This window comes from Pantoea sp. CFCC18179 (genome assembly GCF_059412405.1).
The window spans coordinates 1-57,671 of the sequence record NZ_JBNBPM010000004.1; the positions used below are offsets into that span (position 1 = coordinate 1).

Sequence of the window (57,671 nt, forward strand, 5' to 3'; positions counted from 1 at the left end):
ATAGGCCGGATGTGTAAGCGCAGCGATGCGTTGAGCTAACCGGTACTAATGACCCGTGAGGCTTAACCTTACAACGCCAGAGGCGTTTTTGAGAGACGCGAGTAGATTTTCAGCTTGTTTATGGATTGGTTCGCGTGGTTGCCTGAGGGTGACGGCGTGAATGAAACAGAATTTGCCTGGCGGCTTTAGCGCGGTGGTCCCACCTGACCCCATGCCGAACTCAGAAGTGAAACGCCGTAGCGCCGATGGTAGTGTGGGGTCTCCCCATGCGAGAGTAGGGAACTGCCAGGCATCAAATAAGTGAAGAAGCCCTGAACGAAAGTTCAGGGCTTTTTTACGTCTGAAATGCAGAGAGACACAGCAAAAATCAGCTAATTTCATGCAGGATTAGCTGCAAACTCAACGCAAACAGCTCGCATAAACGGTCACGCTGGCGAACGAATTGCGTTTCAAGCATCAGCCAATAGCGTTCGCTACAATTTTCTTGCCGGTGACCGCGCAATAATTGCAAACCGGGAAAGGCCCCGCCATTGAAGCTCAGGTCGGGATGAAAATCATCAGATGCGCGATAGCGAGCGCGATGCCACAATCCAAACGCCTTCCTAGATACTTTTTTTGATCCCATTACAAGAATCAAACGTTCCAATAAAACATCAATCGGCTGTAACGAAAAAGCGGGATCGATCTCATGCTGCAACTGCGTCAATGCGGAACGTAGCTGATGCAAATAGTTTGGAGCATCAAGCGGAAGCACTTCATCCATCAATAAAGCATCCAGCCAATGCTGATGAATCTGCACATCGCGCCATAGATGGGCATCATCAACTTTATCCAAGGTATCCTGTTCGGTATGCCACCACCATCTGCCGCCACTTCCTGGTGAAAGTGAGGATCGCAGCGCAGGCTCTTCGCGCAGTGCGAAATGTAACGGAATATCGACGCCCCAAAACGATTGATCGCCACCTTTACCCAGCGGGGAAATACGTGAGGCTGACAAACCTGTCACCTTTTCTACTGCCTGGTTCAGCCAGCTAACGGACTCCGCACCGCTGGCATTGATCACTACTTCGCTGCCGCCGACACAGCCAGGTGAATCAACATTGATATGCGCCACACAGAGATTAACCAGCTCATCACGAAAATGATCGGCATACCAACTGGAGCCGGCATAACGACCATTAGAGTGTCCCGGCCAGAAAGCGATGCGCAAGCCACGTCGCAGCTGCCCTGGATTTTGAGCATAATGCAGTGCCAACGCCAGACACAGCGCATTGCCGGTTGCATTATCGGTCACGCCTTGATGCCAGGAATCGTAATGGCTGGAGAGCAGAACAAACTCCTCAGTTTCTCCGGGCAGCTCAATAATCGGCAGTGAACAGCGTGCGACATGTTCATGCAATACTGTAATGATGTTCGCTCGTAGCGGTTGCTGCATACGATCAAGCAACGCTTTGCCATCCTGCTGATTAATGCCAATAACCGGAAGAGTGGGATAGCGCAGCACATCATCGGGAACCGGTGATCCCCAAATTGGGCCGACAGTTTCTTCATGCAGCGCACTCTCCGCGGAGCCCCAAATATGAATCAAACCCGCGGCACCCGCCTGCATCAACCGCTGAACGTAGTCTTCATATCCTTGATCAGCAACGACAATTTTTCCTTTTACACGGTTTTCCCACTCCGTTCGCTCACAATCCGCGATAAAAGTCAGTGCACGATCGTCATACATCAACTCGGCTTCGACACCTTGCGGACAATGCGCAGAGAAGGAACGCGTTTTCGCTGGAATATGCCAATCGGGATCGCGATTTAGAGTTAACGAAGCCGACAGCGGATCGCTTAACCACAATCGACAATATTCGCGACGAAAGGGAATCTGCCGCTGCTGCAAAAAGTCACATAGCCAGTCAATGCTGTGTTCGGCATCAGCACTACCCGATAAGCGATGCCAATGCTGGAACTTCTCCAGTAATTGCCGCATCGCCAGCTGTAACTCATTGGGCGACATCGCGCGTCACCTTCATTTCCAGAGCGCCGAAATAGTGCTGCTTAATCTTCTCCCATGTGCCATCCGCCATGATTTTCGCCAGCCCTTCATTCAGCAGTTTTTGTGTTTTTTCATCATCCTTACGCACGCCATAAGCCGAACCGATGCTGAATAATTTATCATCACGCACTTCAGGCCCGGTCAGCGCAAAATCCTTACCTTCTGGTTTATTCAGAAAACCAAAGGTAACCGCAACGCCCGGACTCAATGCGCCATCCAACCGTCCCGCGGCAAGATCCTGGTAAATCACATCCTGATCGGGATACATCACGATATCGACGCCTTTAGGTGCCCAGAATTTATTGGCATACATCTCCTGAATCGAACCTTGCTGAACCGCGATGCGCTTACCGACCAGTGAAGCGATGTCTGGCTGCAGATTGCTACCTTTATGCGCGACCAATTTTGTCGGGATATGGTAGATAAAATCGCTGAAATCGATCGATTTACGGCGTTTCTCAGTAGCGCCAAGTGGGGAAATGAAATCGACTTTTTTCGCCATCAAAGAGGGAATTTCCGCATCAAAACTACTTACTACGTATTCACATTTCACCTGTACGGCCTGGCAAACAGCATTGGTAATATCGATTTCAAAGCCGGTTGGCGTGCCATTTTGATCGCGAAACTGAAACGGTGGATAGCTGAGATCTGCGCCAACGCGCAGTGTTTCGCCGGCAGCGAATGCCTGACTAGCCAGCGCGAGTGATAAGGTTGCCAGCAAGGTTAAGCCTGTATTCATAATGATTCTCCAGCAGAATGATGGGCGTTATGCCAGCGAGTAAATTCCTGGCGCACGGCCTGAAGATGTTGGGGGGATTGCAAATCAAAAGCGGTCATCGCCAGCGCTTTGGCGGCATTCAACATCGCCTCAATACCTGATTCCGATGCTGCTGCAATGGCGAATTCCGGCGTGTGTGGGATCACATCGCCAATGCGTAAATAGGGGTGAATGGCGGCGGTCAGCTGGCTAACGTTGCCGATGTCCGATGAACCCACGCCACCGCGCTCGGGTGCCGCTTCGGCGGTCAGCCCTAAATGTTCGATGTTGTGCTGAAAAAGCGCCGCCAATGCTTGATTGTTATTACGTTCGGCATAGGTCAGGCCTTCTTCGATCTCAATACGCGCTCCGCTCATCGCAGCGGCAGCATTAGCCGCTGCAAACACTTTCTGTCGCACGGTTTGTAATCCACCGACGGTTGCCGCGCGCATTAAGAATTTCGCTTCGGCATAGGCTGGAACGATGTTGGTGGCATCACCGCCGTGGGTGATGATGCCGTGCACGCGCACGTCATCAGTGAAGAACTGGCGCAGGGCATTGATGCCAACAAAGGTCTGAATTACCGCATCCAGCGCGCTAACACCCAGATGAGGCGCGGATGCCGCATGTGCCGCCTTGCCATAGAATTTGAATACCGCATCAACACAGGCTAATGCGCCGCGCGTCACCATATTTTTCTCACGTGGATGGAACATCATCACCGCATCAACATCAGAGAAAATGCCCTGATCCGCCATGATAATTTTCCCGCCGCCTTCCTCTTCAGCCGGCGTGCCAATCACTTCCAAACAGCCGCTTGGCCACTGGCCGCTTTGTACCAGCGCCAATGCCGCGGTAACTGAAGCAGTACCAATCAGGTTGTGCCCGCAGGCGTGGCCTAAATCGGGCAGCGCGTCATACTCGGCCAGCAGCGCAATGTGCGGTCCAGCTTTGCCAGTGTCGTAGCGCGCACGAAACGCAGTTTCCATGCCAGCCAATGGCTGAGTAATTTCAAATCCCGCCTCGCGCAGAGGTTGCTGCAAAGCGGCTGCCGAACGATGTTCTTTAAAACTGAGTTCGGGATGGGCGTGAATATCGCGAGCCAGTCGCGTCATCGCTGCGCTTAACTGACTCACGGCATAAATAATTTTTTCTTTCTGCTCTGACATAGCGCACCTGCAATCCATCTCTCACCATTGTGGTGCGAGTAATGCTTTGAATTAAAATGTATTGTTCAGATATAAACCTCTGCGTCACAAATTCCCAATTGAGCTTTTTTATTGCTTGCTCGCTGTTGGCAAAAATTATTTTATGGATGGCAACGTAGCGGGAGATGGCGATGAACGAAAAAGATTGGCTGATCATTCATACGGTGTGGCAGCACCAGAATGTCACGCGTGCAGCAGAACAGCTTTTCACCTCGCAACCGGCGCTAAGTTATCGTCTCAAGCAAATAGAACGTAAGTTGGGTGTGGCACTGTTTGAAGAGAGCGGGCGTCAGCTGGTATTCAGCGCGCAAGGTCGATATCTGGCACAGCATGCGGCGAAAATGCTCAATGAATCGCAGTTGCTGCGACAAACCTTGCAAAGCCTGACGCAGCCGCGCCAGGGCGAGTTGCGCCTTGGTGTCACCAGCAATTATGCGGCTTATCGCCTGCCGGAAATTCTCGCGCGCTTTAGCACGCAGCACAGCGGTATTCGCGTTAACCTGGTTAGCGGCCTGAGCGAAGAGATGTACCAGAAGCTACAGCGGGAAGAGGTCCATGCTGCGCTGGTCAAAGACGACTATCATTGGCGCGATGGCAAACGCTTGGTCGACGTTGATGACTATTGGCTGGTGAGCCAGCAACCGCTTGATCTGCGCCTATTACCGCAATTGCCGCAGATTCGCATCAATCATGGTGGTCATATCACCCATCTGATTGAGCGATGGTGGAATGCGAATTTCACATTGGCTCCGCGTGTCGCAATGCAAGTGGACAAGCTGGAAGTGTGTCTGGCGATGGTGGAGCGTGGTCTTGGATATGCCATCGTTTCGAGCTATCAACCCTTGTCGGATCGCTTGTGTTGCCAGCCATTGCAGGTTGCGGGTGAAACGCTGAAAAGCCGCACCTGGCTGCTGTATCGACATGCCAGCAGCGAAGCATCGGTGATTCAGCCATTCGTCGAGATGTTTGCCGATTTAAGCTGAAACATTTTCATATTCCGCATGAAGACTCGACATTCACAAAGCACCAGGCTAATGTCGGGCATCTGGATGTCTAAACGTTTATACGGTTATAAGTAAGAGGTGAGTAGGTTATGCCAATCAGGATTCCCGACGAATTACCGGCAGTGAATTTCTTGCGTGATGAAAACGTCTTTGTCATGACGTCCTCGCGCGCCAGTGTTCAGGAAATCCGTCCGCTTAAAGTGCTGATTCTTAACCTGATGCCGAAGAAAATCGAAACGGAAAATCAGTTTCTTCGCCTGCTTTCCAACTCGCCGCTACAGATTGATGTGCAGCTGCTGCGCATTGATAGCCGTGAATCACGCAACACGCCGAGCGAGCATCTGAACAACTTTTACTGCAATTTTGAAGACATCCAAAACGACAACTTCGATGGCTTGATTGTCACGGGTGCGCCGCTGGGATTGGTGGATTTCAATGATGTTGCCTATTGGCCGCAGATCCAGCGCGTGTTGCACTGGGCGAAAGAGCACGTCACTTCCACGCTGTTTGTCTGTTGGGCGGTACAAGCGGCGCTCAACATCTTGTATGGCATTCCAAAGCAAACGCGTCAGAACAAATTATCTGGCGTCTACGAACATCAGATTCTGCATCCTCATGCGTTGCTAACGCGCGGTTTTGATGACAATTTCCTCGCGCCGCACTCCCGATACGCTGATTTCCCCAGCCAGTTGATTCGCGATTACACCGATCTGGAACTGTTTGCGGAATCGGAAGCCACCGGCGCCTATTTGATGGCGAGCAAAGACAAGCGTTTGGCCTTTGTCACCGGCCATCCAGAGTACGATGCGTTAACGCTTTCAGGTGAATACCATCGCGATTACGATGCGGGCCTGCATCCGGACGTACCGTTTAACTACTTCCCGCACGATAATCCAGAACTGCCGCCGCGCGCCAGCTGGCGCAGCCACGGTAACTTGCTGTTTTCCAACTGGCTCAACTACTACGTTTATCAGATCACGCCATTCGATCTGCGCCATATGAATCCATCGCTCGAATAATCAACAGCAAAACAGATCCTGCCGCGACAACCGCAATTGTCGCGGCTTTTTTTTGCCTGAAATTCACCATTGGAATGCATTGCCTTTAATTCGAGAGATTAAATTAAATAATAATCAATGATATAAATCATCTAAACCATAAAAATGGAAATAGTTTTTGAAAATAAAATAAAAATCATTATGCTCTGATCTTGCAGGTTAAAAATCACCCTACATCCGGATCCGATCGTAAAGCGAAGGATCAACACAGGAGGCAGCCCGCATGACAGACTCGGTTATCAGCAATACGCTAACCTTCAGCCAGCCCTTTACCCACGCGGAAAAGCAGCTGCTTACCCCAGAAGCCATCGACTTTCTGCACGCGTTAGTGGTGCGTTTTGCGCCCGAGCGCGAACGGCTGCTCAAAGCGCGCCAGCAACGTCAGCAACGTTACGATCAAGGCGAATTGCCGGGCTTTAATTCGGAAACTACTTCCATTCGCGAAAGTGAATGGCAAGTGCGCCCGATTCCACAACTGCTGCAAGATCGCCGCGTCGAGATCACCGGGCCACCGGATCGCAAAATGGTGATCAACGCGTTGAATGCCAACGTCAATGTCTTCATGGCGGACTTCGAAGATTCGCTGGCACCGACCTGGCAGAAGCTGATCGATGGGCAATTAACTTTGCGCGATGCGGTTAACGGCACGCTGAGCTTCACCAGCGACACTGGCAAGATCTATCAGTTGCGTGCCAATCCGGCGTTGCTGATGTGCCGCGTGCGTGGTTTGCATCTCAACGAAAAACATGTGGAGTGGCGTGACCGCGCGATTCCCGGCGGACTGTTTGACTTCGCCATGTACCTGTTTACCAACGTGGAAGCGCTGCTGGAGAAGGGCCACGCACCGTGGTTTTATCTGCCGAAAACCGAGCATGCGGCGGAAGTGGCGTGGTGGCGTGAGATCTTCCGTTTTAGTGAAGATCGCTTCGATCTGCCGCGCGGCACCATCAAAGCCACGGTATTGATCGAAACGCTGCCTGCGGTATTCCAGATGGATGAGATCCTATGGGAACTGCGCGATCACGTCGTCGGCCTGAATTGTGGGCGCTGGGATTACATCTTCAGCTACATCAAAACGCTGGGCCAACATCCGGATCGCATCCTGCCGGATCGCCAGCAAATCAGCATGGATCAACCGTTCCTCGATGCCTATTCGCGTTTACTGATTCGAACCTGTCATCGCCGTGGCGCATTGGCGATGGGCGGCATGTCGGCGCTGATTCCGAGCAAAGACGCCGAGCGCAATTTATGGGTGACGCAGAAAGTGCAGGAAGACAAAGCGCGTGAAGCCAGCAATGGTCACGATGGCACTTGGGTGGCGCATCCTGGTTTGGCTGACATTGCGATGGAGGAGTTTGACCGTCGTCTCGGCGATCATCCCAACCAGCTGCATATCACGCGTGAGCAAGATGCACCGATCACCGCCGAACGTCTGCTGGCACCTTGCCGTGGCAAACGCACTGAAGCGGGCATGCGCGCCAACATTCGCGTGGCGCTGCAATATCTGGAAGCGTGGATCAGCGGCAACGGCTGCGTGCCGATTGATGGCTTGATGGAGGACGCCGCAACCGCCGAAATCGCCCGCACTTCCATCTGGCAATGGATTCATCACAAACAAATTCTCAGCGATGGTCAACCGGTTACCGTGGCGCTGTTTGAACGCTTACTGGCCGAAGAATTACAAACATTGCAACACAGCCTGGGTGAAGAACGTTGCCGTAACGGACGTTTCGACGATGCCGCCGCGCTGATGGCGCAAATCACTACTGATGATGAACTGGTTTCTTTCCTCACTCTGCCGGGCTACCGCCTGCTGCCTTGAATTTGGAGATAGTGCTATGAATCGTACGCAACTGATAAAACAACTGGAATCAAGCTGGACCGACGCGCGCTGGCAGGGAATTACTCGTCCATACAGCGCTGAGGATGTGATAAATCTGCGCGGGTCGGTCAATCCGGCGTGCACGCTGGCGGAACGCGGTGCCACCAAGTTGTGGTCGCTGCTGAATGGCGAATCCAGCAAAGGCTACATCAACAGTCTTGGCGCATTAACCGGCGGCCAGGCGGTACAGCAGGCGAAAGCCGGCATTGAGGCGATTTACCTTTCTGGCTGGCAAGTGGCGGCGGATGCCAATCTGGCCGGGCAAATGTATCCCGATCAATCGCTGTATCCGGTCAATTCCGTGCCGAACGTGGTGGAGCGTATCAATCAAAGCTTCCAGCGTGCCGACCAAATTCAGTGGGCCAGCGGCGTATCGCCGGAAGATGACGATTTCATTGATTATTTCCTGCCGATTGTCGCCGATGCTGAAGCGGGCTTTGGCGGCGTGCTCAACGCCTTCGAGCTGATGAAATCGATGATTCAGGCCGGTGCTGGAGCGGTGCATTTTGAAGACCAACTGGCGGCGGTGAAAAAGTGCGGCCACATGGGCGGCAAAGTGTTAGTGCCGACCCAGGAAGCGATTCAGAAGCTGGTGGCGGCGCGCCTGGCAGCAGACGTCATGAACGTGCCAACGGTGTTAATTGCGCGCACTGATGCCGATGCCGCCGATCTGATCACCTCCGATTGCGATCCACGCGATTCAGCGTTTATCACCGGCGAACGCACTGCCGAAGGTTTCTTCCGCACCCATGCGGGCATTGAACAGGCTATCAGTCGCGGCTTGTCGTATGCGCCGTATGCCGATGTGTTATGGTGCGAAACCTCAACGCCAGATCTTGAACTGGCGCAGCGCTTTGCCGATGCGATCCACGCGCAATATCCCGGCAAGCTGTTGGCCTACAACTGTTCGCCATCGTTTAACTGGAAGAAGAATCTCGACGATCGCACCATCGCACGATTCCAGCAGGCGCTGAGCGACATGGGCTATCGCTTCCAGTTCATCACGCTGGCGGGCATTCACAGCATGTGGTTCAACATGTTCGATCTGGCGCACGCCTATGCGCAAGGTGAAGGCATGCGCCATTACGTCGAGAAAGTGCAGCAGCCGGAATTTGCCGCGCGCGACAAAGGTTACACCTTCTCCTCGCATCAACAGGAAGTCGGCACCGGTTACTTTGATCGCATCACCAACGTGATTCAGGGCGGCCAATCCTCTGTGACCGCCTTAACCGGTTCCACCGAAGCCTCGCAGTTCTAACCGCCAGCCGGTGCGCATTGCACCGCACTTCGTCGGGTCGCCATTCTTGGCGACCGCTTTTCTGGCAAACCGATAGCGGAGCGTTACCGATGACCCCAAGAGAATCGCTGATCGCCCATACCATTTTGCAAGGTTTCGACGCGCAGTATGGTCGCTTTCTGGATATCACCGCTGGCGCACAGCAGCGCTTCGAACAGGCCGATTGGCATGCGGTACAACAGGCGATGAAAGCGCGTATCCATCTTTACGATCACCACGTTGGCTTGGTCACCCATCAACTGCGCATTCTTAATGACACTTCAAGTTGGGATGAAGCGTTTTGGCTGCGCGTCAAAAGCCATTATGAAACCTTGTTGCCGGGTTATCCGCGCCATGAAATCGCCGAGAGTTTCTTTAATTCGGTCTATTGTCGGCTACAAGGTCACAGCCATTTGTCTCCCGAACGCTTATTTATCTTCCCGTCGCAGCCGTATGCACCGGCGCCTGATGCACAGCGGCCGCTGTCACGTTTGTATCGCCCGCAACAAAGCTGGCAGGAAACCTTGTGCCAGGTGCTGAACGACATTCCGTTGCGATTAACGTGGCAGGATCAAACCCGCGATATCGGTTGGATTGTGCGCCATCTGCACGAGCAGTTTGGTGCAGCGCAACTGGCGACGGCGACGCTGGATGTGGCGAGTGAACTGTTTTATCGCAATAAAACCGCGTGGATTGTGGCGCGTTTGCAATTAAGCAGCGGCATGGTGCCCTGTTTGCTGCCGATCCAGCGCGATGATGCCGGACGGTTGTGGATAGATACCTGTCTCACCGACAGCGATGACGCCAGCATTGTGTTTGGCTTCGCGCGCGCCTATTTCATGGTGTATGCGCCGGTACCGGCCGCGCTGGTGGCGTGGCTGCAACCGATTCTGCCGGGCAAAACCGTGGCTGAACGTTACATGGCGATTGGCTGCCAGAAGCACGGCAAAACCGAATGTTATCGCGAATATCTGCACTATCTGGCGCACAGCCAGGAAGATTTCACCGTCGCGCCCGGCATTCGCGGCATGGTGATGATGGTGTTTACGCTGCCGGGTTTTGATCGCGTTTTCAAAGTGATTAAAGATCGCTTCGCGCCGCAAAAAGAGGTCACCGATGCGCAGGTGCGCGACTGTTATCGCATGGTCAAAGAGCACGATCGCGTTGGACGCATGGCCGATACCCAGGAATTCGAGCACTTCGCTATCCCGCGCGCGCGCATTCCGGCGGCCTTAATGGCAGAATTTGAGCGCGATATCCCGGAAAAGCTCGACGTGCGTGACGATGTGGTAATCATCCGTCATTTGTGGCTGGAGCGCCGCATGGAGCCGCTCAATCTGTGGCTGGCGCAAGCCACACCAGAACAGCGTCAGCATGCGATTGGTGAATACGGCGATGCGATTCGCCAACTGGCCGCGGCGAATATCTTCCCCGGCGACATGCTGTTTAAAAACTTCGGCATGACGCGGCATGGTCGCGTGGTGTTTTACGATTACGACGAAATTCGCCCGATGACCGAACTGATATTCCGCGATGTGCCGGCCGCGCGCTATGAAGAAGATGAGTTGCAGGCCGAGCCGTGGTACAGCGTTGGGCCAGATGATGTGTTCCCGGAAACCTTCCGCTACGCGCTGTGCAGCGAACCGGCGACCGGCAAATTACTGCAAGCGCTGCATCCGCAATTATTTGATGCCAACTGGTGGCGCGCGCTGCAAACGCGCATTCGACAAGGGCATATCGAAGAGGTGATTGCGTGGCGCGCCAGCCAGCGGTTTAGCGCGCGTTATGCCTCGGTAGCCGCTTAGCGGCCGGAGTAGGTTTGTGTCACCTGCTTGGCGGCGCGGATCACTAGCGCGCCAAGTTCGGTGATGCGGTCATCGGTCATGCGCGCAATCGGACCGGAAATCGAGATGGCGGCAAACGGTTCGCCATGTTCGTCATAGATCGGTGCAGCCACGCAGCGCAAACCCAGCGCGTGTTCTTCATCATCGTGTGAAAAGCCCATCTTACGAATCAACGCCAGATTTTCCTTCAGGCTGTGCGGTGAGATCAGCGTTTTTGGCGTGTAATGATGCAGCCCTTTTTGATGCAGCAGCGCCGTCACTTGCTCATCGCTGAGATGTGCCAGAAACGCTTTGCCCGCGCCGGACGCGTGCATCGGCAACTTGCCGCCAATCGGTGCCGACATGCGCATCAGTTGCGTACATTGCACCTGATCGATAATCACTGCCTGATAATCGCTGAGATCCAGCACCGCCAGATTCACCGTCTCGCCCGCATCTTCCATCAGCTTGCGCAGTACCGGATGCACAATCGCCAGCAAGTTGCGGCTTTGCAGGAAGCTGCTGCCGACCACAAACGCATGTGAACCAATGGTCCACAAACCCAAATCGCCGACCTGATGGACAAAACCTTGTTGCTGCATGGTGGTGAGTAAACGGTGAGTGGTGGAATTGGGCAAACCGGCCTGTTGCGCCAGTTCGGTTAATGCCACGCTGCCGTGTGATTCAGCAATCAATTCCAGCAAACGCAGGCCGCGCGTTAAAGATTGGACTTGTCCGCCAACGGGCGCGCTGGCGGTGGTCGTTGTAGCACGAGGTTTCTTGCCGCGTTTCGCGGGCACGGGGGTTGCCATAACGTCTCCAATTCGCATCAATGCTGGAAACCATTTTCGTTTTTAACGCTATTAATGCAAACGCTGACTTTCTGGTCAGACCTGTAGGGCGTTATTCCTGAAAATGTCTCATCTACCCTGACTTTTGCTCATCTAAAAGTTGTGCCAGTATGTCTGGCTGGCATATTAGCCAACGCAATGACGTGGATGGGGCAAGAGTGAGCACTAAAACAGAAATGCTGCAACAGCAGCTGGCGCAACGCATCATGATTCTGGACGGTGGCATGGGCACCATGATCCAGAGTTATAAACTGAGTGAGCAGGATTTCCGTGGCAGTCGCTTTGCCGATTGGCCATCCGATTTGAAAGGCAACAACGACTTGTTGGTGCTAACCAAACCGGAGGTGATTCGCGAAATCCATGATGCCTATCTCGCCGCGGGCGCGGACATTCTGGAAACCAACACCTTCAACTCCACCACCATTGCGATGGCCGATTACGCGATGGAAGCGATATCCGCCGAAATCAACTTCGAAGCCGCTAAACTGGCGCGCGCCAGTGCTGATGCCTGGACGGCGAAAACGCCGGATCGCCCACGCTACGTCGCAGGCGTATTAGGCCCAACCAACCGCACCTGCTCCATTTCGCCAGATGTTAACGATCCTGCTTTCCGTAATGTCACCTTTAATCAGCTGGTGGAAGCCTATCGCGAATCCACTCATGCGCTGATTGCCGGTGGTTCCGACATCATCATGATTGAAACGGTGTTCGATACCTTGAACGCCAAAGCGGCGATTTACGCGGTAAAAGCCGAGATGGACGCGATGGGCGTTGACCTGCCGCTGATGATCTCCGGCACCATCACCGATGCTTCTGGCCGCACGCTTTCCGGGCAAACCACCGAAGGTTTCTACAACTCGCTGCGCCACGCCGATGCGCTGTCGTTCGGCCTCAACTGTGCGTTGGGACCAGATGAACTGCGTCAATATGTGGCCGAGTTATCGCGCATTGCTGAAGGCTACGTTACCGCGCACCCGAATGCCGGTTTGCCCAACGCCTTTGGCGAATACGATCTTGATGCGGCGATCATGGCGGAACAAATTGGCGAATGGGCGCGTTCCGGCTTCCTGAATATTATCGGCGGTTGCTGCGGTACTACGCCGGAACACATTGCCGCGATGGCGGCGGCGGTGGAAGGCGTTGCGCCACGCCAATTGCCAGACATTCCCGTTGCTTGCCGTTTGGCGGGTCTTGAACCACTGAACATTCAGGCCGATTCGCTGTTCGTCAACGTCGGTGAACGTACCAACGTCACCGGTTCGGCGAAATTTAAGCGCCTGATTAAAGAAGAGAAGTACAACGAGGCGTTGGATGTGGCGCGTCAACAGGTTGAGAACGGTGCGCAAATCATCGATATCAACATGGATGAAGGCATGCTGGATGCGGAAGCGGCGATGGTGCGCTTCCTCAACCTGATTGCCGGTGAACCAGACATCGCGCGCGTGCCAATCATGATCGACTCCTCGAAATGGGAAGTGATCGAAAAAGGTCTGCAATGCATTCAGGGCAAAGGCATCGTCAACTCGATCTCAATGAAAGAGGGCGTTGAGCCGTTCATTGAGCATGCGCGTAAAGTGCGTCGTTACGGCGCGGCGATGGTGGTGATGGCGTTTGATGAGGTCGGCCAGGCCGATACGCGCGCGCGCAAAATCGAAATCTGCCGCCGCGCCTACAAGATCCTCACCGAAGAAGTCGGTTTCCCGCCCGAAGACATCATTTTCGACCCGAATATTTTTGCCGTTGCCACCGGGATTGAAGAGCACAACAACTACGCGATGGACTTCATCGGCGCGTGTGAAGACATTAAGCGCGAACTGCCGCACGCGATGATTTCCGGCGGCGTGTCTAACGTGTCGTTCTCATTCCGCGGTAACGAACCGGTGCGAGAAGCGATTCACGCAGTGTTCCTCTATTACGCCATCCGCAACGGCATGGACATGGGCATCGTCAACGCCGGTCAGCTGGCGATTTATGATGATTTGCCAGCCGAGCTGCGCGATGCAGTAGAAGACGTGATTCTCAACCGCCGCGAAGATGGCACCGAACGTCTGTTAGAACTGGCGGAAAAATATCGCGGCAACAAAAGCGATGGCGAGCAGGAAAAACAGCAGGCGGAATGGCGCAGTTGGGACGTGGTAAAACGTCTGGAGTATTCGCTGGTAAAAGGCATTACCGAATTTATTGAGCTGGATACCGAAGAAGCGCGTCAGGGCTTTGAACGTCCGATTCAGGTGATTGAAGGGCCGCTGATGTCCGGCATGAACGTGGTTGGCGACCTATTCGGCGAGGGCAAAATGTTCCTGCCGCAGGTGGTGAAATCAGCGCGCGTGATGAAGCAAGCGGTGGCGTACCTCGAACCTTACATCGAAGCCAGCAAAGAAGCCGGGCGCAGCAACGGTAAGATCGTGCTGGCAACGGTCAAAGGCGATGTGCACGACATCGGCAAAAACATCGTTGGCGTGGTGCTGCAATGCAACAACTACGAAATCATCGATCTTGGCGTGATGGTGCCGAGCGACAAAATCCTTAAAACCGCGATTGCTGAGAATGCCGATATCATCGGGCTTTCCGGTTTGATCACGCCGTCGCTGGATGAAATGGTCAATGTGGCGAAAGAAATGGAGCGTCAGGGCTTCACCATTCCGCTGCTGATTGGCGGCGCAACGACTTCCAAAGCGCATACCGCAGTGAAAATCGAGCAGAACTACAGCGGCCCAACCGTGTATGTGCAGAACGCCTCGCGCACCGTTGGCGTGGTGTCTTCGCTGCTGTCTGACACATTGAAAGAAGATTTCGTGGCGCGCACGCGCAAAGAGTACGACACGGTGCGTATTCAGCACGGACGTAAAAAGCCGCGCACGCCGCCGGTCAGCTTACAAACCGCGCGCGACAACGATTACGCCATCGATTGGGAAAGCTACACGCCGCCGGTGGCGCATCGCCTTGGTGTCAGCCCAGTGGAAGCCAGCATTGAAACGCTGCGTAATTACATCGACTGGACGCCATTCTTTATGACCTGGTCGCTGGCGGGCAAATATCCGCGCATCCTCGAAGATGAAGTGGTGGGCGAGGAAGCCAAGCGTCTGTTTGCCGATGCCAACGCGATGCTGGATATGCTGAGCAGCACGGGCACGCTCAATCCACGCGGCGTGGTGGGGATTTTCCCGGCTAACCGTGTGGGCGATGACATCGAAATCTACAGCAATGAGAATCGCAACGAAGTGTTGTGCGTTAGCCATCACTTGCGCCAGCAAACCGAAAAAACCGACTTCGCCAACTATTGCCTCGCTGACTTCGTGGCCCCGAAATCCAGCGGTAAAGCGGATTATCTCGGTGCGTTTGCAGTGACCGGCGGGTTGGAAGAGGATGCGTTGGCCGAGGCGTACGATCAGCAGCACGATGATTACAACAAAATCATGGTGAAAGCGGTGTCGGATCGCCTGGCTGAAGCCTTTGCCGAGTATCTGCACGAGCGCGTGCGCAAGGTTATTTGGGGCTTTGCTGCCCATGAAAATCTCAGTAACGAAGAGCTGATTCGCGAGAATTATCAGGGCATTCGTCCGGCGCCAGGTTATCCGGCTTGCCCGGAACACACCGAGAAAGCGCCGATCTGGCAGTTGCTGGATGTGGAAAAGCATACCGGCATGAAGCTCACCGAATCTTTCGCCATGTGGCCGGGCGCAGCGGTTTCCGGCTGGTACTTCAGCCATCCTGAAAGCAAATATTTCGCCGTAGCGCAGATTCAGCGCGATCAGGTGGAAGATTACGCCGCGCGTAAAGGCATGAGCGTCAGTGAAGTCGAGCGTTGGTTAGCGCCAAACCTCGGTTACGACGCGGACTAAATCAATCCAAAATCCGCACAATTCTCCGTAGGGTCGCCATTCATGGCGACCTTTTTAATAACCGCACCAATGAAAAGGGCGGCATAAATGCCGCCCCTACGATTAAGACTTTACAATCAATTAATTAAATCGCGCATCGCGATCTGACGTCAGATCATACAGCTGATATTTGCGTCCCAACATCTGGCCACCATCACGCGTCAACGGCACCCAATTGACCTGCGCACGACCACGGGTTGGCGTCACGGTAAACAGATCCATCGGCACCGAAATATAGAAGCCTTTGGTAAAAGTACCCTCGCCATACTGCTCGGCAGAAACGTTGGTTTTGGTGGCGTAGAAGCCGACCATAATGCCGCTGTCGAAGCGCTTCGACACATCCACCGTCACACCTTTATCTTTCGCCAGATACTGCCCAACGCTGGCTTTTACCAACACATCCTGCATAAACCACGGACGCCAATACGCCGTCAGATTACCGGTTGGCGCTTTGTAATCGGTGAACTGCATCATGTTGTCCCAATCACGCTGCTTCACGTAGTTGGCATCCACACCAAAGGCCCAGTTGCTATCCACCGGACGATACAACACTTCGCCACCGACGCCGCCGTACATGGTTTCCAGATAACCGCCGTAAAGCTGGCCGTAGAAGCCGTTGCCGAGATAGCCCATGTAGTTGGCTTGCAGATCGTTGACGTAAACGTTGTTCTCAACGTAGTCGCGGATGTGCGTACGCACGCGCGGCAAGGTGGAATCCGCTGGTGCGCCGTTGTAGTTGAACTTGTCGTAGTTATTGGCGAGGTTGCCGAATACGCTGCCGCCGACCAACAGGTGGTCGGTAAGCCAGTAATCGACGTTGCCCATCACGCCAACCTGATACATGTAGAAGCTTTCTGGCCCGCCCACCGACTGATTCAGCACCGGCGACAGGCTGTAATTCAGGCGATCTTTGCGGATAAAGAAGCCTTGCTCGGTAGCGCCCGCATCAACCGGATTCTCACGCGTTTGTTGCAGTGGCTGCTCATGTCCCAGCGGATAACCTGCCAGCTCATTATGCAAGCTCTCAACGTTGGTGCGTGTCGTTACCTGCGGCATATTAAAGCGCGACTCGGTGACATCAATGGTATCGATGCCAGCAGGCAGGTTATTCATCACAATACGATTGGCGCGATCAACGCCTTCACGCGTGTCGCGATATTTGTTTTGCTCGCCAGAAACATACAAGGTGCTGCCTTTGGTCTGAATGCGCGGGCCGTTCAAACCGGCGTTGTACTTCAGATCGGTCAGCTGATTCGCCACCACCGTTGGCTGCAACAAATTGCCCTGCGGCTGCGGATTGTATGCCGGTTTGGCGCTGTCGATATGCGACTGGTGCAGATCGTTGAAGTTGGTGCGCAACGTGAAGCCGAACATAAAGGTGTTGCCGCGTTCGTAGCTGGCGTTGATATCCGCCCAATCGGTAAGACGATAAATCGCACCGACGTTGACCTTGCTACGCTGCTCCAGACGACCGGCAAAGTCATCCTGATAATCGTTGCCTTCATATTCCAGCTTGAGGCGCAGCGGCTGCCACGGCGTTTGATATTCCACGCCGCCAAACAGCGCTGCCGGGCCGTGGAACATCTGTGAACCGTTGATGGTGCCGGTTTCGCCGCCGCCGGTGCGCGTACAGAAACTGTCGCTGTAGGAGCAGAACGGGTTCTTAATCGTGCCGCTGTTGCCGAGATATCCCCAACCAATACCGAGGCTGAAATCGAACGGTCCCCACGCTTTGCTGGCCACCAGATATTCGCTGTCGAACAAGCCGGTGCCGCCCAAATCGCGCGAACCAAACGCCACTTCTGGCAACCAATAGCTCTCTTGCCACAGACGCAATTTGAGATCGAAAGCTTTGTCTTTATAGCTTTGGTTGCCACTAAAACCTTCTACCGCACTGTAGCGACGGGTACGCACATCGGTATAACGCACGGTGGTTTCCAGCCACGGGAACAGCTGCATTGAGGCTGAATAGTAGCGATATTGGTCGTTATCGCGGAAGTTGACGCTAAATTCGCCCTCTTTTGCCATACGCGCGGTGGGCGTTTGCATCAATCCCACGCCACCGAAATCGGATTGCGAAGGGCCGACCGGATCCGGCCAGGTTTCCGCATGCACCTGGCAAGCGGCGGAAACAGAAGCAGCCAACAGGCTGAGAAGTAATTGTTTTTTCATCAGTCTGGTATCCGGTGAGTCAGAACGGAAAGCATGCGCTCATTCAAATCGCTGTGGCCCCAAGGCAGGCTCCATGAAGTGAATCCCAGCCAGATAATGCTGCCAGGTTCCACTTCGATGTGGCGATGATTCCAGTAAGCAATAGGCACTTGCTGCGTCTTACCGGACGGCGCAATCACCGTGGCAAAACTGCGTTCAGCACCGGACAAACGATCGTGTCCGTCGAGGTAATCACGCACTTCACGGCCCGGTTGCCAGCTCACTTTGCCGGGATTTTCCAACGCGCCAAGCACCAGCACCTGCGTAGGCTGCGTCAGGATGTAAAGGTCGTAGCTGCCTTGCAGCGTGCGGTTCGCTTGCGGGCGCAGGCGCACTTCATCGGGATCGAGCGACGTGAACTGGCGACCGGTAACCTGCGCCGCGCTGAGCTGGTGGATCACCGCGCCAATGGTAACAGCCAGCGACTCGCCGCTGTCGGCTTGCCAGACGCGCAGATCGGCCAGCAGTTGCTGCTGCTGTTGCTGCGCCACGGCGGTTGCACCCCGTTCAGCGATCACCGTACCCGGCCACCAACTGTGCAGCGCTGGGTTAGTCAGCAACTGGCTGAGATTCTGCGCATCATTGATTTGCAGCGTGTTTTTTCCCTGCACATCGTGCACGGTAACCTGGCTTGCAGCCAGCGCATGGCCTGCCGTCAGCAGCGCTAAAACGGCGAGCAGTGGCGTTATTTTTTTCATGATTTAGCCGGCTTCAGAATGGTGGTATCAACAGGGAATGCATCGGCAGCCAGCATCTGGTTGGCTTGCAGCACGCTGCCATCGCGGTTATCGATCCAGAAGGTGTTCTGCCATTCTGCACCGACGCTCTCCATGCGCACGGTTTCCTGCCACACGCGACACGGCACGCGTTCACCGGCGATATCCAGCACCGTATCGTCACCGCGTTGGAAGGTGGAGGTTGCGGTCGCCGCGCGCACTTTATCCTGCTCGCGCCACTGCACCACGCGCGTCCAGCTGGCACCGTTTTGCAGGTGCAGCGCATCGGCGAGCGGATCTTGCGCCAGGTTGCTGACGTCGGTGAGGTTGCTCGGCAAGCCCAGCGTTTTCACCAAACGGCCGTGCTGCATCACCAGCATGGCTTTGTCCTGGGTGATCCATTTCTGTTGGCCGTTTTCGTTGTAACCCAGCACCACGAAAATACGCGGTCCTTCATTAACGCGCGCGTACATGCTGGCGTAAGGCAGGTTGTTGACTTGTTCGTCGGTGACCGTGACATCATCCGGGCCGCTGATGGCCAGCTTCACGGTTTGTTCGAGGCCTTTTTGCGTTTGTGTGCAGGCCTGTAGCAACAGGCAAAGGAGTAGCAAAGAGAGTCGGCGCACTGTGTATCCCTGTCTAATCAAACCAAGCAAAAAATAACCACACGACTGTGTGGTTATGCTTAAAGGTGCTACATCAACGAGTGGTGCTCGTTGTGGTGGTTGTTGTTGTACCGGTATTTGCACCGTCACCGCCGCCAGTAGCAGCAATGCCGAGACCCACTAACGCGCCGAGCGCGCCGATACCGACAGCGGTTGACGCGCCGGACGAGATTGCTCCCGCTTGCGCGCCTGCTGCAGCACCAGCTTCCTCTGGTGCGGCAATCGCAGCAGAAGAAACGGCGACGTAAAGTAAGGCTGCACCAGCAACCATCAGTTTTTTCATAACGTTTCCTGCATTTATAAAATGAATGAAGGATTTACCCAGATTTCGGGCGCGTTCAGTATAGGGCAACAAATTACCAGAGTTCAGCGCGAGGAAAAGAGGGTGGAATGTAAGGGCAATTCTGGTGATAAATAAGGCGAATTGGCGATAACTGCTTTTTTTAATGGCGATTATTTTTCACAGTGGAATAACTGATGGGATCTCGCTCTGGTGGCAGGATTTTTCACTTTTGCATTAACTATTGATATCAAAGGATAAAATTCAGAAAATACTGACGAGGGATAAATAAAAATAATAAATCTATCAGTGAGATAACCTATTTTGTCCCCATAATTAGGGCCATTCTTTATCGAGTGGCGTTCGGAATAATCTGCAAATAATGCGAATTTCCTTACTGCACTTTAAGAATTATCTAACCTTCTTGGCGCCAATAAATAGAAGCTTTGCGATTGTTATTCCATATTTGACATAAATAAGGCGGCTAATTAGCCGCCTTTGATCAATTGGCAGGAATATTAACGCCAGGATTTGTAGCGATTAATTAAGCCATTAGTGGAGCTATCGTGGCTGCTAATTTCCGCGTCATTTTCCAGCTCTGGCAGAATACGGTTCGCCAGCTGTTTGCCCAACTCAACTCCCCATTGGTCAAAGGTGAAGATGTTGAGGATCGCGCCTTGGGTGAAAATCTTGTGCTCATACAGCGCAATCAGCGCGCCGAGGCTGAACGGAGTGATTTCACGCAGCAAGATGGAGTTGGTCGGGCGGTTACCTTCAAACACTTTGAATGGCACGATGTGCGCGACGGACTCGGCTGATTTACCGGCATCGGTAAACTCTTTCTCTACCACATCACGTGATTTACCAAACGCCAGCGCTTCGGTCTGCGCGAAGAAGTTCGACAGCAGCTTCGGATGGTGATCGGCCAATACGTTGTGGCTCAGCGCCGGTGCGATGAAGTCGCAAGGAATCAGTTTGGTGCCCTGATGGATCAACTGATAAAACGCGTGCTGACCGTTGGTACCCGGCTCGCCCCAAATGATTGGGCCAGTTTGGTAATCCACTGGATTGCCTTCGCGGTCGACGTATTTACCGTTGGATTCCATGTTGCCCTGCTGGAAGTAAGCCGCAAAGCGATGCATATATTGGTCGTATGGCAGAATCGCTTCGGTTTCAGCACCGAAGAAGTTGTTATACCAGATACCAATCAGCGCCAGCAGCACCGGCAGGTTCTGCTCGGCAGGCGTGTTAGCGAAGTGCTTATCCATCGCATGCGCGCCGCTCAGCAACTGCTCGAAGTTCTCGAAACCAATCGACAGGATGATCGACAAACCAATCGCTGACCACAGTGAATAGCGACCGCCAACCCAATCCCAGAATTCGAACATGTTGTTGGTATCAATACCGAACTCGCCCACCGCTTTGCCGTTAGTCGATAGCGCAGCAAAGTGCTTGGCTACGTGCTGCTGATCGCCAGCGGTTTTCAGGAACCAGTCACGCGCGCTGTGGGCGTTGGTCATGGTTTCTTGCGTGGTGAAGGTTTTTGATGCCACGAGGAACAGCGTGGTTTCCGGGCTGAGATCTTTCAGGGTTTCGGCGATGTGCGTGCCATCAACGTTGGAAACGAAGTGCATGTTGAGGTGGTTTTTATACGGACGCAGCGCTTCGGTCACCATGAACGGACCGAGATCTGAACCGCCGATACCGATGTTCACCACGTCAGTGATGGCTTTGCCGGTATACCCTTTCCACTCGCCGCTGATGATGCGCTCGGAGAAGCCTTTCATCTTCGCCAGCACCGCGTTGACTTCTGGCATCACATCCTTGCCATCCACCACGATTGGCGTGTTGCTGCGGTTACGCAGGGCAACGTGCAACACCGCGCGCTCTTCCGTGCGGTTGATTTTCTCGCCGGAGAACATCGATTTAATCGCGCCCGCCAGATCGGTCTCTTTAGCCAGCGCCTGCAATTTTTCTAGCGTTTCAGCGGTGATGCGGTTTTTTGAGAAATCCACCAACATCTGGTCATCGAAAGTGGCAGAGAATTTCGCAAAACGATCGGCATCTTGGGCAAACAGGTCGGCGATTTGTACCGATTTCATCTGTTCAAAATGCTGTTGCAGCGCTTTCCAGGCTGCGGTTTGGGTCGGATTGATATTTTTCATGGCAACACTCTAGTTGAAATTAAAACCGTCATTCCATCCGGGGCATCCTGCTGGCCCGGCATCCATAGCATGCTTGCGACGCGAATTAGTATGACCACAGTTGCAAGCGAAGGGAAAAAATTTGTGACCGTGGCCGCAGCGTTTCAGTTTTATCCGGCGGTGATTTTGCGCAGCAACGCCGCAAACTTCTCTGTGCTGCATCAGAAAAAAGCCGCGTTTGTCTTAACTGCAAACCACTTTAGGGCGATGTGAGCCAGCGCGTTTGTTCTGCGATGCGCTTGTCGAAGTGTAAAAGTGAGAAATCCTCAAATTGCAGGGATGGACAGGGGGGAAAATAATCAGTAATTTATGCGCGCTACTTACACCTCCGGGTGTAAGCCAGAAGAGGCGCGTCGCCCAGGCAGTGTGTTTGAGGATCCGTATCCGCAGATAACACATCAGGGGGTGTGACGCCGAGGTGGGGCAACACGCGGGGTGTTGCACTGTCGGCTGCAGGGGCTGAATCCTCTGGGTTGTCACCAGAATCGTCCACAGTCGGACGGTTCGCAAGGTGAAGCGCTTTTGGTGACTTGTCTACTATGATCTTGTCCGCCCAATTCTGCTCTTCTCTTGTGCCTAGGCTGCTACTATGTCTTCCGTCGCCAAAAACGGAAGAAAGATAACCTGACACGGGGTTCGTTAAATGTCTCAAACTCTGATCGTGGCTAAATTTGGCGGCACTAGCGTTGCCGATTTCGATGCCATGAACCGCAGCGCGGATGTCGTGCTGTCTGATCCCAATACTCGTTTAGTGGTGCTCTCCGCTTCTGCTGGCGTGACCAACCTGCTGGTGGCGCTGGCGGAAGGCCGTGAACTCGAGCAGCGTGCACATTTGCTGGATGAAATCCGCAACATCCAATACGCCATCATCGATCGCTTGCAATCACCTGAGGTGATTCGCCAGGAAATTGATCGCATGTTGGAAAACATCGCGATGCTTTCTGAAGCCACCTCGCTGGCGACCTCACATGCTTTAACTGACGAACTGGTCAGCCACGGCGAGTTGATGTCAACGCTGCTGTTCGTCGAGATCCTGCGTGAGCGTCAGGTGAACAGCGAATGGTTTGATGTGCGCAAAGTGATGCGTACCAGCGATCGTTTTGGTCGTGCAGAACCGGAAGTTGCCACGCTGAAAGAGCTGACGGTTGCACAATTGCAGCCACGTGTGGCTGAAGCGCTGGTGGTGACGCAGGGCTTTATCGGCAGCGAAATCAAAGGCCGCACTACCACGCTGGGCCGTGGCGGCAGCGACTACACCGCAGCGTTGCTGGGTGAAGCGCTGCAGGCGGCGCGTATCGATATCTGGACCGATGTGGCCGGAATCTACACCACCGATCCACGCGTGGTGCCAACCGCCAAACGTATCGAAGAGATCACCTTCGAAGAAGCGGCGGAGATGGCGATCTTTGGCGCCAAGGTGCTGCATCCTGCCACGCTGCTGCCTGCGGTGCGCAGCGATATCCCAGTGTTTGTTGGTTCAAGCAAAGATCCGGCTGCTGGCGGAACACGCGTGTGCAACGAAACGCAGAATCCACCGCTGTTCCGCGCGCTGGCGTTACGCCGCAAGCAAACGCTGGTCACGCTGCACAGCCTGAATATGCTGCATGCACACGGCTTCCTCGCCGAAGTGTTTGCGATTCTGGCACGTCACAATATCTCGGTTGATCTGGTGACCACCTCTGAAGTGAGCGTGGCGTTAACGCTGGATAGCACCGGTTCCACCACCACCGGCGACAGCTTGCTAACTCAAGCGCTGCTTACTGAGCTCTCCTCGCTGTGCCGCGTGGAAGTGGAAGAGAACCTGGCGCTGGTGGCGATTATCGGCAACAACCTGTCGAAAGCCTGCGGTGTGGGCAAAGAAGTGTTCGGCGCGCTGGAGCCGTTCAATCTGCGCATGATCTGTTACGGCGCAAGCAGTTATAACCTGTGCTTCCTGGTGCCAACGCCAGATGCTGAAGAAGTGGTGCGCGCGCTGCATAAGAATCTTTTTGGTTCTTAAGGCAAATTTTTAGTGCATAAAATCAAGCCGGACATGGTCCGGCTTTTTTATTGGTAAATTTTACTAAACAATAAATTAAGCCCAGCGACGCCCAACTTTTCGCACCAGACATTTCTGATGATCCCGATTATTCCCGGCGAGAACCGTCTTGTTTTCGCTGAAATTGCCTAAAAATCACACTAATCTCTCAATCAGCGGTTGCGCTTTAATCGCCTAAAACGATAATCCCGCCGCGAAAACATTAAATTATTTGAGGGAATAGGTATGCAAAGATTGGTGGCAGAGAGTTTGGGCACGTTTGTGCTGGTTTTAGGCGGTTGCGGCAGTGCGGTATTGGCTGCGGCGTTTCCAGAGTTGGGGATTGGGTTTGCCGGTGTGGCGCTGGCGTTTGGTTTAACCGTGTTGGTGATGGCGTTTGCGGTTGGCCATATCTCAGGCGGCCATTTTAACCCAGCGGTAACCATCGGTTTAACCGTTGGCGGACGTTTCCCGGTGGGGCAGGTAGTGCCTTACATCATCGCGCAGTTGGTTGGCGCGATTGCCGCGGCAGGCGTGTTGTATCTGATCGCCAGCGGTAAAGCCGGTTTTGATGCGGCAGCCAGCGGCTTCGCCTCAAACGGTTACGGCGAGCATTCACCGGGCGGTTTCAGCCTGAATGCGGGCATGATCACCGAACTGGTGCTGACGGCGGTGTTCCTGATTGTGATCATGGGTGCGACTGATAAACGTGCGCCAGCAGGCTTTGCGCCGATTGCCATTGGCCTGGCGCTGACGCTGATTCACTTGGTGAGCATTCCGGTCACCAACACTTCCGTTAACCCGGCGCGCAGTACCGGCGTTGCCATCTTCCAGGGCGGCTGGGCATTAGAACAGCTGTGGATGTTCTGGCTGTTACCGATTATCGGTGCGGCGATTGGTGGTGCGATCTACCGCTTTTTACTGGAAAAAGCAGAGTAATTTCTAATCATTTCCGTGGATCGGCAGCAGCCGATCCGCATTTTCCCTCTGAAGCCACTTCCCGCCTTACGCCATGATAATGAAATGTTATGATCCCGCGTCCGCTGCTGTGGTCGTTCCCCGCGCGGCAATTCATCTGTGGCAACGCAACATAAATTAAAAAACCAATAGGAAGTGCTTCATGCTCGGCAAACTTACTCGCCTGTTCCCGCTCTGGGCCGTGCTGCTCTCAGTCGCGGCGTATTACTCTCCCTCGACTTTTCTCGGCATTGGCCCGTGGGTCACTTATCTGCTGATGCTGATTATGTTCGGCATGGGCGTCACGCTTAACATCGACGATTTCAAACGCGTGCTGGTGCGTCCCGCGCCGGTTATCGCTGGCACATTCCTGCACTATTTAGTGATGCCATTAGCGGCGTGGGGATTGGCGAAACTGTTCCAGATGCCCGCGGATCTGGCGGCGGGTATGATTCTGGTCGGCAGCGTCGCCAGCGGCACTGCTTCAAACGTGATGATCTACCTGGCAAAAGGCGATGTGGCGCTGTCGGTAACCATTTCATCGGTGTCGGCGCTGGTTGGTGTGTTCGCCACGCCGTTGCTGACGCGCTTCTATGTCGATACGCACATTCAGGTGGATGTGGTCGGCATGCTGCTGAGCATCGTGAAAATCGTGGTGATCCCGATTGGTCTCGGCCTTATTATTCATCACACCATGAATAGCGTAGTGCGTCGCGTTGAGCCGTATCTGCCAGCGTTTTCTATGCTGTGCATTTTGCTGATCATCAGCGCCGTTGTTGCTGGCAGCCAGGGCTTTATCGGTTCGGTCGGTTTGATGGTAATCGTGGCGGTGATTCTGCACAACGCGATTGGTCTGTTGGGCGGCTATTGGGGCGGCAAGCTGTTTGGTTTCGATGAGTCCACCTGCCGCACATTAGCGCTGGAAGTCGGCATGCAGAACTCCGGTTTGGCGGCCACGTTAGGCAAGCTTTACTTCTCGCCGCTGGCGGCCTTGCCGGGCGCATTGTTCTCGGTGTGGCATAACTTGTCAGGTTCACTGCTGGCCGGTTACTGGTCGGGTAAACCGATCGATAAAAAACAGAAATAATCGCGCCCGCCATGGAAGGTGATTTCGTAGGGTGCGTATTTATGCGCACCTGGTCGCCATGAATGGCGACCCTACAAGGAATTTGCGCGATTTTCGTAGGGTCGCCATTTATGGTGACCGCTAATTTACAGCTTCAGGTAAGTTCGAATCCCATCCAGGAACATCTGCGTCGCCAGCATAATCAAAATCAATCCCATCAAACGTTCCAGTGCATTCACGCCTTTATCGCCGAGCAAGCGTAAAAACAGTCCTGACATCAGCAAAATCACCACCGTCACGCCCCATGCGATCAGCAGCGCGCCGACTAAATGCGTCATTTGGTTGGGATATTGATGCGACAACAGCATCAGCGTCGCCAACAGTGACGGGCCAGCCACCAACGGAATTGCCAGCGGCACCAAAAACGGTTCTTCACCGGCCGGTAAGCCGCTGGTACTGGTTTCGCCAGAGGGGAAAATCATGCGGATGGCGATCAGGAACAGAATAATGCCGCCGGAAATCGACACCGTTTCGGTGCGCAGATTAAGAAACGCCAGAATGCGTTCACCGGCAAACAGAAACAGCAGCATCAGAATCAGCGCAATCAGCATTTCGCGCATCAGCACCACGCGGCGGCGCTTGGGTTCCAGATGTTTGAGCACCGACATAAAAATCGGCAGGTTGCCCAGCGGGTCCATAATCAGCAGCAGCAGTATGGTCGCGGATATCATTTCAGTCATGTTGGGTAGCCATTATTAGTTGTGTTGCTGAAAAAGTTAGGCTTATCGAATTAATTCACTTGCCAGAAGTGCTGCATTTTGTAGAGTTGACGGTCATAGGTAAACCTGATTATTACGCAGACGGACGGGAATATCCGGTCCGTCTTTTTCTCGCACTACACAGGGCTTCCTCTGAGAGAAGCCTGGACGGACAGAAAATGAAGAATGTAGGTTTTATTGGTTGGCGTGGCATGGTTGGCTCAGTGCTGATGTCACGCATGAGCGAAGAACGCGATTTTGATGTGATCAATCCGGTGTTCTTCTCCACGTCACAGCTTGGTCAGGCGGCACCGGCGTTCGGCGGCAAGTCGACCGGTGCGTTGCAGGATGCTTTTGATATCGAGGCGCTGAAAGCGTTGGATATTATCATCACCTGCCAGGGCGGCGATTACACCAGTGAAGTCTATCCGAAGCTGCGTGAAAGCGGCTGGCAGGGTTACTGGATTGATGCGGCGTCCACGCTGCGCATGAAAGATGACGCCATCATTATTCTCGATCCGGTTAACCACAACGTGATTCGCCAGGGCCTCGACAACGGCATCAAAACCTTTGTCGGCGGCAACTGCACCGTGAGCCTGATGCTGATGTCGCTCGGCGGCCTGTTCGCCAACGATTTGGTTGAGTGGGCTTCAGTGGCCACTTATCAGGCGGCCTCTGGCGGCGGCGCACGTCATATGCGTGAACTGCTGACGCAAATGGGCATGCTGCACGATCACGTGGCGAAATCGTTGCAAGATCCGGCTTCGGCGATTCTGGATATTGAACGCAGCGTGACCGATTTCACCCGTTCCGGCACCTTGCCAACCGATAACTTTGGCGTGCCGTTGGCGGGCAGCTTGATTCCGTGGATCGACAAGCAGCTGGATAACGGCCAGAGCCGCGAAGAGTGGAAAGGGCAGGCGGAAACCAACAAAATCCTGCGTACCAGCAGCGTGATTCCGGTGGATGGTTTGTGCGTGCGCGTCGGCGCGTTGCGCTGCCACAGCCAGGCGTTCACCCTGAAGCTGAAAAAAGACCTGCCGCTGAGCGAAATCGAACAGCTGCTGGCTTCGCATAACGAGTGGGTGAAAGTGGTGCCAAACGACCGCGAAATCACCATGCGTGAACTGACGCCAGCCGCCGTAACCGGCACGCTGACCACGCCAGTCGGTCGTCTGCGTAAACTGAACATGGGGCCGGAATACCTTTCTGCCTTCACCGTTGGCGACCAATTGCTGTGGGGCGCGGCGGAACCGCTGCGTCGCATGCTGCGTCTGCTGGTGGATTAAGCGCAGCGGTAAGCCAGACAGGCCGGGGTTTCCCGGCCTTTTTTATGTAACCCAGGCTGCAAAAATTAACCCAAATTGCGCCTGACAAGTGATCCGCTTCCCCTTTTTGCTCGCCCGACAAGAATTTTTCACGATCCTCCCTGGCTTCTGCCAGCCCCAAGCTATGATTTAACAGAGATGTGCCGGTTGTTAACTGTTTTTGTTTTTTCGAACTGAATAGTTGTTGTACACGGTGATGATCTTTCCCACGGACGGTTATGTCCTCGCGGTGTACCCCAAGGCTCAATGAAAAGCAGCGCACCCGAGGCGATAATCCTGCCGACTCTGGTCGCCTGCGCAAAATCATAGGAAGAAATCATGTCAGAGCTTCCCGATCGCCATGCGATCAATGCCCTTTTTGCCGGGAATTACGCCGATCCCTTCTCCTTGCTGGGAATGCATCAAACTGCTGAAGGCCTCGAAGTGCGTGCGCTGTTGCCAGATGCCTCTGATGTTTGGGTGATTGAAACCAGCACCGGACGCAAATGCGCGCAACTCAAATGTCTCGATTCACGCGGCTTCTTCTGCGGCGTGATCCCGCGTCGTAAAAACCTGTTTGGTTATCAACTGGCGGTCACCTGGCACGGCCAGCAAAACCTGATCGATGATGCCTATCGCTTTGGCCCGCTGTTGGCGGAGATGGATGCCTGGCTGCTGGGTGAAGGCACGCACATGCGCCCTTACGAAACCTTGGGCGCGCACGGCACCACCATTGATGGCGTGCACGGTACGCGCTTTGCGGTGTGGGCACCGAATGCGCGGCGCGTCTCGGTGGTGGGCGAATTCAACTTTTGGGATGGCCGTCGTCATCCGATGCGTTTCCGCCGTGAACTCGGCGTCTGGGAACTGTTTGTGCCGGGCGCGGTAAACGGGCAACTGTATAAATACGAAATCGTCGATGCCTCCGGTCAGATGCGCATCAAAGCCGATCCGTTTGCCTTTGAAGCGCAAATGCGCCCGCAAACCGCCTCAATGATTTGCGGCCTGCCGCCCAAAACCGAAATGCAGCCGCAGCGCAAAGCTGCCAATGCGTTCGATAAGCCGATTTCGATTTATGAAGTGCATCTCGGTTCGTGGCGTCGTCACGGCCACAACAACTATTGGCTGACTTACAAGGAGTTAGCCGAGCAGCTGATTCCTTACGTAAAAGAAATGGGTTTCACCCACATTGAACTGATGCCGATTAACGAGCATCCGTTCGACGGCAGTTGGGGCTATCAGCCGCTCGGCATGTACGCGCCGACGCGCCGGTTTGGCACGCGCGATGAGTTTCGTCACTTCGTGGCGGCGGCGCATGATGCCGGCATCAACGTGCTGCTTGATTGGGTGCCGGGCCATTTCCCCAGCGACGACTTTGGCTTGGCGAAATTCGATGGCACCGAACTGTACGAGCACAGCGATCCGCGCGAAGGTTTTCATCAGGACTGGAACACGCTGATCTACAACTTCGGCCGCCGCGAAGTCAGCAATTATCTCTCTGGCAACGCGTTGTACTGGATGGAGCGCTTCGGCATTGATGGCTTACGCGTCGATGCGGTGGCTTCGATGATCTATCGCGATTACAGCCGCGCCGAAGGTGAATGGGTGCCCAACGTGTTTGGCGGGCGCGAAAACCTCGAAGCCCTCTCTTTCCTGCGCCACACCAACCGCACACTGGGCGCCGCTGCGCCAGGCAGCGTCACCGTGGCGGAAGAGTCCACCGATTATCCCGGCGTGACGCGTCCATCGGAAGATGGCGGCCTCGGCTTCTGGTTCAAATGGAATCTCGGCTGGATGCACGACACGCTGGATTACATGAAACTCGATCCGGTACATCGTCGCTATCATCATCAGTTGATGACTTTCGGCATGCTCTACAACTACACCGAAAACTTTGTGCTGCCGCTGTCGCACGATGAAGTGGTACACGGCAAACGCTCGATCCTTGATCGCATGCCCGGCGATGCATGGCAGAAGTTTGCCAACCTGCGCGCGTATTACGGTTGGATGTGGGGCTTTCCCGGCAAGAAGCTGCAATTTATGGGCAACGAATTTGCCCAAGGCCGTGAGTGGAATCACGACAGCAGCCTCGACTGGCATCTGCTGGAAGGCGAAGACAACTGGCACAACGGCGTGCAGCGTTTGGTGCGCGATCTCAACCACAGCTACCAACATTTTGCCCCGCTGCATCAACTCGATTTCGATGCGCAAGGCTTTGAGTGGCTGGTGGTCGACGATCACGAAAACTCAGTATTCGTGTTTGTGCGACGCGATCGCGAAGGCAATGAAATCATCGTTGCCAGCAACTTTACGCCGGTCACCCGCCAAAATTATCGTTTTGGCGTTAATCAACGTGGCGGCTGGCGCGAGGTGATGAACACCGATCAGCACGACTATCACGGCAGCGATACGCGCAATCACGGCGTGGTGCACACCGATGACATTGCCAGCCACGGGCGACCGCAATCGCTGAGTTTGACCTTGCCACCGCTGGCAACCATCTGGCTGGTGCGGGAGGGCGATTGATGCTGGAACCGGGGCAGCCATCGCCGTTGGGCGCGCATTACGATGGGCGCGGCGTTAACTTCACGCTGTTTTCCCAGAACGCTGAACACGTTGAACTGTGCCTGTTTGACGCGGATGGCGTTGAGCGCCGTTTCCCGTTGCCAGCGCGCAGCGGCGATATCTGGCACGGCTATTATCCGGCGCTAAAACCTGGTCAGCGTTATGGCTATCGTGTGCATGGCCCGTGGGCACCGCGACAAGGACATCGTTTTAATCCGGCCAAATTGCTGGTCGATCCTTGCGCCAAAGCGGTCACCAGCGATGTCGCCGACGATGCGCGTTTTAACGGCGGCGAGCAGGAAATCGATGTGCAGGACAGCGCGGCGGTCGCGCCGAAATCGCTGGTGATCGCCGACGATTTTAATTGGGAGGATGACCAAGCGCCGCGCACGCCGTGGGGTAACACGGTGATTTATGAAGCGCACGTGCGCGGCTTGACTCAGCAGCATCCGGAAATTCCGGAAACGCTGCGCGGGACTTATGCGGCGTTAGGTCATCCTGTTATGGTGAAGTACTTGCGCCATCTTGGCATTACCGCGCTGGAGTTGCTGCCGATTGCGCAGTTCACCAGCGAGCCGCGCCTGCGACGCTTAGGCTTGAGCAACTATTGGGGCTACAACCCGTTTGCTTTATGGGCGGTGGATGCGCGTTATGCATCCAGTGAATCGCCGTTGCAGGAGTTTAAGCAGGCGGTGAAAGCGCTGCATGCCGCCGGTATCGAAGTGATCCTCGATGTGGTGTTTAACCACACCGCCGAGCTGGAAGAGATTGGGCCGACGATTTCCCTGCGCGGCGTGGATAACGCCAGCTATTACTGGCTGGATGGCAACGGTGAATACCAAAACTGGACTGGCTGCGGCAACACGCTGAATCTCAGCCATCCACAGGTGCTGGAGTGGGCGCTAGAAGCGCTGCGTTATTGGGTACGCGAATGCCACGTTGATGGTTTCCGTTTTGACCTCGCCAGCGTATTGGGGCGCACACCGGAATTCCGTCAGGATGCGCCGCTGTTTGCCGCCATCAAAGCCTGCCCGCTGCTGTCGCAGGTCAAACTGATTGCCGAACCGTGGGACATCGGCCCCGGCGGTTATCAGGTGGGTAACTTTCCGGTGGATTTTGCCGAGTGGAACGACCATTTTCGCGATGCGGCGCGCCGTTACTGGCTGCACGGCCAGCTTAACAACGGCGATTTTGCCCGCCGTTTTGCCGCATCCAGCGACGTATTCCAGCGTGAGGCGCGCTTGCCGCACGCCAGCATCAATCTCATAACCGCCCACGACGGCTTCACGCTGCGCGACGTGGTGAGCTTCAACAACAAACATAATCAGGCCAACGGCGAAGACAATCGCGATGGCAGCAGCAATAACTTCAGCCATAACCATGGCAAAGAGGGATTGCAGGTTAATTTCGACATCGTTGAGCGGCGGCGGCGTAGCGTGCATGGATTACTCACCACGTTATTGCTGGCGCAGGGCACGCCGATGCTGCTGGCCGGTGACGAACGCGGTCACAGCCAGCACGGCAACAATAATGCCTATTGCCAGGACAATCCTCTGACCTGGCTGAGTTGGCAACACGATGATTTAGGACTGGTCGACTTCACTGCCGCATTGATTCATCTGCGCCAGCGCATTCCCGCGCTGACGGCGGATGGCTGGTGGCAGGAAGGCGACGGCAACGTGCAGTGGTTGAATGCCAGCGGCAAACCACTGAGTAACGACGAGTGGGAACAGGGGACGCACAGAATGCAGATCCTGCTCTCCAGCCGCTGGTTAATAACAATAAACGCCACGGACTCGGTGAACGATGTCGCCTTACCAGACGGAGAGTGGCGTGCCATTCCTCCTTTCGCCGGGGAAGATAACCCCATCCTGACAACTGTCTGGCACGGTCCCGCGCACGGTGTGTGTGTGTTCCTAAAGCAATCATAAGGAGTCAGACATGGTTAAATTAGATAGAACAGATCATCTGATGCTGGCGCGCCAGCTCCCTACACAAACGGTTGCCCTGATCCTTGCTGGCGGACGAGGAACGCGTCTGAAAGATCTTACCGCGAAACGCGCCAAACCTGCCGTGCACTTCGGCGGCAAGTTCCGCATCATCGACTTTGCGCTGTCCAACTGCATCAACTCGGGCATCCGGCGCATCGGCGTGATCACCCAATATCAGTCACATACGCTGGTGCAGCACATCCAGCGTGGCTGGTCGCTGTTCAACGAAGAGATGAACGAATTTGTCGATTTGCTGCCCGCGCAGCAGCGCGCCGCGACCGAACATTGGTATCGCGGTACCGCCGATGCGGTGTCGCAGAACCTCGACATTATTCGCCGCTACAACGCGCAGTACATCGTGATCCTCGCCGGCGATCACATCTACAAAATGGACTATTCGCGTATGTTGCTCGATCACGCCGATCGTGGCGCGAAATGCACTATTGCCTGCTTGCCAGTGCCGCTCGCCGAAGCCACGGCGTTTGGGGTGATGGCGGTGGATGCCGACAATAATGTGATCGATTTTGTCGAAAAACCGCCGAAACCGCCGTCTATGCCGGGCGACGACAGCAAGGCGCTGGCCAGCATGGGCATTTACGTGTTCAACGCGGATTATCTCTATCAATTGCTGGAAGAGGATTTGCAGATTCCAGAATCGAGCCACGATTTTGGCAAGGATTTACTGCCGAAAATTGTCGCCAGCGGCGAGGCCTACGCGCACTCCTTCACGCTCTCCTGCGTGCAAGTAGACGAAAGCGCGGAACCTTACTGGCGCGATGTCGGCACGCTGGAAGCATACTGGCGCGCCAATCTGGATCTGGCTTCAGTCACCCCCGAACTGGATATGTACGACCACACCTGGCCGATTCGTACCCACATGGAGCCGCTGCCACCAGCGAAATTTGTGCAGGACCGTTCCGGTAGCCACGGCATGACGATGAACTCGCTGGTTTCCGGCGGCTGCATTATTTCGGGTTCGGTAGTGGTGAACTCGGTGCTGTTCCCGCGCGTGCGCATCAACTCATTTTGCAATATCGACTCGTCGGTGCTGTTACCGGACGTGGTGGTCAATCGTTCCTGCCGTTTACGTCGCTGCGTGATTGATCGCGCCTGCGAAATCCCAGAAGGCATGGTGATTGGCGAAAACCCCGATGACGACAGCCGCCGTTTTTACCGTTCAGAAGAGGGCATCGTACTGGTGACGCGCGCCATGCTGGCCAAATTGGCCGGAGCGGGTCAGTAAGTAACGACAAGGCATACAGCAATTCGCCGCGGGGAACGCAGGCGAACACACAATAGGGGTTCAGGATGCAGGTTTTACATGTCTGTTCAGAGCTTTTCCCGCTGTTGAAAACCGGCGGACTGGCTGATGTCGTCGGTGCATTACCACAGGCGCAAATAGCCGATGGTACGGATGCGCGGGTGTTAATACCCGCCTATCCGGATCTGCGTAAAGGGATTCCTGATACTGAAACGCTGGCGGAGTTACAAACTTTTGCTGGACCGGTTCGCTTGCTTTTTGGACAATTCAACGGTGTTGGCATTTATTTAATTGATGCGCCGGGATTGTACGAACGTCCCGGTAGCCCGTACCACGACACCTCGCAGTTTGCGTATGTCGATAACTATCTGCGCTTTGCCTTGCTGGGGTGGATGGGCGCGGAGATTGCCAGCGGGCTGGATTTCAATTGGCAGCCGGACATCGTGCATGCGCATGATTGGCATGCCGGATTAACCTGCGCCTACATCGCGGCGCGCGGACGCCCGGCGAAGACGGTGTTTACCGTGCACAACCTGGCGTACCAAGGACTGTTTTCGGCGCGTCATTTAGATGAGATTGAGATCCCGCGTGCTTTCTTTGATATGCACGGATTGGAGTTCTTCGGGCAGATTTCTTATCTCAAGGCGGGCCTGTTCTATGCCGATCATATTACGGCGGTCAGTCCCACTTACGCGCTGGAGATTACCCGCCCGGAGTTCGGCTATGGCATGGAAGCGCTGCTGGAGCAGCGACTGCGCGAAGGTCGGCTCAGCGGCATTTTGAATGGCGTCGATCCGGGGATTTGGGACCCGGCGCATGATTTATTGCTCACCGCGCGCTACGACAGCGAAACGCTGGAGAGCAAGGCGGAAAACAAGCGCCAGCTGCAAATTGCCATGGGCTTGAAGGTCGATGACAAAGCGCCGGTGTTCTGCGTTATCAGTCGTCTGACCAAGCAAAAAGGGCTGGATTTGGTGCTAGAGGCGCTGCCGGGTTTATTGGCGCAAGGCGGCCAACTGGTGCTGCTTGGCCAGGGCGATGCCGAACTGCAACAAGGTTTTCTCGCCGCGGCGGCGGAACATCCGGGCCGCGTTGGGGTACAAATTGGTTATCACGAAGCCTTCTCGCACCGCATTGTCGGTGGCGCGGATGTGATTATGGTGCCAAGCCGTTTTGAGCCGTGCGGACTGACACAACTGTACGGTTTGAAATACGGCACGCTGCCGCTGGTCCGCCGCACGGGTGGGTTGGCGGATACGGTGCAAGACAGTTCGCTGGAGAACCTCGCCGACGGCGTGGCCAGCGGTTTTACCTTTGAAGACAGTAATGCCTGGTCGCTGCTGCGAGCGATTCGGCGCGCATTTGTTCTGTGGTCTCGACCTGCACTCTGGCGATACGTTCAGCGGCAGGCAATGGGGATGGATTTTAGTTGGCAGGTGGCAGCACAAGCCTACCGCGATCTTTATCAACGTTTGCTGTAATGAGAGATTGGGATACTTGATATGAATGCACCTTTCACCTACGCCTCACCCACCTTGACGGTTGACGCGTTGAAGCACTCGATTGCCTATAAACTCATGTTTACTATCGGTAAAGATCCTTCCATCGCCAATAAGCATGAGTGGCTCAACGCCGCGTTGCTGGCGGTGCGCGATCGTATGGTGGAACGCTGGCTGCGCTCCAGCCGTGCGCAACTTTCTCAGGATGTACGCCAGGTTTATTACCTATCGATGGAGTTCCTGATGGGACGCACGCTGGGTAACGCGTTGCTGGCGATGGGCATTTATGACGATCTCAATCAGGCGCTGGATGAGATGGGATTGGATCTCAGCGAGCTGATGGAAGAGGAGAACGATCCTGGCCTCGGCAACGGCGGTTTGGGGCGTTTGGCGGCCTGCTTCCTCGATTCACTGGCGACGCTGGGTTTGCCGGGACGCGGCTACGGCATTCGTTACGATTACGGCATGTTCAAGCAGAACATCGTCGATGGGCAACAGCGTGAATCGCCAGATTATTGGCTGGAATACGGCAATCCGTGGGAATTCCAGCGTTTTAATACTCGCTACAAAATACGTTTCGGCGGCCGTTTGCAGCACGAAGGCGCGCGCGTGCGTTGGGTTGAAACCGAAGAGATCGTGGCAATGGCTTACGATCAGATCATCCCTGGATTTGATACCGATGCCACCAACACGCTGCGTCTGTGGGGCGCGCAAGCCAGTAATGAAATCAATCTCGGCAAGTTTAATCAGGGCGATTACTTCGCTGCGGTAGAAGATAAAAACCATTCGGAAAACGTCTCGCGCGTGCTCTATCCGGATGATTCAACCTATTCGGGGCGCGAGCTGCGCTTGCGTCAGGAGTATTTCCTCGTCTCCTCGACGGTGCAGGACATTCTCAACCGCCACTGGCAGATGCACGAAACCTGGGACAATCTGGCGGATAAAATCGCCATTCACCTCAACGACACCCATCCGGTGCTGGCGATTCCCGAGCTGATGCGCATTCTGATTGATGAGCAGAAGTTTAGCTGGGACGATGCGTTTGAAGTGACTTGCCAGGTGTTCTCCTACACCAACCACACCTTGATGACTGAAGCGCTGGAAACCTGGCCGGTGGATATGATCGGCAAAATCCTGCCGCGTCATCTCAGCATCATCTTTGAAATCAATGACTACTTCCTGAAAACCATCCAGGACTATTATCCGGATGATTGGGAGTTGATGTCGCGTATCTCGATCATCGATGAAAACGATGGCCGCCGCATTCGCATGGCGTGGCTGGCGGTGGTGGTGAGCCACAAAGTGAATGGCGTGTCTGAATTGCACTCCAATTTGATGGTGCAATCGCTGTTCGCTGATTTTGCACGTTTGTTCCCTGGCCGCTTCTGCAATAAAACCAATGGCGTTACGCCACGCCGCTGGCTGGCACTGGCGAACCCGGCGCTGTCGGAAGTGTTGGATGAAGCGATTGGCCGCAATTGGCGTACCGATCTCGGCCAGCTTAATGAACTGACCACACAAATCGATTATCCGGCGTTTATCGAGCAGATCGCCGATGCCAAGTTTGCCAACAAAAAACGTCTGGCCGATTGGGTAGCCAAGAACATGGATATCGTGCTTGATCCGCATGCACTGTTCGATGTGCAAATCAAACGCATCCACGAATATAAGCGCCAGCTGCTCAATGTGTTACACGTGATCACGCGTTACAACCGCATCAAAGCCGATCCCACGGCGGAATGGGTGCCGCGCGTCAATATCTTCGCTGGCAAGGCGGCCTCGGCCTATTACGTGGCGAAGCACATCATCCACTTGATCAACGATGTCGCCAATGTGATCAACAACGATCCGCAGGTGAAGAACAAGCTGAAGGTGGTGTTCATCCCGAACTATGGCGTGAGCCTGGCGCAGATCATTATCCCGGCGGCGGATCTCTCGGAGCAGATTTCTACCGCGGGAACGGAAGCGTCGGGCACCAGTAACATGAAGTTCGCGCTGAACGGCGCGTTAACTATCGGCACGCTGGATGGTGCTAACGTCGAGATGCTGGAGCATGTTGGCAAGGAGAACATCTTTATCTTCGGCAACACCACGCCGCAGGTCGAGAAGTTGCGCAAAGAGGGCTACAACCCGCGTAAATATTACGAAGAGGATGCGGAACTGCATCAGGCGTTGACGCAAATCGCCAGCGGCGTGTTCAGTCCACAAGAACCGGGACGCTATCGCAATCTGTTTGATGCGCTGGTGAATTTCGGCGATCACTATCAGCTGTTGGCGGATTATCGCAGTTATGTCGATACGCAAGACAAGGTGGATAAGTTGTATCTGCAGCCGGAGAAGTGGCAGCGCAGCGCAGCGTTGAATATCGCCAATATGGGGTATTTCTCGGCGGACCGCACCATTCAGGAATACGCGGATGAGATCTGGCACATTTCGCCAGTGAGGTTGTAAAACCGGTTTTGAAATCCAGGTCGCCATGAATGGCGACCCTACGAAAACCGTACTGAGCCTTGGTAGGGTCGCCATTCATGGCGACCGTTTAACGCGCAGTTTTTAGGGCTTATTTCAGCGTGATGCTTTTCACGATGCTGTCTGCATCGCTTTGCGCTTGCTGTTGATTATCGGCTGGCAAGGTGATTTGTAGGGTCAACAATTTGCCGTCCACTTTTGCCAAAATCACCGAAGACCATGAAGTCTGATTGTTGGCCGAAATCACGGTATCCAACTGCTGCGCTTGCTGATCTTTCAACGTTACCGCTTTGTTCGCCACCACTTGCAACTGTGGATCGCGGCTGCGTTGCTGCTGTTCCAGACGCTGTGCTAACGCATCCAGCCCTTCGTTGGTTGGATCGCCCGCAATCACAATAATCGCGCGCTGCCCGGTTTCATCGGCATAAACGTGCATGTTGGTCGATTCAGAACCAAGTTTGCCGCTCTTATCAGACATGCCCGCTGGCAGTGAGAAGCTCAGCTTGCCATCCATCAGGTTAACCGTCTGAGCAGACTGGCTGGCGCTCGCGCCATTGCTGTCCGCCGCTGCATCATCTTTCTTCTGGTCACATGCCGCCAGGCCGATGACTAACAGGCCAATACCCACATATTTCACTACGTTACGCATTCTTATCCCTTTTACATGATTCCAGTCAGGCGTTATCAAAACGGAATCGGCGGTCAAAAGCAACCGCCGGAGTGTCAGGAAATCTTAGCGTGATATAACGTAAGGTATACGTGCAATTAGCCGAAATTGATCTGCCGCTGCGCAGAACGCTCGGCTAAACGCTTCAGCATGGCATTGAGCAATACGCCGTAAGCGGGCAGGAAGAAAATCATGCAGATCAGCACTTTGAAGCTGTAATCCACTAAGGCGATTTCGACCCAATGCGCCGCCATAAACGGATCGGTGCTTTTGTAGAAGGCGATGAAAAAGAAGGCCAACGTATCGCTGATATTGCCGAGGAACATCGCGGTCGCCGGGGCAATCCACCACTGCGGTAAAAGGCGCAAACGGTTAAAAACATGCACATCGAGAATCTGCCCTAACGCATAAGCCATAAAGCTGGCGCAGGCGATACGTGCAACAAACAGGTTCACCTCTTCCAGCGAAGCCCAACCTTGCCACGCGCCTTGGTAAAACACGCATGAAACAATGTAGGAGATCACCAGCGCCGGAATCATCACGGCAAGAATGATGCGACGAGCCAGCGGCGCGCCAAAGATGCGCACGGTAAGATCGGTAGCAAGGAAGATAAACGGGAAACTAAACGCGCCCCACGTGGTGTGGAAACCGAAGATCGAAACCGGTAGCTGTACCAGATAGTTACTGGAAGTGATCACCAGCAGGTGGAAAAGCGATAGCCAAAACAGCGCGTGCATGCGCTGACGTGCGGAAAAGTTGATCATCTCTAACCTTTTTGAAAAGTGGGGTGAGGGAACCCATTGCTGCTGAATAACACAGCGATAAATAAAAAATCGGGCGGCATCTTAGCGCGTTGCGCAAATTATGCAATGGTTAATTTTAACGCAATCGTTATCGCCTTGCGTTGGCTAATAAGCGCGCTAGAATGTGCGCCCATCACCAATAACAGACAGAGAATTATGAGCGATCCCTTTTCTGCGTTTGACCATCAACTGGATGCGCTGGGCCTGCGTTGCCCAGAGCCGGTGATGATGGTGCGTAAAGCGGTGCGCGGCATGCAAACCGGTGAGACCTTGCTGATCATCGCCGATGATCCGGCGACAACGCGCGATATTCCCGGTTTTTGCCGCTTTATGGAACATCAGTTGCTGGCACAGCAAACTGAAACCTTGCCGTACCAGTTCCTGATTCAAAAAGGCGCTTAACGCTGGCGCAGCAGTCGCAGCGCATTCGCCGTGACCAAGGCGGTGGCGCCGGAATCGGCGAGCACCGCTAACCACAATCCGGTGAAGCCGAGCAGCGTGGTGACCAGGAAAATTGCCTTCAATCCCAATGCCAACGCAATGTTCTGACGAATAATGGCGCGCGTGCGCCGTGCCAATCGCAGCGTGCGTGGCAGAATCGCCAGCTGATTTTGCGTTAATGCCACATCGGCGGCTTCCAGTGCCACGTCCGTGCCACTGCCCATCGCAATACCAATCGTCGCCGCTTTCATGGCCGGTGCATCGTTGATGCCATCGCCCACCATCGCCAGTGATTGTTGCGCGCCTAAGCTTTTCACCGCTTCGACTTTATCGGCGGGTAACAGGCCAGCGCGATAATCAATCTGCAACTGAGCGGCAATGTTGGCTGCGGTGCGCGCGTTATCGCCGGTAAGCATCACGCTGTTCACGCCCAATGCGCGCAGTTCCGCCAGCGCACTTGCCGCTTCGGCACGCAGCTGATCCTGCAATGCCAGCGCGCCGAGCACCACGCCATCTTGCAACAGCAGCACCACGGTTTGGCCTTGCGCTTCCCAATTCGCAATCTGCTGTTGTTGGGCTAGGTCGAGGTTTTTGGCTTCGCGCGGCGTCAGTAATTGATAAGTCACGTCGCCGATTTGTGCGCGAATACCGCTGCCGATCAGCGTTTGCTGATGCGATGCGGCAGGTATGTCCAGCGTGCGACGTTCGGCCTCACGAACAATCGCCTGCGCCAGTGGATGGGTAGAACCTTGTTCAACCGCCGCCGCGATGCGCAGCACACTGTTTTCATCCATCGCGTTGAATGCGTGAATCAGACTGATTTGCGGCTTGCCAGCTGTCAGCGTGCCGGTTTTATCAAACGCCATCATGTTGACGCGGCTCAAGCGCTCCAGCGCCGCGCCGCCTTTGATCAGCGCGCCTTGGCGTGCGGCGGCGGCCAATCCGGAGGTGATCGCCGCGGGTGTGGAGATCACCAACGCACACGGGCATCCAATTAGCAGCAGCGTCAATCCTTTATAGATCCACGGTTGCCATTCACCCAAACCCAGCAGCGGCGGCAGTACCATCACCAGCAGCGCCAGCAGCATAATCGCTGGGGTATACAGGCGGCTGAAGCGATCGATAAAACGCTCGACTGGCGCGCGGTGGCTTTCGGCTTCTTCAATCAGTTGCAGGATGCGATCAATCGCACTTTGGCCGGGTTGGGAAATCACTTTGAGCTGCACCAGACGATCGAGGCTGGTGGCGCCCGCCATGATTTGCTCACCTGGTTCACGCGCCACCGGCAGCGATTCGCCGGTCAGCGCGCTTTCATCAAAGCTGGCGGCGGCTTGCATTAATTCGCCATCTGCCGGAAGACGTCCGCCTGCGGCTACTTCAATCACATCGCCGGGACGCAGCGCATCCAGTGCAACCTGTTCGCGCACATTCCCACGAATACGCGTGGCGGTATCCGGGCGCAGCGCCATCAGCGCGGTAACGCCTTTGCGTGCGCGTGCTGCCGCGTAAGCTTCTAGACGTTCGCCCAGTTGAAACAGTAGCAGCACCATCGCGGCTTCGGCATGCGCGCCAATCACCAGCGCACCGGCGGCGGCAATCGTCATTAACATCTCAATGCTGAACGGCGAACCGTTACGCAGCAGCTTCCACGCGCTGCGGGCGATAGGTGCGAGACCAACCAAGGTGGTGGCGATAAACAGACGATCGCCCCAAACCGGCGCAACCTGGCTCAGTAGCCAACTGGCGAGCATCAAAACGGCCAGCAGCAACAAACCGGCATTTTCCTGCCAGCGGCTTACGGGTTGGGTGGGGGATTGCGGATCGTTAGAGGTAAGTGTGAATCCGGCATCTTTCACCACTTGTTCAATGGTGACGCGGATATCCTGGTCGGCATCGACCAGCAGTTTTTCACTGGCAAAAATAACGCGTGCTTGTTGGACCTGCGGTACACGCTGCACGGCGGTTTCGATTTTTCGTGCGCAGCTCGGGCAATCCATGCCAGCAATTTGCCAGCGGAATTGATGGGATGTTAACGCGGGCCTGTCACTTTCGGCGTCGCTTTCGCCGCCGGGTGATTCGTCTGCGCAACAGCCGCAATCACTGTTGGGCGTAACCGGCTGAACGGCGGAAATCTTCAAGGAAGTGGGTTTGATGCTGCTGATTGAGCACAGCGGCTTAGGCTGGCTGTGGGATTTGCCACAGCGGCATGCGTGAGTGTGTTGATGCATACAACCTCCGGAATCAGGGGCGGGCAAATGCCCGCGTCCTTATCCTACACTCTGGAGTCGACTCCAGAGTCAAGCTGTCGTGATTAGTAGAGCCACAACGAACGCACGATCATGAAGTGACCGGCGAAGTAACACGCGGCAACAATGGCGCTATCGGCGCTGAAACGGCGACGATAATGTGAAATAAACCAGACAATGTTGGCTAACAGCAGCAAAGCGGCGCCAACCAGCAGCGAGAAGCTGTAATCGGTTGGGCGGAAGAAGTAATTCTCCGTAGCCATCCAGTTCATCACCAAAGTCATGCCAATCAAGGTGCAGATCGGCCAACGCAGATCCTCCAGCTTGCTCCACAGAATCCCGATGACGATCACGCCGATAATCAGGAAGGTCAGAGGAATCGGCCAGAAGAAACTCATGGTCATATGCGCCGCAAAGCTGATGGTGTACAGCAGATGCGACAGGAAGAATGCGCCTAATGCGTAGAGCATTTGCTGACGCGGTAACAACATCAGCGCATCGCCTACCAAGGTCGCGATGAGGCCCGCCAGAATCAGGTAATCGGTGGTGTTAAGCGTTGGGGCTTGCCACGCCCAGGCAACCAACAAGAGTAAGGTGACAGGTTTAAACAACCAGCGCTGCCACTGCGGGCCGCGGTAGGAAGCATCGACGTAGAGCCAACCGGAAAAAAGTACCGCAAGGAAAGACCAAAGCATTTTTTCTCCCTTTTCTGGCATGTTCGCCAGATTTGATGAATTTTCCCAAAATCACATTCTCAGTGTAAGTTACCGGCCGCGAATGTGACAATCAGCCGACTCTGGTTGTATGCTTTGTCGTCTTGACCTGACCCGACATTCACGCAAAGCACGAGACAAATCATGAGCAAACCACCGCTAATCTTTCTCATCGTCCTGGCGATTATTGCCGTTTTGGCGACCCGACAGTTTATTAAGCAGCGCCGCGAATCGGCGGTCAACGATGCTTCTCCGATCCGTTCTTTAACCGTCGAAGTGAAAACCAAACGCGAATTCCCGTCGCCGAATCGTCGCTCACGTCAGCGCGAAGAGATTGTGGCAGAAGATATGAAGTACGAAGCCTGGTTCCATCCGTTGAATGGCGCTTCAGATATTAAAGCGACGATTAACGCCAGTGATTACGACAAGATCGATAAAGGTACGAAAGGGGAATTGAAGATGCAGGGCACGCGCTTTGTGAGCTTTACCCCAGCGCCGTAGGGTCGCCATTCATGGCGACCTGGTTTTGAAACTACATTTTCGGGTAATGCTTCTTCTGCCACGCCAGCAGTTCAAACACGCCAAAGAAGAAAATCTTCGCCTGGGTTACGCCGCTTAATTTCGGCGCTTCTTTCGGCTGGGTGGCGCGCAGCAGCACCAGCTGCAAACCGTGCATAATCACCATGAAGAACAGTGCAACGTGCACAAAATAGCGCAGCGGCGTGGGGAACGGATGGACCAGATTGAGCAACAAAAATGCCCACACGCAAATCATCAGCAAACGTCCTAAGTTAAGCCACATCGTCTCTCTCCTGTTGACGTTGATATAAGCGATACGCTACTTGCCCAGCAATTTTCTCGCGATAGAGATCCCAGTTGGCAGGCGCGCCTGGCGTACCGTTCTCGACTTCGCTCTCGACATAAATCAGCGCGTTATCGGCCAACCAGCCATTTTGCTCCAGCAGCGCCAGCGTTTCCTGTAACAACCCTTTGCGGAACGGCGGATCAACAAACACCACATCAAAGGGTTCGCCCGCCTGACTGAGCCATTGCAGCGTGTTGGTTTGCACCACCTTGGCTTGCGTCGCGCGCAGCGTTTGTACGTTTTGCGACAGTTGCTGCGCCACGGCCCGCTCCATCTCCAGCAGCGTGGCGGACGCGGCATAACGCGACAACGCTTCCAGTCCTAACGCGCCGCTACCGGCGAAACAATCGAGGCAGCGCGCTTCCTGAATATCCGGCGCCAGCCAGTTAAACAGGGTTTCACGTACGCGATCGGTGGTGGGACGCAGGCCAGCGCTATCCGGCACCGTTAATTTACGTCCGCGCCATTGGCCACCAATGATGCGGATCTGGCCTGCGGCGCCGCTGTTGCGGGGGGATTTACTCATTTCACTCACAACTCGTCATAATTTGTTGCGTAGTTTAACGGGCGTTGCAGGCAGAAGAAACGTTAAAAAAGGGTGCTGTGGTGCGCTGGCTGGAAAGTGTTAGACTACTGAGTTGGTATAGCGCGCGTAATTACCTGATTTTTACGCCGCTCACCCGCTAAAAAGTGAATATTTTATCCCCTGGGAACAGCGTGCTACCGGGAATAAGCCATCGAGGAGTAGGGTCACACAATGGCAAAAGAGAAAAAACGCGGCTTTTTTTCCTGGTTAGGCTTTGGCAAAGAAGAAGAGACGCAACAGCCTGCTGAAGAACAGCAGCAAACTGCCGAGGTGGTTGCAGAGCCGGCCGTTGAAGAGAGCGCGTTAGATCGCGCCGAAGCGCAGGCGATTGAAAACGTTGCGGTTACCGAACAGGTTGCAGAACATCAGCAGCCGGAACCGGAAGTGATTGAAGAACCGGTTGCCAGCGAAGAAGACGTGCTGCCGGAAGAGATTGAACAACCGGACGTTGCGCCAATCGAAGAACAGCCGCAGCGCGAAGACATCGTGATTGCCGCAGCTGAACCAGAGATTGTTGCGGAAGCTGAGCTTGAGCTGGAAGAAGAAGCGCCATTAAGCGACGAAGAACTGGAAGCGCTGGCGTTAGCAGAAACCTATGCGGAAGATGCGGAGCTGGAGCAAAAGCCTTCGGATACCGTCAGCGATCTGCCGCTGGCTGCTGCGCCGATTATCGCGCAGGAGCAAGAGCGTCCTACCAAAGAGGGCTTCTTTGCCCGTCTGAAACGCAGCCTGGTTAAAACGCGTGAAAACCTCGGTTCGGGCTTTATCAGCCTGTTCCGCGGCAAGAAAATTGATGACGAGCTGTTTGAAGAGCTGGAAGAACAACTGCTGATTGCCGACGTTGGCGTGGAAACCACGCGCCGCATCATCACCAATTTGACGCAGCAAGCCAATCGCAAACAGTTACGTGATGCCGAAGCGCTGTACGGCCTGCTGAAAGCCGAAATGGCCGGTATTTTGGATAAAGTGGATGCGCCACTCGACGTCGGCGGCAAAACGCCGTTCGTGATTCTGATGGTCGGCGTCAACGGCGTGGGTAAAACCACCACCATCGGTAAGCTGGCGCGCCAATATCAAGCCGAAGGCAAATCGGTGATGCTGGCGGCGGGCGATACCTTCCGTGCCGCTGCGGTTGAGCAGCTTCAGGTTTGGGGCCAACGCAATAACATCCCGGTGGTAGCGCAGCATACCGGCGCGGATTCGGCTTCGGTGATTTTTGACGCCATTCAAGCCGCCAAATCGCGCCATGTCGATGTGCTGATTGCTGATACCGCCGGTCGCTTGCAGAACAAAGCGCACCTGATGGAAGAACTGAAGAAAATTACCCGTGTGATGAAGAAGCTGGATGAAGACGCGCCGCATGAAGTGATGTTGACGCTCGACGCCAGCACCGGGCAAAACGCCGTCAGCCAGGCCAAACTGTTCCATGAAGCGGTGGGCTTAACCGGCATCACTCTGACCAAATTAGACGGTACTGCCAAAGGCGGTGTGATCTTCTCGGTTGCCGATCAGTTCGGCATTCCGATTCGTTATATCGGTGTTGGGGAAGGCATCGAGGATTTACGGCCATTTAAGGCCGCAGACTTTATTGAGGCACTGTTTGCCCGAGAGGAATGATTGGGATGATTCGCTTTGAAGAGGTCAGTAAAGCTTACCTGGGAGGACGTCAGGCGCTGCAGGGGGTGGATTTCCATCTGCGTCCCGGCGAAATGGCGTTCCTGACCGGCCATTCCGGTGCGGGGAAAAGTACCTTACTGAAGCTGATTTGTGGCATTGAGCGCCCGAGTGCCGGGCAGATCTGGTTTAGCGGTCACGATATTTCGCGTCTGCGTCACAGTGAAGTGCCTTTCCTGCGACGTCAGATCGGCATGATTTTCCAGGATCACCATTTGTTGATGGATCGTTCGGTCTACGACAACGTGGCGATTCCGCTGATTATTTCTGGTGCCAGCGGCGAAGATATTCGCCGTCGCGTATCGGCAGCGCTGGATAAAGTGGGTTTGCTCGACAAAGCGAAAAGCTATCCGATTCAGCTCTCAGGCGGTGAACAGCAGCGTGTGGGCATTGCTCGCGCGGTGGTGAACAAACCGGCGGTGCTGCTGGCGGATGAACCAACCGGCAACCTCGATAACGCGCTGTCAGAAGATATTCTGCGCTTATTTGAAGAGTTCAACCGCGTTGGCGTCACGGTGTTGATGGCAACGCACGATGTCGGGCTGATTGCACGCCGAAATTACCGCGTGATGACGCTCAATCAGGGACGTCTGCACGGAGGCCACGATGGTCAATAAACGCAACAAGCGCGCACCTGCGCCGAAAGCGAAACAGCCTTCCAAAACCAAAGCGCTGAAAGGCGGTTGGCAGGAGCAGTGGCGCTATGCGCTGCGCGGCACGTTGTCGGACATGTGGCGTCAGCCGTTAGCGACACTGCTGACGGTGATGGTGATCGCCATTTCCCTGACGTTGCCTAGCGTGTGCTACATGGTATGGAAAAACGTCAGCCAGGCGGCAACGCAGTGGTATCCCGCGCCACAGCTCACGGTTTATCTCGATAAATCGCTGGATGATACGGCGGCGGAAAACGTTACTTCGCAGCTTAAGCAGCTCGACGGTGTGGATAACGTCAATTATCTGACGCGTGAAGAAGCGTTGAATGAGTTCCGCAACTGGTCCGGTTTTGGTGGTTCGATGGATATGCTGGAACAGAATCCGCTGCCGGCAGTTGCCATCATCACGCCAAAACTCAATTTCCAGAATTCAGACACCATGGCCAATCTGCGCGATCGCGTGGCGAAAGTGCAGGGCGTGGATGAAGTGCGTATGGATGACAGCTGGTTTGCGCGCTTAGCGGCGTTGACCGGATTAGTCGGACAAATTGCCTCAATGATTGGCTTACTGATGGTGGTGGCGGTGTTCCTGGTGATCGGCAACAGCGTGCGTCTCAGCATCTTCGCGCGTCGTGACACCATTAATGTGCAGAAGCTGATTGGGGCGACGGATGGCTTTATCCTGCGTCCGTTCCTGTATGGCGGCGCGTTATTAGGTTTTGGCGGCGCAGTATTGTCACTGATTCTTTCTGAAGTGTTGGTGTTGCGCCTGCAATCTGTGGTGGCGCAAGTGGCAAACGTATTTGGTACCACCTTTGTTCTGGAAGGTTTTTCCTGGGATGAAGGGCTGCTGTTATTGCTGATTGCGGCGATAATTGGCTGGATTGCCGCCTGGCTGGCAACGGTGCAACATTTACGTCGATTTACGCCGCAGTAACCAAAAGCAACGTTTTTTGATATACTCTTCCTCTGCTGCCGACGACCTGGGAGCAGAGGAATTCTCCTATTTCCCCCGCCGTCATCTGTGTGTAAAATATTCACTGCTATAATTGAACTTGTGGATAACTTTGTTATCCAAGTAGCACAGATTGCTTCTGGTTTTATCGTGACGTTGACATAATGTAACGTCTGCGCAAAATACCGTGCAGCAAGTCCATTGAATTTGTGAGGGTTTGAATGACCAAAGAAATGCAAACTTTAGCGATTGCTCCTCTGGGTAACCTGGAATCTTACGTTCGGGCTGCCAACAACTGGCCGGTTCTGACGGCAGAAGAGGAAAAAGCATTGGCTGAGCGGCTGCATTACCAGGGCGATCTGGATGCAGCTAAAACGCTGATCCTGTCTCACCTGCGCTTTGTTGTTCATATTGCTCGTAACTATTCCGGTTACGGCTTGCCACAGGCGGACTTGATTCAGGAAGGTAACATCGGCCTGATGAAGGCGGTGCGTCGCTTCAATCCTGAAGTCGGTGTACGTCTGGTGTCATTTGCTGTGCACTGGATTAAAGCAGAGATTCACGAATACGTGCTGCGTAACTGGCGTATCGTGAAAGTCGCGACCACCAAAGCGCAGCGTAAGCTGTTCTTTAACCTGCGTAAAAGCAAACAGCGTCTCGGTTGGTTCAACCAGGACGAAGTGGAAATGGTCGCACGCGAGCTGGGCGTGAGCAGCAAAGACGTACTTGAAATGGAATCGCGCATGGCCGCGCAGGATATGACTTTCGACATGTCTTCAGATGATGAAGCAGGCGAAGGTAAAGCGATGGCGCCGGTGCTGTATCTGCAGGATAAAACCTCTGACTTTGCCGATGGCATTGAAGAGGACAACTGGGATGCCCATGCCGCTGACAAGCTGAGCGATGCGATGCTGAGCCTCGACGAACGTAGTCAGGATATTATCCGTGCCCGTTGGCTGGATGATGACAGCAAAACCACGTTGCAGGAACTGGCCGATAAGTACGGTGTTTCTGCTGAGCGTGTGCGTCAGCTGGAAAAGAACGCCATGAAAAAACTGCGCGTGGCGATTGAAGCCTGATAAGCATCAGGCAGCGAAATGGGGCGACTTTTGAGTCGCCCTTTTTATTTTAAAAGCATGCACAAAATCGTAGCGGCGCGATTTATCGCGCTCTTTTGAGTTTGAAATCGCTGTGAAAATGCGCAATAAATTGCGCCGCTACAGATTGTGCAGAGACATGATTAGCGTACCCAACCCTCCACCTGCGCACGAAACCCACACGCCTGCATAAACGCCGCTCGCACGCCCGGATTGGCATTGCCATCATCAGCAATCCACCAATCGGTTAACGTGCCATTCTGCGCCAACGTCTCTTCCAGCAAATATTGCCCAACGCCGCGGCGACGCGTCACTTCACGCACGTTGAGATGGGTAATCTTTCCCTGCGTTCCGCTAATGGTTAACTGCAATGCCGCCAGCAAACGATCGTTAAAGCGTGCGGCGTACAGACGCTGCGTTTCGCCTAATTGCGCTTCAAGTTGCGAAATGTCGATTTGCGGCCAGACTTTAGCTAAATCGATTCGATCCTGAGCGGTCAACGATGCTAAGCGCTGGATTGTCAGCTTCATACCTAATACCTGTACTAGTGCAAAGGCGATATTGTAGCGAATTTAAACAGTCAGCGCGCTGTCACTTTTTTGCAATGAAAATAGGTCAAATGCCGTTCGATTTGCCAGAATTGTGGCGTAAGCCATCACTGAACGTTGAAAAAGCCAGCATAACGCGCTGGTATTCTGCTGGAAAAATGGCCATAACAACCAGATGATTCTGCTGATCCACTCAGTCAATTCTGAATATGTCAGTTGATTTACAGAAGAAAGTTCCTGTTTAATAACCTGAAAAATAAAGCCTTATTACCAATAAATGCCAGAAAAGCGGGCTAACTCATTATTGCAAAATGAGTTTTTCTCTTTGACTGGCAGAAAATAATGCAATCACAACAGACACGACACAACAGATGGGGAAGTTCGCATGAAAATGAGTAAAGGACGCGCATTACTGGCGGGCTGCATCGCGTTAGCTATGAGCCACGCGGCGTTGGCGAAAGACATCAAAATTGCCATCGTTGGCGCTTCAACCGGCCCGGTCGCGCAATACGGTGACATGCAATTTACTGGTGCAGCGCAAGCAATCAAGGACATCAACGCCAAAGGCGGCGTTAACGGTGACAAACTGGTTGGCGTGGAATATGACGATGCCTGCGACCCGAAACAAGCGGTTGCGGTTGCCAACAAAGTGGTTAACGACGGCATCAAATACGTTATCGGCCATCTGTGCTCTTCCTCTACTCAGCCTGCTTCAGACATCTATAACGACGAAGGCGTGCTGATGATCACCCCAGCGGCGACCGCGCCAGAACTGACTGCACGTGGTTATGCGGATGTGCTGCGTACTACCGGTCTGGATTCCGATCAGGGCCCAACCGCCGCGACTTACATCCTCGATCACATCAAACCAAAACGTATCGCTGTGGTACATGACAAGCAGCAATACGGTCAGGGCCTGGCGGAATCCGTGCAGAAAACCCTGAAAGCCAAAGGCGGCAACGTGGTGATGTTCGAAGGTATCACCGCTGGCGATAAGGACTTCTCCACGCTGATTGCGCGCCTGAAAAAAGAGAACGTCGATTTCGTTTACTACGGTGGTTATTACCCAGAGCTGGGCCAGATTCTGCGCCAGGCGAAATCCGCTGGCCTGACCGCTGGCTTCATGGGCCCGGAAGGCGTGGGTAACGCTTCACTGTCTAACATCGCGGGCGATGCGTCCGAAGGTCTGTTCGTGACGCTGCCGAAGCGCTATGACCAACTGCCAGAGAACAAAGCGATTGTTGATGCCATCAAAGCCAACACCGCGTCGAACCGCAAAGATCCAACCGGTCCGTTCGTCTGGACGACCTACGCCGCGATTCAATCGCTGGTGGCAGGTATCGAACGCAGCAAGAGCGATGAGCCAGATGCGATTGCCAAGAACCTGAAAGAGGGCGCAGCCGTTCCAACCGTGATGGGCAACCTGAACTGGGATGAGAAAGGCGATCTGAAGGGCTTCGAATTTGGTGTCTTCAAATGGCACAAAGACGGCTCTTCTACCGCAGTTAAGTAATCCCCTCAAATTCTCTCTCCCGCGCGCGGGGGAGAGAATTATTCAGCTCCAGAGCAGGCCCTCACTATGTCCGAGCAGTTTCTCTATTTTATTCAGCAGATGTTCAACGGGGTTACCCTCGGGAGCACCTACGCGCTGATCGCCATCGGTTACACCATGGTTTACGGCATTATCGGCATGATCAACTTCGCCCACGGTGAGGTTTACATGATCGGCAGTTATGTCTCCTTTATCGTGATTGCCGCCCTGATGATGATGGGCATCGACACTTCGTGGCTGATGATTGCCGGCGGTTTCGTGATGGCGGTGATCATCTCTAGCGCTTACGGCTGGAGCATCGAACGCGTGGCGTACAAACCCGTGCGATCGTCGAAGCGCCTGATCGCGCTGATCTCTGCCATCGGTATGTCGATCTTCCTGCAAAACTACGTCAGCCTGACGCAAGGCTCGCGCGATCTCGCGTTGCCGAGTCTGATCACCGGCCAATGGACGCTGGGCGAGAGCAACGGCTTTGCTGCCACGCTTTCCACCATGCAATTGGTGATTTGGGTGGTGACTTTCCTATCGATGTTGGCGCTGACCTTATTCATTCGCTATTCACGCATGGGCCGCGCCTGTCGCGCCTGCGCAGAAGACCTGAAAATGGCCAGTTTGTTGGGCATCAACACGGACCGCGTGATCTCGCTGACCTTTGTGATTGGTGCGGCGATGGCGGCAGTGGCGGGCGTGTTGCTCGGTCAATTCTACGGTTCCATCAACCCGTTTATCGGCTTTATGGCCGGGATGAAAGCCTTTACCGCCGCCGTGTTGGGCGGCATCGGCAGCATTCCGGGCGCGATGATTGGCGGCCTGGTTCTGGGCATTGCCGAAGCGCTGACCTCGGCCTATCTCTCCACCGAATATAAAGATGTGGTCTCCTTCGCGCTGCTGATTGTGGTGCTGCTGGTGATGCCAACCGGGATTCTTGGCCGTCCGGAGGTGGAGAAAGTATGAAACGCCTCGGTTTGGTCAACGCCGTGATCTCCACGGTGATGTTACTGATTCTCGCCACCTTCTTTATGGGCGTACGCCTCGATTTGAACGGCACCAAATTGGTGGTCGCCAACGCGGGCGCGGTACGTTGGAACTGGATTTGGATTGGTTGCGCAGTGGTGTTTGTGTTCCAACTGCTACGCCCCTTGCTGCACGGCAAATTCAAACGCAGCGGCAAAGCGTTGGTGTTACCGGGCTTTGATGGCTCGACGCCAAAACAAAAACTGTTGATGGCGCTGGTGATTGCCGCGGCGGTAATTTGGCCGTTTCTGGTGTCGCGCGGCAGCGTGGATATCGCCACGCTGACGCTGATCTACGTGATGCTCGGTCTTGGCCTGAATGTGGTGGTGGGTTTATCCGGTTTGCTGGTGTTGGGTTACGGCGGCTTCTACGCCATCGGCGCGTACACCTTCGCCTTGCTCAATCACTATTACGGTTTTGGCTTCTGGGAAAGTTTGCCGCTGGCCGGTTTAGTGGCAGGTGCGTTTGGTTTGATGCTCGGTTTCCCGGTGCTGCGCTTGCGCGGTGATTATCTGGCGATTGTCACGCTCGGCTTCGGCGAAATCGTGCGTATTCTGCTGCTCAACAACACCGCGATTACCGGCGGCCCGAACGGCATCGCGCAGATTCCTAAACCGAGCCTGTTTGGCCTGGAGTTTGGTCGCCGTGTCAGCGAAGGCGGCTGGAGCACGTTCCACGATTTCTTTGGCCTGAAATACGATCCCAGCGACCGCGTGATTTTCCTCTATCTGGTGGCGCTGCTGCTGGTGGTATTGACACTGTTCGTTATCAACCGTTTGCTGCGCATGCCGCTCGGGCGCGCGTGGGAAGCGTTGCGCGAAGATGAAATCGCTTGCCGTTCACTCGGTCTTAGCCCAACACGCATCAAGCTGACTGCTTTCACCATCAGCGCCGTGTTCGCTGGTTTTGCTGGCACGTTGTTCGCGGCACGTCAGGGCTTTGTTAGCCCGGAATCCTTTACCTTCGTCGAATCGGCGTTTGTGTTGGCGATTGTGGTGCTGGGCGGCATGGGTTCACAGCTGGCGGTGATCCTCGCGGCGATTCTGCTGGTGGTGTCGCGCGAGCTGATGCGTGATCTGAACGAGTACAGCATGCTGGTGCTCGGCGGCTTGATGGTGCTGATGATGATCTGGCGTCCGCAAGGATTGCTACCGATGAAGCGTCCGCATCTGAAGATGAAAAGCAGTAAACAAGGAGAGCAGGCATGAGTCAGCCTTTATTAGCCGTTGAAGGCCTGATGATGCGCTTCGGCGGCCTGTTAGCCGTTAACAATGTGGCGCTTGAGCTGCATCCGCAGGAAATCGTTTCGTTGATCGGCCCGAACGGTGCCGGTAAAACCACCGTATTCAACTGCTTGACCGGTTTTTATAAGCCGACCGGCGGCACCATCAAGCTGCGCGATCAGCAGTTACAAGGGATGCCGGGCCAGAAGATTGCGCGCATGGGCATTGTGCGCACCTTCCAGCACGTGCGCCTGTTCCGTGAAATGACGGTGATTGAAAACCTGTTAGTCGCGCAGCATCAGCATCTGAAAAGTGGCGTGTTCTCCGGCTTATTCAAAACTCCGGCGTTCCGTCGCGGCGAGAGCGAAGCGTTGGATCGCGCCGCCACCTGGCTGGATCGTATCGGCTTACTGGATCTGGCTAACCGCCAGGCGGGCAATCTGGCATACGGTCAGCAGCGTCGGCTGGAAATTGCGCGTTGCATGGTGACGCGCCCGGAAATCCTGATGCTTGATGAACCGGCGGCCGGTCTCAACCCGCGTGAAACCCACGAACTGGATGAGCTGATCGCTGAACTGCGCGGCGAGCACAAGGTGTCAGTGCTGTTGATTGAACACGATATGAAGCTGGTGATGGGTATTTCTGACCGCATTTATGTGGTGAATCAGGGAACGCCGCTGGCCAACGGTACGCCGGAAGAAGTGCGTAACAACCCGGATGTGATCCGTGCTTATTTAGGTGAGGCGTAACATGGCAAACCCGATTTTAACCTTGCAAGGTGTCAACGCCCATTACGGCCCGATTCAGGCGCTGCACAACATCAATCTGCACATCAATCAGGGCGAAATCGTCACCCTGATTGGCGCTAACGGCGCGGGTAAAACCACGCTGCTCGGCACACTGTGCGGCGAACCGCGCGCCACCAGCGGCACCATCAATTTCGATGGTAAAGAGATCACCGACTGGCAAACGGCAAAAATCATGCGTGAAGCGATTGCGATTGTGCCGGAAGGCCGTCGGGTATTTTCGCGTATGACGGTGGAAGAGAACCTGGCGATGGGCGGCTTCTTCGCCACGCGCCAGCAGTATCTGGAGCGTATTGATCGCGTCTATCAACTGTTCTCACGTCTGGCGGAACGTAAAGCGCAGCGCGCGGGCACCATGTCCGGCGGTGAACAGCAGATGCTGGCGATTGGTCGCGCGCTGATGAGCCAGCCGCGTTTGTTGCTGCTGGATGAGCCGTCGCTGGGTTTAGCGCCAATAATTATTCAGCAAATTTTCGATACCATTGAGCAGCTGCGTAAAGAAGGCATGACCATTTTCCTCGTCGAGCAGAACGCCAACCAGGCGCTGAAGCTGGCGGATCGTGGCTACGTGCTGGAAAACGGCCACGTGGTATTGGAAGACAGCGGCGACGCGTTACTGTCCAATGAAGCAGTTCGCAGCGCTTACCTCGGCGCTTAAATCAGGTCAGCAAGAATGGCGACCCTACATGATTTCGTAGGGTCGCCATTTATAGTGACCCTTGTTTCCATCGTTCCAACATTAACTCAATTAATCTAATTCTCCCCTGTCACACCGCCGTCATAAACCTGTTATTAATCCGTCATTTCCTCGTGTCATGTTACTTCGCGAACAAAAAAATGCGCGATTTCGCGCGTACCTAACAGCACAGGAAAAACCTTATGTCCGCTTTTACGCTTCGTCCCCGCCTGATGAGTGTTTTGCTCGGTCTGGCGCTCAGCGGTAATGCGCTGGCTGCAACTGAGATCCCTTTCTGGCACTCAATGGAAGGCGAGTTAGGCAAAGAAGTTGATTCTCTGGCACAACGTTTTAACCAGGCTCACCCAGAATACAAAATCGTCCCGACTTACAAAGGCAACTACGAGCAGAGCTTAGCGGCGGGTATCGCTGCGGTGCGTTCAGGTAAAGCACCAGCCTTGCTGCAAGTGTATGAAGTCGGAACGGCAACCATGATGGCCTCGAAAGCTATCGTGCCAGTGAATGAAGTGTTTAAAGACGCTGGCGTACAGATGGATCCGAAGCAGTTCGTACCGGCTGTTGCCGGTTACTACAGCGACAGCAAAGGCCAGCTGATTTCTCAGCCGTTCAACAGCTCTACGCCGGTGCTGTACTACAACAAAGACGCCTTCAAAAAAGCCGGTCTGAACCCGGATCAGCCACCAAAAACCTGGCAGGAACTGGCGAAAGACGCCGACGCGCTGCGTAAAGCGGGCATGACCTGTGGTTACGCCAGCGGCTGGCAGGGTTGGATTCAGATCGAGAACTTCAGCGCCTGGCATGCATTGCCAGTTGCCACCGAAAACAACGGCTTTGACGGTACCGATGCGGTGCTGGAATTTAACAAGCCGGTGCAGGTGCGCCACATCCAGATGCTGGAAGACATGAACAAGAAGGGTGATTTCACCTACTTCGGTCGTAAAGATGAATCAACCGCCAAGTTCTATAACGGCGATTGCGGCATCACTACCGCCTCTTCAGGTTCACTGGCTGACATCAAACATTACGCCAAGTTTAACTTCGGCGTGGGCATGATGCCGTATGACGAAACCGTACCAAACGCACCGCAGAACGCCATCATTGGCGGCGCGAGCTTGTGGGTGATGAAAGGCAAAGATGCCAACACTTACAAAGGCGCGGCGGAGTTCATGAAGTTCCTGGCCCAGCCAGAAATCGCTGCTGAATGGCACCAGAAAACCGGTTATCTGCCAATCACCACCGCGGCGTATGAGCTGACCAAGCAACAGGGCTTCTATGACAAGAACCCAGGTGCGGACATCGCTACGCGTCAGATGCTGAACAAAGATCCGCTGCCATTCACCAAAGGCATGCGTCTGGGCAACATGCCACAGATTCGTACCATCGTGGACGAAGAGCTGGAAGGCGTGTGGACGGGCAAACAGTCACCACAAGCCGCGCTGGATAACAGCGTAAAACGCGGTAACGAACTGCTGCGCCGTTTCGAGCAGCAAGTGAAGTAATGCCGTCATCTCGGGGCTGACTTAAGCGTCAGTCCCGATTTTTTCCCTTTGTCGAGCCTGCTATGTCCTCATCACGCCCCGTGTTCCGCTCCCGTCTTTTGCCCTATTTACTGGTGCTGCCGCAGCTGGTGATTACCGCCATTTTCTTCTTATGGCCAGCTGGTGAAGCGCTGTGGTATTCACTGCAAAGTATTGATCCTTTTGGTATCTCCAGCACCTTTGTCGGTCTGGCGAACTTCAAACGTCTGTTCAGCGACGATTATTATCTGGCGTCCTTCTGGACCACCATTGAATTCAGTGCACTGGTGACGGTATGCGGCATGACCTTTTCTCTGCTGCTGGCGGCGCTGGTGGATTACGTTATCCGTCTGCGAAAACTCTATCAAACCTTGCTGCTGCTGCCGTACGCGGTGGCGCCGGTGGTGGCGGCGGTATTGTGGATGTTCCTGTTTAATCCTGGCCTCGGTTTGTTCAGCCATCTGCTGAATCAAATGGGCTACAACTGGAACTACGCGCAAAACAGCGGCCAGGCGATGTTCCTGATTGTATTGGCGTCGATCTGGCAGCAAATGAGCTACAACTTCCTGTTCTTCTTCGCCGCATTGCAGTCGATCCCTAAATCGCTGGTGGAAGCGGCGGCGATCGATGGCGCCGGTCCGGTGCGCCGTTTCTTCAACTTGTCGTTGCCGCTGATTACGCCGGTGAGCTTTTTCCTACTGGTGGTCAACCTGGTGTATGCCTTCTTCGATACCTTCCCGGTGATCGATGCCGCAACCGGCGGCGGTCCGGTGCAGGCGACCACCACGCTTATCTACAAAATCTATCGCGAAGGCTTTACCGGCCTCGATCTCTCGGCGTCCGCTGCGCAGTCAGTGGTGCTGATGTTGCTGGTGATTGGCCTGACTATTCTGCAATTCCGCTTTGTCGAGCGTAAGGTGCAATACCAATGATTGAGAATCGACGCGGGCTGGATATCTTCAGCCATACCTTGCTGGTGCTCGGCGTACTGACCATCTTGTTCCCGCTCTACATCGCCTTGGTGGCAGCAACGCTGGATAACGACGCGGTGTATCAAGTGCCGATGACGTTGGTGCCGGGTACGCATCTGTGGGAGAACATTGCGCGCATCTGGACGCATGGCGTCAACGGTAATGGCCCGGCATTTGGCATGATGATGTTCAACAGTTTGCTGATGGCGTTGGGCATCACCATTGGAAAAATTACCGTCTCGATGCTTTCAGCGTTTGCGCTGGTGTGGTTCCGCTTCCCGCTGCGTTCACTGTTCTTCTGGCTGATTTTCATCACCTTAATGCTGCCGGTTGAAGTGCGTATTTTCCCGACGGTGGAAGTGATCTCGACGCTGAATATGCTCGACAGCTACAGCGGACTGACGCTGCCGCTGATGGCTTCCGCCACCGCCACGTTCCTGTTCCGCCAGTTCTTTATGTCACTGCCAGATGAATTGATTGAGGCGGCGCGTATTGATGGCGCCAGCCCGATGCGCTTCTTCTGGGACATCGTGTTACCGCTGTCGAAAACCAATCTCGCCGCGCTGTTTGTGATCACCTTTATCTATGGCTGGAACCAATATCTGTGGCCATTGCTGATCATCAACGATCCGGGTCTCAGCACCGCGGTTGCCGGGGTGAAAAGTATGATCAACACCAGCGGCGGGCCAACGCAGTGGAATGAAGTGATGGCGGCAATGTTATTAACCCTGATTCCACCAGTGGTGGTGGTCCTCGTGATGCAACGTGCGTTTGTGCGTGGCCTGGTGGAGAGTGATAAATAAATGGCAGGCGTAACCCTACAGACCGTCACCAAATCGTATGACGGCAAAAATCAGATCATTCAGCCACTGAATATCACCATCAACGAT

48 protein-coding genes, 1 rRNA gene and 1 riboswitch (1 of these 50 running past the window's edge) are annotated in these 57,671 nt (G+C 54.5%); of the genes, 32 read left to right on the forward strand and 17 right to left on the reverse strand.

Annotated features, from left to right (window positions below):
* Window positions 1–175: 175 nt before the first annotated feature.
* Window positions 176–291 (forward strand): 5S ribosomal RNA (gene rrf, locus ACPUC7_RS09585).
* Window positions 292–367: 76 nt separating this feature from the next.
* On the opposite strand, the gene ACPUC7_RS09590 is transcribed toward rrf, so the two are convergent.
* The 3 genes from ACPUC7_RS09590 to ACPUC7_RS09600 are packed head-to-tail and all read right to left on the reverse strand — an operon-like array spanning window position 368 to window position 3,973.
* Window positions 368–2,008, reverse strand: a complete 1,641-nt coding sequence (locus tag ACPUC7_RS09590) for a M28 family peptidase (RefSeq protein WP_494922765.1) — start codon at window positions 2,006–2,008, stop codon at window positions 368–370.
* Window positions 1,995–2,786: a transporter substrate-binding domain-containing protein gene (locus ACPUC7_RS09595; protein ID WP_494922766.1), complete on the reverse strand. Its 792-nt coding sequence runs from the start codon at window positions 2,784–2,786 to the stop codon at window positions 1,995–1,997. Before ACPUC7_RS09595 ends, ACPUC7_RS09590 begins: the two co-directional genes overlap by 14 nt.
* The gene (locus ACPUC7_RS09600; protein WP_494922767.1) at window positions 2,783–3,973 is read right to left on the reverse strand and encodes a M20 family metallopeptidase; all 1,191 of its coding nucleotides are present in this window, start codon (window positions 3,971–3,973) and stop codon (window positions 2,783–2,785) included. The genes ACPUC7_RS09595 and ACPUC7_RS09600 overlap by 4 nt, the downstream gene beginning before the upstream one ends.
* A 170-nt stretch (window positions 3,974–4,143) precedes the next feature.
* Here ACPUC7_RS09600 and ACPUC7_RS09605 point away from each other — a divergent pair, with 170 nt between their 5' ends.
* The 5 genes from ACPUC7_RS09605 to aceK all read left to right on the forward strand — a co-directional run bounded on the left by ACPUC7_RS09605 (window position 4,144) and on the right by aceK (window position 11,037).
* Complete coding sequence (locus ACPUC7_RS09605; RefSeq protein ID WP_343552589.1) at window positions 4,144–4,995, forward strand: LysR family transcriptional regulator; 852 nt, start codon at window positions 4,144–4,146, stop codon at window positions 4,993–4,995.
* A 110-nt stretch (window positions 4,996–5,105) separates the two neighbouring features.
* The gene (gene metA, locus ACPUC7_RS09610; RefSeq protein WP_343552588.1) at window positions 5,106–6,035 is read left to right on the forward strand and encodes a homoserine O-acetyltransferase MetA; all 930 of its coding nucleotides are present in this window, start codon (window positions 5,106–5,108) and stop codon (window positions 6,033–6,035) included.
* Window positions 6,036–6,297: 262 nt separating this feature from the next.
* Window positions 6,298–7,896, forward strand: coding sequence for a malate synthase A (gene aceB, locus ACPUC7_RS09615; RefSeq protein WP_494922768.1), 1,599 nt, complete (start codon window positions 6,298–6,300; stop codon window positions 7,894–7,896).
* Window positions 7,897–7,912: 16 nt separating this feature from the next.
* Window positions 7,913–9,214, forward strand: coding sequence for an isocitrate lyase (aceA, locus tag ACPUC7_RS09620; RefSeq protein WP_494922769.1), 1,302 nt, complete (start codon window positions 7,913–7,915; stop codon window positions 9,212–9,214).
* Between the two features lie 89 nt (window positions 9,215–9,303).
* The gene (gene aceK, locus ACPUC7_RS09625) at window positions 9,304–11,037 is read left to right on the forward strand and encodes a bifunctional isocitrate dehydrogenase kinase/phosphatase (protein ID WP_494922770.1); all 1,734 of its coding nucleotides are present in this window, start codon (window positions 9,304–9,306) and stop codon (window positions 11,035–11,037) included.
* Here aceK and iclR read toward each other — a convergent pair.
* Window positions 11,034–11,867, reverse strand: a complete 834-nt coding sequence (gene iclR / locus ACPUC7_RS09630) for a glyoxylate bypass operon transcriptional repressor IclR (protein ID WP_494922771.1) — start codon at window positions 11,865–11,867, stop codon at window positions 11,034–11,036. The genes aceK and iclR overlap by 4 nt on opposite strands.
* A 197-nt stretch (window positions 11,868–12,064) precedes the next feature.
* Between iclR and metH the strand changes: the two genes are divergently transcribed.
* Window positions 12,065–15,748 carry a methionine synthase gene (gene metH / locus ACPUC7_RS09635; protein WP_494922772.1) on the forward strand — a complete coding sequence of 1,228 codons (3,684 nt, stop codon included), beginning with the start codon at window positions 12,065–12,067 and terminating at the stop codon, window positions 15,746–15,748.
* 120 nt (window positions 15,749–15,868) lie between these two features.
* Here metH and ACPUC7_RS09640 read toward each other — a convergent pair whose 3' ends face one another.
* The 5 genes from ACPUC7_RS09640 to pgi form a co-directional block, all read right to left on the reverse strand.
* Window positions 15,869–17,959: a YjbH domain-containing protein gene (locus ACPUC7_RS09640; RefSeq protein ID WP_494922773.1), complete on the reverse strand. Its 2,091-nt coding sequence runs from the start codon at window positions 17,957–17,959 to the stop codon at window positions 15,869–15,871.
* The gene (locus ACPUC7_RS09645; RefSeq protein WP_494922774.1) at window positions 17,959–18,696 is read right to left on the reverse strand and encodes a capsule biosynthesis GfcC family protein; all 738 of its coding nucleotides are present in this window, start codon (window positions 18,694–18,696) and stop codon (window positions 17,959–17,961) included. The genes ACPUC7_RS09640 and ACPUC7_RS09645 overlap by 1 nt, the downstream gene beginning before the upstream one ends.
* Window positions 18,693–19,340: a YjbF family lipoprotein gene (locus tag ACPUC7_RS09650; protein ID WP_343552580.1), complete on the reverse strand. Its 648-nt coding sequence runs from the start codon at window positions 19,338–19,340 to the stop codon at window positions 18,693–18,695. The genes ACPUC7_RS09645 and ACPUC7_RS09650 overlap by 4 nt, the downstream gene beginning before the upstream one ends.
* A 73-nt stretch (window positions 19,341–19,413) precedes the next feature.
* Window positions 19,414–19,662: an exopolysaccharide production protein YjbE gene (gene yjbE, locus ACPUC7_RS09655; RefSeq protein WP_343552579.1), complete on the reverse strand. Its 249-nt coding sequence runs from the start codon at window positions 19,660–19,662 to the stop codon at window positions 19,414–19,416.
* A gap of 515 nt (window positions 19,663–20,177) precedes the next feature.
* Window positions 20,178–21,824: a glucose-6-phosphate isomerase gene (pgi, locus tag ACPUC7_RS09660; RefSeq protein WP_494922775.1), complete on the reverse strand. Its 1,647-nt coding sequence runs from the start codon at window positions 21,822–21,824 to the stop codon at window positions 20,178–20,180.
* Here pgi and ACPUC7_RS09665 point away from each other — a divergent pair.
* From ACPUC7_RS09665 to panS, 4 genes are all read left to right on the forward strand, one after another.
* On the forward strand, window positions 21,801–22,076 hold the full coding sequence (locus ACPUC7_RS09665) for a hypothetical protein (protein WP_494922776.1): 276 nt from the start codon (window positions 21,801–21,803) through the stop codon (window positions 22,074–22,076). The genes pgi and ACPUC7_RS09665 overlap by 24 nt on opposite strands.
* Before the next feature lie 122 nt (window positions 22,077–22,198).
* Window positions 22,199–22,393, forward strand: a riboswitch (Lysine riboswitch).
* A gap of 113 nt (window positions 22,394–22,506) precedes the next feature.
* Window positions 22,507–23,862, forward strand: a complete 1,356-nt coding sequence (gene lysC, locus ACPUC7_RS09670; protein WP_494922777.1) for a lysine-sensitive aspartokinase 3 — start codon at window positions 22,507–22,509, stop codon at window positions 23,860–23,862.
* A 264-nt stretch (window positions 23,863–24,126) separates the two neighbouring features.
* Window positions 24,127–24,819, forward strand: a complete 693-nt coding sequence (aqpZ, locus tag ACPUC7_RS09675; protein ID WP_494922778.1) for an aquaporin Z — start codon at window positions 24,127–24,129, stop codon at window positions 24,817–24,819.
* Between the two features lie 181 nt (window positions 24,820–25,000).
* A complete protein-coding gene (panS, locus tag ACPUC7_RS09680) occupies window positions 25,001–25,924 on the forward strand; it encodes a ketopantoate/pantoate/pantothenate transporter PanS (RefSeq protein ID WP_343552574.1) in 924 nt (307 codons plus the stop codon).
* A gap of 125 nt (window positions 25,925–26,049) precedes the next feature.
* On the opposite strand, the gene ACPUC7_RS09685 is transcribed toward panS, so the two are convergent.
* A complete protein-coding gene (locus tag ACPUC7_RS09685) occupies window positions 26,050–26,643 on the reverse strand; it encodes a YhgN family NAAT transporter (protein ID WP_494922779.1) in 594 nt (197 codons plus the stop codon).
* A gap of 197 nt (window positions 26,644–26,840) precedes the next feature.
* Here ACPUC7_RS09685 and asd point away from each other — a divergent pair, with 197 nt between their 5' ends.
* From asd to glgP, 6 genes are all read left to right on the forward strand, one after another.
* The gene (gene asd, locus ACPUC7_RS09690; RefSeq protein WP_494922780.1) at window positions 26,841–27,950 is read left to right on the forward strand and encodes an aspartate-semialdehyde dehydrogenase; all 1,110 of its coding nucleotides are present in this window, start codon (window positions 26,841–26,843) and stop codon (window positions 27,948–27,950) included.
* 357 nt (window positions 27,951–28,307) lie between these two features.
* Window positions 28,308–30,494, forward strand: a complete 2,187-nt coding sequence (glgB, locus tag ACPUC7_RS09695) for a 1,4-alpha-glucan branching enzyme (protein WP_494922781.1) — start codon at window positions 28,308–28,310, stop codon at window positions 30,492–30,494.
* Window positions 30,494–32,464 (forward strand): glycogen debranching protein GlgX, encoded by a 1,971-nt coding sequence (gene glgX, locus ACPUC7_RS09700; protein ID WP_494922782.1) that lies wholly within the window; start codon window positions 30,494–30,496, stop codon window positions 32,462–32,464. Before glgB ends, glgX begins: the two co-directional genes overlap by 1 nt.
* Window positions 32,465–32,474: 10 nt before the next feature.
* Entirely contained in the window at window positions 32,475–33,767 is a 1,293-nt protein-coding gene (gene glgC / locus ACPUC7_RS09705) for a glucose-1-phosphate adenylyltransferase (RefSeq protein ID WP_494922783.1), read from the forward strand.
* A 65-nt stretch (window positions 33,768–33,832) separates the two neighbouring features.
* Window positions 33,833–35,266 (forward strand): glycogen synthase GlgA, encoded by a 1,434-nt coding sequence (gene glgA / locus ACPUC7_RS09710; protein ID WP_343552569.1) that lies wholly within the window; start codon window positions 33,833–33,835, stop codon window positions 35,264–35,266.
* A 21-nt stretch (window positions 35,267–35,287) separates the two neighbouring features.
* On the forward strand, window positions 35,288–37,735 hold the full coding sequence (gene glgP, locus ACPUC7_RS09715) for a glycogen phosphorylase (protein WP_494922784.1): 2,448 nt from the start codon (window positions 35,288–35,290) through the stop codon (window positions 37,733–37,735).
* A gap of 109 nt (window positions 37,736–37,844) precedes the next feature.
* Here glgP and ACPUC7_RS09720 read toward each other — a convergent pair whose 3' ends face one another.
* Window positions 37,845–38,402, reverse strand: a complete 558-nt coding sequence (locus ACPUC7_RS09720) for a DcrB family lipoprotein (protein WP_494922785.1) — start codon at window positions 38,400–38,402, stop codon at window positions 37,845–37,847.
* 116 nt (window positions 38,403–38,518) lie between these two features.
* On the reverse strand, window positions 38,519–39,184 hold the full coding sequence (locus ACPUC7_RS09725; RefSeq protein WP_494922786.1) for a 7-cyano-7-deazaguanine/7-aminomethyl-7-deazaguanine transporter: 666 nt from the start codon (window positions 39,182–39,184) through the stop codon (window positions 38,519–38,521).
* Window positions 39,185–39,379: 195 nt separating this feature from the next.
* Between ACPUC7_RS09725 and tusA the strand changes: the two genes are divergently transcribed.
* Window positions 39,380–39,625, forward strand: coding sequence for a sulfurtransferase TusA (tusA, locus tag ACPUC7_RS09730; RefSeq protein WP_494922787.1), 246 nt, complete (start codon window positions 39,380–39,382; stop codon window positions 39,623–39,625).
* Here tusA and ACPUC7_RS09735 read toward each other — a convergent pair.
* Window positions 39,622–41,892: a zinc/cadmium/mercury/lead-transporting ATPase gene (locus tag ACPUC7_RS09735; protein WP_494922788.1), complete on the reverse strand. Its 2,271-nt coding sequence runs from the start codon at window positions 41,890–41,892 to the stop codon at window positions 39,622–39,624. The two genes, tusA and ACPUC7_RS09735, sit on opposite strands and share 4 nt — an antisense overlap.
* Window positions 41,893–41,975: 83 nt before the next feature.
* The gene (locus ACPUC7_RS09740) at window positions 41,976–42,605 is read right to left on the reverse strand and encodes a lysoplasmalogenase (protein ID WP_343552563.1); all 630 of its coding nucleotides are present in this window, start codon (window positions 42,603–42,605) and stop codon (window positions 41,976–41,978) included.
* A gap of 162 nt (window positions 42,606–42,767) precedes the next feature.
* Here ACPUC7_RS09740 and ACPUC7_RS09745 point away from each other — a divergent pair, with 162 nt between their 5' ends.
* The gene (locus ACPUC7_RS09745; protein WP_494922789.1) at window positions 42,768–43,124 is read left to right on the forward strand and encodes a DUF2500 domain-containing protein; all 357 of its coding nucleotides are present in this window, start codon (window positions 42,768–42,770) and stop codon (window positions 43,122–43,124) included.
* 31 nt (window positions 43,125–43,155) lie between these two features.
* On the opposite strand, the gene ACPUC7_RS09750 is transcribed toward ACPUC7_RS09745, so the two are convergent.
* Together ACPUC7_RS09750 and rsmD are read right to left on the reverse strand one after the other, a co-directional pair.
* Window positions 43,156–43,425 (reverse strand): DUF1145 family protein, encoded by a 270-nt coding sequence (locus ACPUC7_RS09750; protein WP_034827067.1) that lies wholly within the window; start codon window positions 43,423–43,425, stop codon window positions 43,156–43,158.
* A complete protein-coding gene (rsmD, locus tag ACPUC7_RS09755) occupies window positions 43,415–44,014 on the reverse strand; it encodes a 16S rRNA (guanine(966)-N(2))-methyltransferase (RefSeq protein ID WP_494922790.1) in 600 nt (199 codons plus the stop codon). The genes ACPUC7_RS09750 and rsmD overlap by 11 nt, the downstream gene beginning before the upstream one ends.
* Before the next feature lie 231 nt (window positions 44,015–44,245).
* On the opposite strand from rsmD, the gene ftsY reads away from it, so the two are divergent.
* From ftsY to rpoH, 4 genes are all read left to right on the forward strand, one after another.
* Window positions 44,246–45,691: a signal recognition particle-docking protein FtsY gene (gene ftsY, locus ACPUC7_RS09760; protein WP_494922791.1), complete on the forward strand. Its 1,446-nt coding sequence runs from the start codon at window positions 44,246–44,248 to the stop codon at window positions 45,689–45,691.
* Window positions 45,692–45,696: 5 nt separating this feature from the next.
* The gene (gene ftsE, locus ACPUC7_RS09765) at window positions 45,697–46,365 is read left to right on the forward strand and encodes a cell division ATP-binding protein FtsE (protein WP_008109888.1); all 669 of its coding nucleotides are present in this window, start codon (window positions 45,697–45,699) and stop codon (window positions 46,363–46,365) included.
* The gene (ftsX, locus tag ACPUC7_RS09770; protein WP_494922792.1) at window positions 46,355–47,338 is read left to right on the forward strand and encodes a permease-like cell division protein FtsX; all 984 of its coding nucleotides are present in this window, start codon (window positions 46,355–46,357) and stop codon (window positions 47,336–47,338) included. Before ftsE ends, ftsX begins: the two co-directional genes overlap by 11 nt.
* Before the next feature lie 239 nt (window positions 47,339–47,577).
* Window positions 47,578–48,435 carry an RNA polymerase sigma factor RpoH gene (rpoH, locus tag ACPUC7_RS09775; protein WP_343552557.1) on the forward strand — a complete coding sequence of 286 codons (858 nt, stop codon included), beginning with the start codon at window positions 47,578–47,580 and terminating at the stop codon, window positions 48,433–48,435.
* A gap of 161 nt (window positions 48,436–48,596) precedes the next feature.
* On the opposite strand, the gene panM is transcribed toward rpoH, so the two are convergent.
* Complete coding sequence (gene panM, locus ACPUC7_RS09780; RefSeq protein ID WP_494922793.1) at window positions 48,597–48,983, reverse strand: aspartate 1-decarboxylase autocleavage activator PanM; 387 nt, start codon at window positions 48,981–48,983, stop codon at window positions 48,597–48,599.
* Between the two features lie 403 nt (window positions 48,984–49,386).
* Here panM and ACPUC7_RS09785 point away from each other — a divergent pair, with 403 nt between their 5' ends.
* The 9 genes from ACPUC7_RS09785 to ACPUC7_RS09825 form a co-directional block, all read left to right on the forward strand.
* A complete protein-coding gene (locus ACPUC7_RS09785) occupies window positions 49,387–50,514 on the forward strand; it encodes a branched-chain amino acid ABC transporter substrate-binding protein (protein WP_494922794.1) in 1,128 nt (375 codons plus the stop codon).
* Between the two features lie 66 nt (window positions 50,515–50,580).
* On the forward strand, window positions 50,581–51,507 hold the full coding sequence (gene livH / locus ACPUC7_RS09790; protein WP_494922795.1) for a high-affinity branched-chain amino acid ABC transporter permease LivH: 927 nt from the start codon (window positions 50,581–50,583) through the stop codon (window positions 51,505–51,507).
* Window positions 51,504–52,775 (forward strand): high-affinity branched-chain amino acid ABC transporter permease LivM, encoded by a 1,272-nt coding sequence (locus ACPUC7_RS09795; RefSeq protein ID WP_343552553.1) that lies wholly within the window; start codon window positions 51,504–51,506, stop codon window positions 52,773–52,775. Before livH ends, ACPUC7_RS09795 begins: the two co-directional genes overlap by 4 nt.
* Window positions 52,772–53,539 (forward strand): high-affinity branched-chain amino acid ABC transporter ATP-binding protein LivG, encoded by a 768-nt coding sequence (livG, locus tag ACPUC7_RS09800; RefSeq protein ID WP_343552552.1) that lies wholly within the window; start codon window positions 52,772–52,774, stop codon window positions 53,537–53,539. The genes ACPUC7_RS09795 and livG overlap by 4 nt, the downstream gene beginning before the upstream one ends.
* Before the next feature lies 1 nt (window position 53,540).
* On the forward strand, window positions 53,541–54,254 hold the full coding sequence (gene livF / locus ACPUC7_RS09805) for a high-affinity branched-chain amino acid ABC transporter ATP-binding protein LivF (RefSeq protein ID WP_494922796.1): 714 nt from the start codon (window positions 53,541–53,543) through the stop codon (window positions 54,252–54,254).
* A gap of 221 nt (window positions 54,255–54,475) precedes the next feature.
* Entirely contained in the window at window positions 54,476–55,792 is a 1,317-nt protein-coding gene (gene ugpB / locus ACPUC7_RS09810; protein WP_343552550.1) for a sn-glycerol-3-phosphate ABC transporter substrate-binding protein UgpB, read from the forward strand.
* A gap of 62 nt (window positions 55,793–55,854) precedes the next feature.
* The gene (gene ugpA / locus ACPUC7_RS09815; RefSeq protein WP_343552549.1) at window positions 55,855–56,742 is read left to right on the forward strand and encodes a sn-glycerol-3-phosphate ABC transporter permease UgpA; all 888 of its coding nucleotides are present in this window, start codon (window positions 55,855–55,857) and stop codon (window positions 56,740–56,742) included.
* Window positions 56,739–57,584, forward strand: coding sequence for a sn-glycerol-3-phosphate ABC transporter permease UgpE (gene ugpE / locus ACPUC7_RS09820; RefSeq protein ID WP_343552548.1), 846 nt, complete (start codon window positions 56,739–56,741; stop codon window positions 57,582–57,584). Before ugpA ends, ugpE begins: the two co-directional genes overlap by 4 nt.
* Window positions 57,585–57,671: the 5' end (the start) of a sn-glycerol-3-phosphate import ATP-binding protein UgpC gene (locus ACPUC7_RS09825; RefSeq protein ID WP_494922797.1), read on the forward strand. 987 nt of this gene lie beyond the right edge of the window; only the first 87 of its 1,074 coding nucleotides appear in the window; it begins with the start codon at window positions 57,585–57,587; the stop codon falls past the right edge of the window.

Bases quoted from the DNA above. Each gene is read 5' to 3' on its own strand.
- ACPUC7_RS09785 (WP_494922794.1), top strand. From the start codon at position 49,387: ATGAAAATGAGTAAAGGACGCGCATTACTGGCGGGCTGCATCGCGTTA.
- pgi (WP_494922775.1), bottom strand. From the start codon at position 21,824: ATGAAAAATATCAATCCGACCCAAACCGCAGCCTGGAAAGCGCTGCAA.
- livH (WP_494922795.1), top strand. From the start codon at position 50,581: ATGTCCGAGCAGTTTCTCTATTTTATTCAGCAGATGTTCAACGGGGTT.
- aceA (WP_494922769.1), top strand. From the start codon at position 7,913: ATGAATCGTACGCAACTGATAAAACAACTGGAATCAAGCTGGACCGAC.
- ACPUC7_RS09750 (WP_034827067.1), bottom strand. From the start codon at position 43,425: ATGTGGCTTAACTTAGGACGTTTGCTGATGATTTGCGTGTGGGCATTT.
- rsmD (WP_494922790.1), bottom strand. From the start codon at position 44,014: ATGAGTAAATCCCCCCGCAACAGCGGCGCCGCAGGCCAGATCCGCATC.
- ugpB (WP_343552550.1), top strand. From the start codon at position 54,476: ATGTCCGCTTTTACGCTTCGTCCCCGCCTGATGAGTGTTTTGCTCGGT.
- asd (WP_494922780.1), top strand. From the start codon at position 26,841: ATGAAGAATGTAGGTTTTATTGGTTGGCGTGGCATGGTTGGCTCAGTG.
- metA (WP_343552588.1), top strand. From the start codon at position 5,106: ATGCCAATCAGGATTCCCGACGAATTACCGGCAGTGAATTTCTTGCGT.
- ACPUC7_RS09605 (WP_343552589.1), top strand. From the start codon at position 4,144: ATGAACGAAAAAGATTGGCTGATCATTCATACGGTGTGGCAGCACCAG.
- ACPUC7_RS09795 (WP_343552553.1), top strand. From the start codon at position 51,504: ATGAAACGCCTCGGTTTGGTCAACGCCGTGATCTCCACGGTGATGTTA.
- ACPUC7_RS09595 (WP_494922766.1), bottom strand. From the start codon at position 2,786: ATGAATACAGGCTTAACCTTGCTGGCAACCTTATCACTCGCGCTGGCT.
- ACPUC7_RS09640 (WP_494922773.1), bottom strand. From the start codon at position 17,959: ATGAAAAAACAATTACTTCTCAGCCTGTTGGCTGCTTCTGTTTCCGCC.
- rpoH (WP_343552557.1), top strand. From the start codon at position 47,578: ATGACCAAAGAAATGCAAACTTTAGCGATTGCTCCTCTGGGTAACCTG.
- tusA (WP_494922787.1), top strand. From the start codon at position 39,380: ATGAGCGATCCCTTTTCTGCGTTTGACCATCAACTGGATGCGCTGGGC.
- ACPUC7_RS09725 (WP_494922786.1), bottom strand. From the start codon at position 39,184: ATGATCAACTTTTCCGCACGTCAGCGCATGCACGCGCTGTTTTGGCTA.
- ACPUC7_RS09600 (WP_494922767.1), bottom strand. From the start codon at position 3,973: ATGTCAGAGCAGAAAGAAAAAATTATTTATGCCGTGAGTCAGTTAAGC.
- lysC (WP_494922777.1), top strand. From the start codon at position 22,507: ATGTCTCAAACTCTGATCGTGGCTAAATTTGGCGGCACTAGCGTTGCC.
- ACPUC7_RS09685 (WP_494922779.1), bottom strand. From the start codon at position 26,643: ATGACTGAAATGATATCCGCGACCATACTGCTGCTGCTGATTATGGAC.
- ftsX (WP_494922792.1), top strand. From the start codon at position 46,355: ATGGTCAATAAACGCAACAAGCGCGCACCTGCGCCGAAAGCGAAACAG.
- ugpA (WP_343552549.1), top strand. From the start codon at position 55,855: ATGTCCTCATCACGCCCCGTGTTCCGCTCCCGTCTTTTGCCCTATTTA.
- aceK (WP_494922770.1), top strand. From the start codon at position 9,304: ATGACCCCAAGAGAATCGCTGATCGCCCATACCATTTTGCAAGGTTTC.
- aceB (WP_494922768.1), top strand. From the start codon at position 6,298: ATGACAGACTCGGTTATCAGCAATACGCTAACCTTCAGCCAGCCCTTT.
- ACPUC7_RS09740 (WP_343552563.1), bottom strand. From the start codon at position 42,605: ATGCTTTGGTCTTTCCTTGCGGTACTTTTTTCCGGTTGGCTCTACGTC.
- glgP (WP_494922784.1), top strand. From the start codon at position 35,288: ATGAATGCACCTTTCACCTACGCCTCACCCACCTTGACGGTTGACGCG.
- ACPUC7_RS09720 (WP_494922785.1), bottom strand. From the start codon at position 38,402: ATGCGTAACGTAGTGAAATATGTGGGTATTGGCCTGTTAGTCATCGGC.
- glgX (WP_494922782.1), top strand. From the start codon at position 30,494: ATGCTGGAACCGGGGCAGCCATCGCCGTTGGGCGCGCATTACGATGGG.
- aqpZ (WP_494922778.1), top strand. From the start codon at position 24,127: ATGCAAAGATTGGTGGCAGAGAGTTTGGGCACGTTTGTGCTGGTTTTA.
- ugpE (WP_343552548.1), top strand. From the start codon at position 56,739: ATGATTGAGAATCGACGCGGGCTGGATATCTTCAGCCATACCTTGCTG.
- iclR (WP_494922771.1), bottom strand. From the start codon at position 11,867: ATGGCAACCCCCGTGCCCGCGAAACGCGGCAAGAAACCTCGTGCTACA.
- ACPUC7_RS09735 (WP_494922788.1), bottom strand. From the start codon at position 41,892: ATGCATCAACACACTCACGCATGCCGCTGTGGCAAATCCCACAGCCAG.
- glgA (WP_343552569.1), top strand. From the start codon at position 33,833: ATGCAGGTTTTACATGTCTGTTCAGAGCTTTTCCCGCTGTTGAAAACC.
- ACPUC7_RS09590 (WP_494922765.1), bottom strand. From the start codon at position 2,008: ATGTCGCCCAATGAGTTACAGCTGGCGATGCGGCAATTACTGGAGAAG.
- livF (WP_494922796.1), top strand. From the start codon at position 53,541: ATGGCAAACCCGATTTTAACCTTGCAAGGTGTCAACGCCCATTACGGC.
- panS (WP_343552574.1), top strand. From the start codon at position 25,001: ATGCTCGGCAAACTTACTCGCCTGTTCCCGCTCTGGGCCGTGCTGCTC.
- glgC (WP_494922783.1), top strand. From the start codon at position 32,475: ATGGTTAAATTAGATAGAACAGATCATCTGATGCTGGCGCGCCAGCTC.
- yjbE (WP_343552579.1), bottom strand. From the start codon at position 19,662: ATGAAAAAACTGATGGTTGCTGGTGCAGCCTTACTTTACGTCGCCGTT.
- ftsE (WP_008109888.1), top strand. From the start codon at position 45,697: ATGATTCGCTTTGAAGAGGTCAGTAAAGCTTACCTGGGAGGACGTCAG.
- panM (WP_494922793.1), bottom strand. From the start codon at position 48,983: ATGAAGCTGACAATCCAGCGCTTAGCATCGTTGACCGCTCAGGATCGA.
- livG (WP_343552552.1), top strand. From the start codon at position 52,772: ATGAGTCAGCCTTTATTAGCCGTTGAAGGCCTGATGATGCGCTTCGGC.
- glgB (WP_494922781.1), top strand. From the start codon at position 28,308: ATGTCAGAGCTTCCCGATCGCCATGCGATCAATGCCCTTTTTGCCGGG.
- ACPUC7_RS09645 (WP_494922774.1), bottom strand. From the start codon at position 18,696: ATGAAAAAAATAACGCCACTGCTCGCCGTTTTAGCGCTGCTGACGGCA.
- ACPUC7_RS09745 (WP_494922789.1), top strand. From the start codon at position 42,768: ATGAGCAAACCACCGCTAATCTTTCTCATCGTCCTGGCGATTATTGCC.
- ftsY (WP_494922791.1), top strand. From the start codon at position 44,246: ATGGCAAAAGAGAAAAAACGCGGCTTTTTTTCCTGGTTAGGCTTTGGC.